The sequence below is a fragment of the Tessaracoccus caeni genome, from assembly GCF_029211185.1.
Classification (GTDB): domain Bacteria; phylum Actinomycetota; class Actinomycetes; order Propionibacteriales; family Propionibacteriaceae; genus Arachnia; species Arachnia caeni.
Genome location: NZ_JARGDO010000016.1, coordinates 57,672 through 112,818, shown reverse-complemented (window position 1 = coordinate 112,818; position 55,147 = coordinate 57,672). Strand labels below are relative to the sequence as shown.

Sequence of the window (55,147 nt, the reverse complement as noted above, 5' to 3'; positions counted from 1 at the left end):
AGATCGGTGACCATGACAGGGCCCTTCCGGCTCGGTGTTGGTGTTAGCAACACCGACTCTGGACGCCCTCCCTCACACTCACGGCAACACCACGCCGAGCCACGACCCCTTGGACTCAATCATCTAGTGCGCGAGACAGCTTCAGCCAGCTCTTCAAGTCGCCGTAGTGCTTTCCTGAACCGAGGTTGAGGATCGTTTGGCGGCTGACTCCCGAGGCCTCTGAGAGTTGCTCGATGGTCATTCCCGCGTCGACGCGCGCTTTCCCGATGATGAACCTGAGTTGACTCAAGTCGGGATCGGGAGGCAGTGGCACCTGGCCAGTTCACCGAGTTTGCCCGCCTTTCACAGCACAGGATACTGTGCCAATAGCATAGGTTCCTGTGCCACAGGTTCCTTTGCCAATGGGTTCCCTACGCCCATCCCCCTACCAGCTGAAAGGAACGCGCCGATGATCGTCGGCGCGGAGGTGTCGACTATGAGCCAGACTGTGCCCCCTGATCACGGAAGTACTCAACAAGTCCCCGAAGCCCCCAAAGCAAAGAACACGTTGGGGCTCGTGGCCCTCATCGTGGCTGCCGTCGGCTTCGTCTTCGCCTGTGTCCCCGGTGCTCTGATCGTCGGCTGGATATTGCTGCCGGTCGCCTTTGTCCTTGCCCTCGTGTCGTTCTTCGTGAAAGGTAAGAAGCGCGGACAGGGCGTTGCTGCTCTCCTCATCTCCATCGTCGGCACCGTCGTCGGTGTCGTGGTGTTTATGGAGGTGATGTCGTCGGCTTTGGATGATGCGTTCTCGAACGGTGACACGGTCGTTTCTTCGGCATCAGCCCTTCCAGATGCCGGGGAGCCGTCGGAGAGCCCGAAGCCCGTGGAGTCGCAGGGTGCGACGGAGAAGGGTTCGAGTGGTGGTACCCGGGAGAATCCCTCGCCGCTTGGCAGCGAGATCTCGAACGACGAGTGGGTCGTCACGATCAACAGCGTCGATCTTGATGCCGACAAGGCGGTGGCGTCTTCTAACGAGTTCAACGAGCCTGCGCCGGACGGACAGGTGTACATCCTTGTGAACACCACGATCACTTACGTCGGTGACAAGGCCGAGGGCTCGGTGCCGATGCAGACGATCGAGTACGTGACTGTCGACGGCAACACGATCAACTCTTTCGACACTCTGGTCGTCGCGCCGGATGCGCTGGACTCGCTGACGACGCTCTATGAAGGAGCTTCCGTGACCGGCAATATCGCCTTCGCCGTTCCTGTCGATACCGCTGGTGACGGCGTGCTGGCGGTCGCGCCGGGGATGTTCTCCGACAAGGTGTTTGTCTCGGTGAAGTAGCTGAGCTTCTGGTCGTGCGGGCGACCTTGTGTCGACTGCGGTTGCTGAACCCTCAAGACGATGGGCGCCCGTGCGACCTCCAGAGGGAGATCTTCCCCCGTCTGTGGGGGAAGATCTCCCTCTGGAGCTTCCGGGCGCCTCTAGGGGGTCGTCACTCGCGCCAGTCGGGCATCCGCCCGATTCTTTTCCGTAAGCCGGAAAACCACCGCCCGATTCATGCCTGACAAGCGAGGTTGCTCACAGTTACCTTATGAGCGAACAACTCGGACTGTGGCAATGGAGGCAACATGTCGAACAACTGGCTGGGCATCGAGGACAAGATCGTCATCGTCACCGGCGGCAACTCCGGCATCGGGAAGCACATCGTTCAGGGCCTGCGCGCGGCGAACGCCCAGGTGGCCTGCTTCGACGTCTCGGTCGAGGACGGCATCGATCCTGACACCGGCGTGCTGAACCTGAAGGTCGACGTCACCGATCCCGAAGCCGTCGAGGCTGCCGTGGCTCGGGTGTGCGAGGAACTGGGCGAGGTGACCACCCTGGTCAACAACGCGGGCGTCAACCTCCCGCGACTGCTCGTCGACGTGCGGGGCGAGGCGCCGCAGTACGAACTGGACACGACCTCCTTCGACTTCATGTTCAATATCAACGTCAAGGGCGCTTTCCTGATGGCCCAGGCTGTTGCTCGTCGCCTGATCAAGGCCGGCGCCGGCACCATCGTCAATGTCACCTCCGAGGCGGGCTCCGAGGGCTCGAAGGGGCAGTCGGCCTACTCCGCGTCGAAGGGCGCCATGAACGGGTTCACGCTGTCGTGGGCCAAGGAGCTCGGCCCGGAGGGTGTGCGGGTGGTCGGCATCGCGCCTGGCATCCTGGAGCCGACCGGCCTGCGCAACCCGGCCTACAACGACGCGTTGGCCTACACCCGCAACACGACGGTGGACAATCTGTCCCCGGACTACGCGAAGACCATCCCGATCGGTCGTCCCGGCAAACTCGACGAGATCGCCGACGTGGTGTGCTACCTGGTCTCCGACCGCTCGAGCTACATCACCGGCACCACCGTCACTGTCACCGGCGGCAAGTCTCGCGGCTGATCGCGTCGTCTCGCGGAGCGGCCTGACCTCGACGGAGCACGTCGAGGGAGGGGCACAGGCCGTTTCCGTGGACGCCGACAGATCGGTGTATCCGTGAATCGTCGAGCAGAGATCCTCGTCCAGCTGGAGCGGCATCTGTCCGCTCACCCCGACGCGCTCATGAACCGCCTGGGCGTCGGGGCGAAAACCATCGCCAACGAGGTCCAGGAGATCAACAAGCAGTTGGCCGGCGCGGCCTCGGTGCGCCTGGACAACGGGCGTTACCGGTTGTGGGTGGTCGATCGCGACCGCTATGCGCAGGTGCGCGCGGAACTGCTGGACTACACCCGGTCCTTCAACGATCCCCGGTCGAGGGTGGGTGGAACGCTGTCGCGGCTGCTGCGCGCGGACCGTCCCGTGATCACCGACGAGCTGGCGCGCGAGATGTCCGTCAGTCGCTCGACCGCGCTGGGCGATCTGTCGCAGCTGCGGGAAGAGGGCAAGCCCTACGGTGTCACGATCGTCGGGCGGCCTCACTCCGGGCTGCAGCTGCACGGCGATGAACTGGGCATCCGGCTGCTGGTGCTGGACCACCACTACGAGACGCTCTACTCGGGCTATCCCATCGACGACGACCTCATGGCGCCGCTCGAGGACACCGTCGCCGGTTTCGCGCTCGGTCACCACGTGACGGAGGATGCCTACCGCTGGTACACGGTGATGCTCGACCGGCTGCTCACCGGACATCCGCTGGAGGCGCTGCCCAAGGTGTACGACGCCGTCCGGGAACTGCCGTCATTCCAGTTCGGCAAGCAGGTCACCGAGCGCCTCGCCGCGCTGCTGCAGATGGAGATCAGTCCGGCGGAGGCCGTCTTCCTCTCGCTCCCCGTCGTCGGCATGCGCACGCCCAACAACGTCACTCAACTGACGCTGCTGGCGGGCGATCACGACGACGTGCAGGATCTCATCCAGGTGATCCTGGACGGCATCGAGGCGGAGATGGACATCCGCATCCCGCCCGCCGCGCTGCTCAAGGAGTTCGCGCCGCACCTCACCTTCATGACCAACCGGCTGCGGTTCCGGATCCGCCTGCCCTATCGGGCGATGACCGATCTGGGTACGGCCTACCCCGTCGCGTTCCGGATGGCGAAGATCGCGGCCGGCACGATCGAACGCGAATTGGGTCTGGAGGTGCCCGAGGTCGAGATCGGCCTGCTCACCAGCTACTTCCAGGTGTTCCTGGAGGAACAACGATCCTCCAGCGCACTCGCATTGCGGGTGGCGATCGTGACCGATGTGGGTCGCGTCTCGGCGCGCCTGGTTCAGCTGCAGGTGGCGAAGGTGATGGCGGAAGACACCGACTTCTCGCTGTTCTCCCTCGACGAGGCCACCCCGGAACTGCTGAACGGCTTCGATCTGGTCATCTCCACCAGCCTGGCGTCGCTGCACACCTCCACGCCGATCGTCGAGCTGGCCGAGGTGTTCGACAAGGACGAGCTGCTCGGACACATCAACAGGCTGCGCTTCGATCGCAGCGCCAGCCTTCCGCTGGGCGCAGGCAACCGCTCGCTCCTGGCCAACCTGCTGAACCGCGACCGCTTTGTCGTGCTCTCGCCGCACCTCGACTACCGCGCCAACCTCGACCGGATGCTCGATCACCTGATCGGCCTCGGCTACCTGGAGGAGGGATTCCGGGAGGCGCTCGCCGAGCGGGAGCGCCGGGCGTCGATGGCGATCGGCACGCACGTCGCCTTCCCGCACGCCACGCTCCCCGGTGGCGCCGACCAGCTCGTGCTGGCCATCGGCGTCATCCCCAGGGCCTCCGACGAAGACGGCCTGCGGATGATCGTGCTGCTGGGCGTCCCCGAGAAGTCCGACTACGACGACACCATCCTGATCGACATCTACGAGGAGATCATCAGGCTCACCTCCGATCAGGCCGGTCTCAACAGGATCTGCCGGTTCACCTCCTACGAGCAGTTCTTCCTCCACATGACCAACTCCCCACTGACATGACCTCCACCACATTCAGCCCCCGATCCGTACAGAGAGGACGGATATGAATTTCTGGTTCCTTCTCATCGTCTTAGGCCTCGCCTGGGCGTTGCAGAGCTTTTTCTCCTTCCTGCAAGTGAAAGACTTCACTGCCGCCTACGGCAGACTTCGCCGGCAGGGCAAGGTGGCCATCGGCAAGCGCAAGAACGCGCTCAGCGCCGGTGCCATCGCGATGTTCCTCATCGACGACGACGGGTTCATCCGTGAGGCCTCCGGCATGTCCGGCCTCACGATCCTGGCCCGATTCAAGCAACTCAAAGGTTTTGAGGGGCTGCACATCGCCGAGGTGGAGGGAGACCCTACGAAGCGTCTTCCCAAAGCCCTGCGACTCGCAGTTCTGAACGCCCGTGACAACTGGTTCATGGTTCAGCTCGGCCAAGTTCCCCAGGATCCGCCCGGTCCCTTGGCTCGCCTCATCGCCCGATTCCGGAAGAACAAGCCTCAACCGGAACCGGTCGCAATCCGGGCACCACGCAAGATTCGCGTGGTCCGCACCCCCCGCACAGAAGGAGTACCTCAATAATGGGATACCTCGTAAGCGCCGCGGAGTGGTTCATCGGCCTGTTCCAGGCCGGCGCAGAGACCTTCATCAGCTGGATGACCGGGATCGTCCCGCTCGTCCTGATGCTGCTCATCGCCATGAACTCTCTCATCGGCCTCATCGGCGAAGACCGCATCAACGGTTTCGCCCGTCGCGCCTCCGGCAACCCGATCAGCCGCTACATGCTGCTGCCGTTCCTCGGAGCATTCATGCTGGGCAACCCCATGGCCCTGTCGCTCGGCCGCTTCCTCCCGGAGTGCTACAAGCCCTCCTATGCCGCGGCCGGCATGCAGTTCTGCCACACCAGCAACGGCGTGTTCCCGCACATCAACCCGGGTGAGCTGTTCATCTGGCTGGGCATCGCCAACGGCATCACCCAGCTGGGCCTGCCCACGGCGCCGCTGGCCATCCGCTACCTGCTCGTCGGCCTGGTGATGAACTTCATCGGCGGATGGAGCACCGACTTCATCACTCGTTGGGTCGAGAAGCAGCAGGGCATCAAGCTCAGCCGCCAGCTCGTCGCTCACCACTGAGCCGCGTAAGACGAGAGGAAAGAAACAGACATGAGCTACAACTCGATCATCGTTGAACGAGGCAGCGGCGGCTACGGCGGTCCTTTGACGATCACCCCCACTGACGAGAAGAACAAGGTGGTCTACATCGTGGGCGGCGGCGCCCGTCCCGATGTGGTCGACCGGATCGTCGAACTCACCGGCATGGAGGCCATCAACGGCTTCAACAACGCCGTCCCGGATGAGGAGATCGCGGTCGTCGTGATCGACTGCGGCGGAACGCTCCGCTGCGGCCTGTACCCGAAGAAGGGCATCCCGACGATCAACGTCATGCCGACCGGCAAGGCGGGCCCCCTGGCGGCCTTCATCCACGAGGGCATCTACGTGTCCTCGGTGGGCGCCAAGCAGGTTCGGCTGGCCGACGCGGCGGCCGTTGCTGCGGCAGCGCCGGCTGCTGCCGCGGGGGCCTCGGCGAGTGCCGCCCCGGCTGCCGACTCCGACCAGGTCAAGTTCACCAGTGACAAGAAGATCTCCGAGACGCTTGCCACCAAGAAGAACAAGAACCTGCTGGAGAAGATCGGCCTCGGCGCCGGCAAGGTCGTCGCGACCTTCTACCAGGCCGGCCGCGACGCGGTGCAGACCCTGATCACCACGATCCTGCCGTTCATGGGCTTCGTCGCCATGCTGATCGGCGTCATCAACGCCTCCGGCTTCGGCAACTGGTTCAGCCAGCTGCTCTCGCCGCTGGTGGGCTCGGGCGTCGGCCTGCTCATCCTCGGCCTGATCTGCTCGCTGCCGTTCCTGTCGCCGCTGCTCGGCCCTGGTGGCGTCATCGGCTCGGTCATCGGCACCCTGATCGGCGTCGAGATCGGCAAGGGAGCCATCCCTCCCAGCATGGCTCTCCCGGCGCTGTTCGCCATCAACACCCAGAACGGTTGCGACTTCATCCCCGTCGCGCTCGGCCTCGCGGAAGCGGACGCCGAGACGGTCGAGATCGGCGTGCCCGCCGTTCTCTACTCCCGCTTCCTGAACGGCGTGCCGCGCGTGGCCGTCGCCTGGCTGGCCTCGATCGGCCTCTACTCCGCATGAGCTGAGTGAGTGTGGTTCCCGCGTCGTCGCGGGAACCACACCTCTCGGCCCTCCACCCGAACAAAGGAACTTTCATGGCTTCTATCTTCAACACCACCGTCGAGGGCATCGGCCCCGAGGCTCACACCTTCGCCGAGCAGGGCATGTACATCCTGTTCGGTGCGGGCGCTCCGCCGGCGCTCGCCGACTTCTGCTACACCATCAAGATGGTCCCCACCACCGCGGACATCGTCGTCGGCCAGAAGCTGGTCCTCGACGGCGTCGCGTTCCCGATCACCGCCGTTGGCGAGGTCGTGCGCAAGAACCTCGACGGACTGGGTCACATCACGATCAACTTCGACGGTGCCCCCGAGGCGATGCTCGACGGCACGCTGCACGTGTCCGGCACCGCGCCGGCGCTGACCGTCGGCACCACGATCGCGATCGAAGACTGATCCCATGATCAGCCGGACGGTGACGGTCGCGGACCCGCAGGGCGTGCATGCCCTGGTCGCGCACCGACTCTGCCAGGCTGCCGGCGAGTTCTCCTCGTCGATCTGGATCATGGCGTCGGGCCGGCGCTGCTCGCTCGTCAACCCCATCGAGATCCTCGCGATGGGCATGTCCTTCGGGAGCGCGGTGACGGTCTTGGCCGATGGCCTCGACGAGGCCGACGCCCTGGCGGCGGTCTGCGGGCTGCTCACAGAGTCATAACTCCGCAACAGCTGATGGCCCCGAAGGTTGAGAGTCAACCTTCGGGGCCATCAGCTGTGGTCGGGGGAAGCGCTACTTCGTCGCGGGACGGTAGTTGCGGCTCGTCGTGCCGGGGAAGAAGCTCTCCATGATGTTGTGGAAGAGGCGCTGTCCGCTGACGTGTGGCGTGTAGGTGTACAGCGCGGCGGTGGCGCCGTTCTTGATCACGAACGAGTGGCCGTCGAGGCTGCGGTAGCTCTTCTTGTACTTCCAGGAGTTGATCGCCGCGTAGCCGGTCCAGGTGCGGTACGCCTTGAGATGATCGGCGCCGTAGTAGATCTGGTTGGCCAAGCCTCGGTACCTCGAGCTGCACGACCCGCCGTCGGGGCAGCCCATGCCCATCAGCTTGTTCCACTTGGCGGTGGTGAGGGCGTTGGTCACGCCGCCTTGTTCCTTCTGAATGGTGGTGAGGATCACCTTGGGGCTGATGCCGCAGGCCTTGGCCACCTTCTCGATCACCGTCCACGCGCGGCTGCCCTTGGTGATGCGGACCGTCTTGCAGCCCTTGCCCTTCTGACCGCTCGTCAGCGTGACCGCGGGGAAGGTGATGTCCTTCAAGCAACGCCTGCTGCTGTTGCTCGAGCACCGCGCGCCCTTCTTCTGGATGAAGGACTTGATCTGGCTCTGGGTCATCGCGTCGGGCTCGTAGAACGCGGCGTGGGTGATGACCAGTGCCTTGTTGAAAGCCGGCCGGGTAGAGGCTTCGCTGGGAGCCGTGGCCGCAGCCCACATCCCGATGCTCAGCAGCGCGGCGAGAGCCACGGCGGCGGTCCGACGGAGAAGAGATCGCATAAAAACCCTCGCATGGTGTCGTAGGTTTCCCCTCGCGGCGAGCCAGGGGCTACGTGCACACAATACCTGAGAATATCCTGATTTGCTCTCAGGATTAGCGAAAAGTTCTATGACCTTTAGCCAGGAAGGCTCGTTGACCAGCGCTTCGCCGGGCCTGGCTCGAGAAGCAGGGGCGCTGCGTGGAAGCCGTTATCTGGTGCGCTTTAAGGTGAAGGTCTTCGACGTGGCCGTGATGGTCTTGCCGCCCTTGACCTGGTAGGTGGCGACCACCCGCCAGCTGCGCTTCGCCGCTACCGAGCTCTTGTAGGACAGCGAGATGGAGTAGGAATCCTTGACGTTCTTGACCGTCTTGTGGGTCTTCCACTTTCCGTTGACCTTGACCTGGGTCTGGACGGTGACGGCACCCGGGAAGCCCTTGACGGATCCCTTCACCTGCACCCGAGCCCGGACGGGCGCAGTGGCAACGGACTTCGCCGTCACCGTGGGCGCGATGCGCTTGAGCGTGAATTTGTCCTTGAGCTGGGCCTTGCCGTCCTTGCTGGTGGCGACCACGCGCCAGGTCTGGGTGCCGGCCTTGCTGCTGTTGGTGCTGAGCGCGATCGAGTAGGAGCCCGTGACGTTCTTGACGGTCTTGGAGGTTCGCCACGCGCCGTCGAGGTAGATCTGGGTCTTGACGGTCGCCCCGTCAGGGAACCCTGTGACGGTGCCCGTCACCTTCGCCGTGGTGTTGATGGGGGCCGAGGAGGGGCTCGTGCGCGAGAGCGTGGGCGCGATGCGCTTGAGCGTGAATTTGGAGATCTCTTCGGCTTCGCCGTCGTTGCTCGTGGCGACTACGCGCCAGGTCTGGGTGCCGGCCTTGTCGCTGTTGGTATCGAGCACGATGGCGTAGGAGTTCTCGACCTGGTCGACGGTCTTGGAGGTTCGCCAGGCGCCGTCGAGATAGATCTGGGTCTTGACCGTGGCGGTGCCGGGGAAGTCTTTGAGGGTTCCGCTGACCTTTGTCTCGACGCCCACATAGGCCCACTCGGGGCTGTTTCTGGTGATCGACGCCTGCTCCGTCGGCGTGGGAGTCGGTAGGGGGTCGGGACCGGCGGGCGGAGTGGCGGGCTTCAAGGTGCCGGGGAAGAAGCCCTCCATCACGGTGTGGAAGAGGCGCTGCGCGCTGACGTGCGGCGTGTAGGTGTACAGCGAGGCGGTGGCGATGTTTCGGATCACGAAGGGGTCCTGCGGCTCGTCGAGCGTCTTGAAGGGAATCCCCTTCTCGAAGGACTGGATCGCCGGGTAGCTCTTCCAGGTGCGATACGCGCGCAGCCGGTCGGTGCCGTAGTAGATCTGGTTGGCGAAGCCCTTGAACTTCGGGTTGCAGGCCTGCCCATCCGGACAGCCCATGCCCATCAGCTTGTCCCACTTGGTCTGGGTGAGGGCCAAGCGAACTCCGCTTTGCTCCTTCTGGATGGTGGTGAGGATCACTTTCGGGCTGATGCTGCAGGCCTTGGCGACCTGCTCGATGACCGTCCAGGCCCGGCTGTCCTGCGCGATGGTCACGGGCTCGCAGCCCTCGCCGGGGGTCCGGTCGCTGACCAGGGTGACCGCAGGGAAAACGATGTCCTTCAAGCAGGTTCTGGGATCGCTTCCCGACGTGGGAGCGCAGGTGGTGCCTCTGGATTGGATGAATATCCTGATCTGGTCCTCGGTCAGTGCATCGCCGTCGTAGAACGCCGCGTCGCTGATGACGAGGGTCTTGTCGAAGACGGGGGCCTCGTCGGCGTGGGCGGGCACTGCGGCGCCGGTCCAGGTACCGGCGGTCAACAGCGTTGCGATGGCGGCAGCAGCAATCTTGCGGTGGGGAGCTCGCATGACGTACCTCGTTGTGTTCAGGGCCCGCGGATGGGGGAGGGAATGCGGGCCTCCTGGGGACTCACGTTACCTGAGAAAAACTTCTCAGGTGATTCTCAGGGTCAACCTCTAGTTGAGACGGGGACCAGAAGCCGCGAGGGGTCCGCGGATAGGTGTGACCTACCCACGGACCCCTTTGCTTGGGACGTCACTGCGCCTACGCGCGGGGGCTCACCTCGAGCCAGGCGAGACCGTGCGACGGCAGCTCCAGGCCCTTGTCGAGCGACTTCTTGGTGCCGCTGATCAGTTCAGCGGCCTTGGGGGCGAAGCCCGAGAGGGTCTCGGCGCTCACCACGACGGGGTGGTCGCTGACGTTGGCGAGCACCAGGACGCACTTGGCCTTCTTGGTGGCGCCCGGGCGCTGGAAGCCCAGCACCGCCTCATGGCCGGTGTGGAACGGGATCAGCGCGTTGCCCGCGAACTGGGCCGTGTTCTTGCGCACTTCGATCAGCCGCGTCAGGCGCGCGAAGATGCGCCCGGACATCGTCGCGGTGTCGGAGCGAACGGCGTAAGCCTCCTCCTGGCGGCGGGGGCGGCCGATCCAGCGGCGGTCGCCGGCCTCGGCAGGCCGGTTGACGTAGTAGTAGTCGTTGAGCTGGCCCACCTCGTCGCCCAGGTGGATCAGCGGCATGCCGCCGGTGCACATCGCGAGTCCGTAGGCGAGCGTCACGCGGTCCTCGCCGCACGGATCGCCGGTCTCGACGCCGGCCAGGGAAGCCGTCGTTCCCGCCACCTGCGTGGCATCGCTCTCGGCGTCGTTCCGGACGGCGACCCCGCGCGCGAAGCTGCCCTGGAAGGCGCCGGTGTAGAAGTCGTTCAGGAAGCGGCGGTGCCAGTAGCCGTCGACACCGAACTCGGCGGCGTCGTCGTCGGAGAAGGCCCAGTCGATCTGGTCGCCGTCGCGCACGGAGGTGATCCAGGCAGCGCTCTCGGGCAGCTCGTGGTGGCGCTCCAGGGCCTGGTTCAGCAGCCGCGCGTTGCGGGTGGCCAGCGCCTCCCAGGTGAGCGCCATCTGCGCGGTGTTGACCGTCAGGCCACCGTCGACGGCATCGGAGGCCAGGAGGACGCTGGGGGCTGCCAGGTGGAGAAGGACGTTGAGGATCTGAACCGCAAGTCGGTTCTCGGCGGTGATGCCGTTCAGGTGCAGCACCTCGATGCCCTGGTTGGCGAGGAACAGTGCGTCCCCGACCAGATCGTTGACGGTGGCGTCGGCGGCGAGTGAGAGTTCGACCGCCGTCGAGATGCCCGCCCGGCGAAGCTTGCCGACGAGTGCGGTCAGGTCGGCGGTGGTGCCGAGGCTCGGGTTCACCTCGCGGTTGCCGCTCTCGACGGAGAACAGGGAGGTGAGGTGGAGAGAGGTGAGTCCCAGCTCCTGGAAGTAGGGAACCTGCTTGGCCAGGCCCTTCAGCGAACCGGCGTAACGCTCGACGTCGCAGACCGCGCCGAGCGCCTGCTCAGAGGCGAACCAGGCGGGCTCGTCGGCGCGCTGCTTGTCCAGGCGCTTGAGGGCTGCCGGACGGTCCTTCCAGGACTGCGCAGCCAGGGAGACTGCCTCGGTGAGGGGCTCGCGGCCCTCTTCGCCGTCGCCGTAGGCCTGCACGAAGAGGGAGTGAAGTGCCGGGAAGTGCTCCTCAAAGCGAGGAGAGAAGGTCTTGTCGAATCGTCCGGCGCGGGATTCCGCATGCTCACGGGTGATTTCTTGGACGGTGTAGTGCTCATTGCTATTGCTGGTCACTGCCCGCAGCTTAGTTCATTTGTTGAACCCAACAATGAGGCGCGCCGAGGGAAGGGGACGGGTGCTCAGTGATCGAGCCTCCCGTTTCCGGTCCGTCCGCCGCTGCCTTCGAAGGAGGAGTATCGCTACACCACAGCGAAAGCCTGAGCGGCGGCAGCTGCGAACAGAGCAAGGGAAGCCATGGCACTCGCGAAGCGTCCTATCCGCGCACCATCGTTGTGCGGGATCGGTACCAGTGCGGCGCCCACGGCGGCAATGCACATGCCGAACCCTGCTCTGGCGCTGGGGACGAGGGTCAAGGCCGCACTGAAGAACGCGATGGCGCTGACTGAGATCAAGATCAGGGGAACCGCGACCGAGGTGGGGCGCGCGTCCGGGTCTGTGCTCGCACGACTCGTCGTGGCGGTGGCCCAGGGGCATCCCAGCAGCTGCAGCAGGCTTGTCATAGCGAGTGCCCAGATCGGCGTCTCCTGCTCTCGGAGCCTTGTCCCGGCTGCCAGACCACGGATCGCCACGGGCAGGACAGCGAGCGAGAGGGCGAGCGGGATGGCCAATACCGTCTCCCGCACACCTCCCGTGCCCAAGCCGAGCGTGAGCACGATCGCCGTGGCAGCCATCCCCACCCAGGCCGGCATCGAAAGGCGGTGAGACCGGGCAGAACGACTGACCGACTCGGCGAGTCTCGTCGCGATGTGCTCCTTGGTATGACCGCTCAGTAGCGCCAAACCGCCCTGCAGCACGGCGAGGACCACCAAGAGCACGGTGATCGGGACAGTCGGACGGCGGGCGGTGTCTTCCAACGACCAGTCGGTGGGAAGGCTCTTGGACAGATCGAGCCCCGCCTCGTAGAACTCTTCGTCGAAGATGAGGGCAGGTTGCGTCGACCTGAGCGACGGGTCGAGCTGATGTGCTATGCCCAAGGCCCCCTGGGCGGCGAGCAGATCGCCGACGTCGCCGTGCAGCAGCAGCTCCGACCCGAAGTTGAACCACCCCATCCCGTAGTCCTGGCGTGCGGCGATGGCATGGCGGAAGGCGTCGAGGGCGTCGTCATGTCGACCCGTGCGCGAGAGAAGGACGCCCATGTTGTTCCATGACGAGAACAAAGTGGCGTCGGCCTCGATGGACCAGCGGTAGGTGTCGATGAGGTCGTCGAGGTCCGGGGGCTCGATTTTCGGATCGTGGCGGGCGGGCTGAAGCTCTGCGGCGCGACTGATCGTTTGGCCTCGTCGTACCTCGGTCAGCGTCTCGCGGTACAGCGGGTTGGCCGGGTCTTGGGACAGCGCAATCTCGGCCTGGGTGAGCGCCAGGTCGGCGTCACCGGTGAGGGTGGCCGCCATCGCCAAACGTTGGTTCACGACGCCCGGGGCAGGGCCCGGCATGGAGGTCTGTCGTGCCCGTGTCGCGAACTCCTCCGCGGCAGAGGCTGCGGTTCTCCACCATTCCAGCGCTTCATCGAGATTGCCGTCGAGCTGCTCGAGCGCGCCGAGTTGCATGGACCGGTAGTAGGCGAGAGCGGGCCTCTCGGTGGAGCGGTCGGCCGGATCCACGGCCCCGGGGATGACGGCGCGTCGGTAGGCCTCGCGGGCGGTGGAGAGATCCCCGGCGCGCTCGTAGGCGTAACCCAGGCGCAGTTCTACCCATGGGGCGCTGAGGCCGGCGATGTCGAGGGCGTCCAACGACCACGGTTCGTCGAGCGCCTTCTCGAAGGCGGACGCCGCGGCCGCGGGGTCGCCCTGCAACAGCAGTACCTCGCCCAACTGGGCATGTGCCTGATGTGAGTCCGAGACCGCCAGCCGCTGGTGCAGGATGTCGGCCGCCCCGTCGAGGTCGCCAATCGCGCGACGGGTGTCCTGTTCGAAGAACACCGTCCACTCCGGATCGAGGTCCGGGTCGGCGCCGCAGGCGTCTCGTCTCGATTGATTCAGAGCCATTCGCTCGGCGCACGTGCGAGTGAGTCCGGCGGAGTCACGAAGGAGGTATTGGAGATCGGCGACTTGAGGCGTGATGAAGCGTCCCGGCTCGAGACTGCTTAATCGGCTGATCGGAAGGAAGCCGCCGTCGAAGACCCCCGAGGCATTCCCGCATGCTGGGGCCAATCGAGCACTCCGGAACAAGGCGGGGCGGCTGAAGAAGTGGGCTATTGCTGCGGCCGGCCCCCCGACGCGCGGGAGGTCTTGAGCCCGTCCCATCGGGGCGAGGGCACGTAGCGCCGGCGGTTTCCGGAGGAGGTGTTGGAGCGCGGAATCGAAGTCTCCCACCTGAATGCCGACCCAGGCTGCGGTCACCGCGGCACCGGGGGTGTCGAACGACTCGCTCCTGACGGATGCCAGGGCATCTGTCGCGTGTTGGTAGCGACCCAAACCGACCAACACACGCGCGTGCGCTAGCGCGATATGGGGACTGGTGGATAGCGACGCGGCATGAGCGAGGAGTTCCCCTGCGTCGGTCCAACGTTCTCGCGCGGTGAAGGGTCTCAGTCCGAAGCCGGCCTCCTCCAGCGCCTGGTCGATCAGCATCTCCGCTTCCACAGCCCAGCCCGCCGCGAGATCTGGGTGGGCACTCTGCAAAGCGCGGGCGTAGCGGACGGCTTCGGTGGGGATCTCCGCGGCGGGGTAGCCCGGTAACGTGCAGGTCATGTGGCGGATGTCAGCTCGAGCGGTGTCCGCGGCCAGCCACAGCGCCGTGGGAGTGCCGGCGCAAAGGGAAACCATTTGGTCGAGATCACGAACGGGGTTGGAGTAGGCGTACGCACTGGCAGAGTCGATGAATACCAGGCTCATCGCCTCGTCGCAGGTGGCCGTGCCCGGATCGTTGATCTGGAGCAGTCCCTCGGCAAGCCCTCCGGCATAGGGAGGATCGGCTAGTAGGACGAGCCCGGCGAGGTCGACCACGGCTTCTCGGTCTTGGTCGAAGAGGGCGATCGCCCCGCGTTCTTCGACGTGAGCTGTCACCAACGGGTAGGTCGCGGGCTCGCCGTAATGCTCCTGGTCACCATGGGGCTGCGTTCCGAGGGTGGCAATCAGTTCGCGCCAGTCCAACCCGAGGCGTTCCGCCGTCTCGGCTCCTGCCGCCTCCACGGCGTCCACGTCCAACACGCGGCCATCTGGAGAGACATGACGCTCGATGGCGGCGCTCAGCAGAGGAAAGGCTCGGATACCGAGATCCGCGCTGCGCGAAGGGGGCTCCGCGTCCTCCGACCTCGAGACCGATCCGCTCAGCAGCGCGGCGTCCCTGGCCCGGTCGACGGCCGCGAATGGCAGCACGACGGAGGTGGTTGCGGCGACTGCGCATAGCAGGCACATCAACCGCCAAGGCTTCATGGCTGGGCCTCTCGCCACGCTGCGGCACCCGCAGCTCCGTGGCCGCGAATCTATCAGCGGGAGCCGGGCGTTTCGGGCGATGCAATGAGTGCGTCCTGGATGCCCTGATCCTCGTCACCCCCTCCGCCACGACCTTCGAGACGGCGCCCTTTCTCGACCCGTCGATCCTCCGCAGCCTCGAGATTCTCCACTTGGCAGCGTCGCAGGAACTGGGCGACGACTAGAAGACTCCCTGCGCTACGACCAGCGCCTCGCCGAAGCGGGGACCGGACACGGGTGGGGGTTATCGCGCCTCAGCGATCCAGCATCCCGTTCTCGGTGTAGCCGGTGTGGCCGTCGAGCAGGGCGCGGATGCGTCGGGCGGAGAGTTCGGTGACGTGGTCGTCGAGGTCGGACGCGGCGACGAAGTGGGCCGCCAGGATTTCCTTGCCGTCGATCTGCAGTTGCTCAGGGCCGACGATGCCGCCGTCGAAGATCAGCTCCAGCGCGTCGCTCCAGCCCAGGTAGGGCGGCATCCAGTCCACCAGCAGGGGCTGGCCGAGCGACACCTCCATGCCCAGCTCCTCGCGGATCTCGCGCTCGGCCCCGGCGCGCGGCGACTCGCCGGGTTCGACGATGCCCCCGGGCAACTCCCAATCGGTCTTGTACGACGTCTCCAGCAGCAGCACCCGGCCGTCGGCGTCGCGGAACAGGGCGTGGCCGATCAGACGCTTCTTCGGCAGCGCGGCATCCATCATCCCGGAGAACCCATGGGGTCCGTAGACCGGGTCGGTGGCCAGCCGCGCGTAGACCATCACGTCGATGTAGTCGCCGGTGATCGGCTCGTAGGCCTGCCTCAGCCGGCCTTCCAACCGGAACCCGGCGCGCTGCACGGCCACCCGAGCGGCGGTGTCGGTCTCCGGGAGTTCGACGGTGATCCGGCGCACGTCGTGGGCGAGGATGGCGTCGTCGGCGGCCAGGGAGACCGCGCGCTGCAACGTCTCGGCGTCGACCAGCTGCGCATCCCAGCGCAGCCGGCCGAGGCCGTCCTCGACGTCGACGTGAACGGTGAAGTCGCTCACGCCTGCCGGCGGAGCCAGACCGAGCCGAGCGGCGGAACGGTGACGTTCGCGCGCGCCGGGAAGTGGCTCCAGGGCTCGTCCACCGCGTGCACCATGCCCAGGTTGCCGAACTGACCCGAGCCGTCGTAGACCGGGGCGTCGGTGTTCAGGATCTCCTCCCAGTCACCGCCCACCGGCAGGCCGATCTCGTAGTCCTCGAGCGGCTCCGGCGAGAAGTTCGTGATGCAGGCGACGTGGTTGCCGTCCTCGTCGTGACGCACCCAGCTGAGCGTGTTGTGGCTGGCGTCGTCGGCGTTGATCCAGCTGAAGCCGGTGGGATCGTTGTCGAGCTGCCACAGCGGCGCGTTGTCGCGGTAGATGTGGTTGAGATCGCGGAACAGCCGCTGCAGGCCGCCGTGACCCCACAGCTCGCTGACCCACCACTCGAGGCTGGTGGACTCGTTGAACTCGGGACGCTGACCGAACTCGCAGCCCATGAAGATCAGCTGCTTGCCGGGGAAGCTCCACATGTAGGAGTAGAACGCGCGCAGCGTCGCGAACTTGCGCCAGTCGTCCTGCGGCACCTTGTTGATCATGGAGCCCTTGCCGTGCACGACCTCGTCGTGGCTGATCGGCAGCACGAAGTTCTCCGAGTAGGCGTAGACCATCGCGAAGGTCAGCAGGTTGTGCTCGTACTGGCGGTAGATGGGATCGAGCTCGAGATAGCGCAGCGAGTCGTTCATCCAACCCATGTTCCACTTCATGCCGAAGCCCAGGCCGCCCTGGTCGACCGGCTTGGTGACGCCGGCGAAGCTGGTGGACTCCTCGGCGATCATCACGACGCCGGGCTCGCGGTGGTAGAGGTGCTTGTTGACGTAGCGCAGGAAGTCGATGGCCTCGAGGTTCTCGTTGCCGCCGTACTGGTTGGGCACCCACTGGCCGGGCTCGCGCGAGTAGTCGAGGTAGAGCATCGAGGCGACGGCGTCCACGCGCAGGCCGTCGATGTGGAACTCCTTGATCCAGTACAGCGCGTTGGAGATGAGGAAGCTCTTCACCTCGTTGCGGCCGTAGTTGAAGATGTAGGTGCCCCAGTCCATGTGCTCGCCCTGGCGGGGATCCTCGTGCTCGTAGAGGCCGGTGCCGTCGAATCGGCCGAGCGCCCAGTCGTCCTTGGGGAAGTGGCCGGGCACCCAGTCCATGATGACGCCGATGCCGGCCTGATGGAGACGGTCGATCAGGTAGCGCAGGTCGTCGGGCTTGCCGAAGCGCGACGTGGGGGAGAAGTAGCCGGAGACCTGGTAGCCCCACGACGGCTCGAACGGATGCTCGGCCAGCGGCATGAACTCGACGTGGGTGTAGCCCTGCCACTGCACGTACTGGACGAGCTCCTCAGCCAGATCCAGATACGACTTGCCGCGTCGCCAGCCGCCCAGATGCAGCTCGTAGACGCTCATCGGCGCCGCGTGGGCCTTGGTCTCGGCGCGCTTGGCGACCCATTCGTCGTCGGACCAGATGTACTTCGACTCGTAGACGATCGACGCGTTGGCCGGGGCCTGCTCGCTGAAGCGAGCCAGCGGATCGACCTTCTCGCGCCACACGCCGTCGCGGCCGAGCACCTTGTACTTGTACAGCTCGCCCTCGCCGAGGCCGGCGACGAAGAGTCCCCAGACGCCGGAGCCGGGGATCAGCTCCATGTCGTCGCCGGTCCACCAGTTGAACGGGCCGATCACCTGGACGGCCTGCGCGTTCGGTGCCCAGACGGCGAAGCGGACGCCGGTGACCTCGGTACCGTCGTCATTGGTCACGGTGACAACGTGGCTGCCGAGACGGCGCCACAACTCGGTGTCGCCACCGGAGTGGAAGCCCTCCAGATCGGTCCCCGTCAGTCCGCCAAAACGATCCTGTGTCATTGCTGCTCCCTATTCGGTTGGCCGTTGCGCCCAATCTAGCGTGCCCACCCCGGCATCGGATCCGAGGCATTGAAATCGTTGGAGAAACTACCCGGCGACGAGCTCGCGCAGGAAGCTCATCGGTATGTGAACCATGTCGGGTCGGTAGCGTCGTTCGTAGCGCACCTCGTAGCAGGCCTTGTCGATCTCCAGGGCGAGAAGAACCTGCTGCTCCGCTTCAGTGAGTGCGCCGTAGCCGTCGAGGAACGCCGTCCGGCAGTCGGCCAGCCACTCGGGCGAGCCGGAGGCGGCCGCGTACCCGAAGGAGCGCAGCATGCCGGCGACGTCGCGCACGGCGAGATCGGGCCGCCTGCGCACGGCCAGCGACACCATGGGCTCGCCCTCGAAGTCGACGAAGTACCACGACCCTCGCGCCTTGATCGCCTGGCCCAGATGGCAGTCGCCGTGGATGCGCTGAGCGGGCAGCGCCGTCGGAGCGATCGCGTCGTAGTGACGCCGCAACGCCGGCACCATTGGCTCCAGCTCCGGTGCCTCCGCGACCGCCTCGACGAGACGTTGTTCGAGGGCCGCGCGGAGTTCGCCGCCGTCGACGGAGTCCGTGCCGAGGGCGTCGGCGAGTTCCCGGTGCACCCGCGCGAGGGCGACGCCGAGCGCCTTGGCCTCGTCGCGGAAGTCACCGCCGGAGGTGGCGGTGTCGACCGCGGCGACGTAGCCGTCGACGGGGTCGGGCAGCAGCTCGACCGCCAGTGCCAGATCCTGGCCCTCGTGATGCCACCGCCCGTAGAGGACGGCGACCGCTCCGCTCTCGGCGAGCGCCCGATGGCATTCCAGATCGGGATTCGGCCCGGCCTCGAGACGGCGGAAGACCTTCATCATGACGGCGTCGCCCAGCACGATCGTGGTGTTGGACTGCTCTCCGCCGAAGCGTCGTGTCTCGGCGTCCGTGGACGGCAGTGGGCGGACCAGCTCGAAACCTGGCAACCCGTCGGCGAGCGCCCGGAAGAGCGCCAGCCGGCAGCGGTGCTCCGCGGTGGCGTCGACGACGTGCATGGGCCGACCGTCCACCTCCTCGGTGCCCAGCACCTCGGAGGTGGCACTGCCCGCGGGAACGTAGCCCAACGGCACGTGGAAGCGCGCGGGCTCGCCGTCGAAGACGACGTCGAGGAACGCGGAGCGCACGCCGACGCCGTCCTCGCCCTCGGGGCGCACCCACCAGCCGGTGAGCGCGGTGGCGATCACGGCGGCCGGCCGGGAGCCGAACCACCGCGTGCCCTGGGCGTGGCCCAGCAGGTCGATCACTGCTGGGTGAGATGCAGGATGTGAGCTGGCTGCTGCGGGCTGAGCTGCACGAAGTTCTGCTCGCCCCAGACGAAGGACGCACCGGTCAGCTCGTCGTGCGCCTGCACCGGAACGCCGCGCTCGAACCCGAGGGCTTCGTAGTCGAGGTACACCTCGGAGGAGACCCAGTTGTCGGGATCGAGCGAGACCACCGTGAGAACGACGTCGGAGCCGTCCTTCTTCGAGAACGCGAAGATCTGCTCGTTCGGCACGTGGTGGAAGGCCACGTCGCGCAGCTGCTGCAGGGCCGGGTGATCGTCGCGGATCTGGTTGAGCGTGCCGATCAGCAGGTTGAGGTTGGGCTCCTGGTAGAAGTTGCGGGGCCGGTACTCGTACTTCTCCGAGTCCAGGTACTCCTCCCGCCCGGGGGCCACCGGCAGGTGCTCGAACAGCTCGAAGCCGGAGTAGACGCCCCACGACGGCGACATCGTCGCCGCCAGGATCGCGCGGATCGCGAAGGCGGCGTGATTGCCCGACTGCAGGTGGAACGGGTTGATGTCGGGCGTGGTGACGAAGAAGTTGGGCCGGTAGTAGTTGGCCATCTCGCCGGAGAGCTCCGTGAGGTACTCGGTGAGCTCCCACTTGGCGGTGCGCCAGGTGAAGTAGGTGTAGCTCTGCTGGTAGCCGACCTTGCCGAGCGCAGCCATCATCTGCGGACGGGTGAACGCCTCGGCGAGGAAGATCACTTCCGGGTTGGTCTCGCGCACTCGGCCGATCAGCCAATCCCAGAAGTCGACCGGCTTGGTGTGCGGGTTGTCGACGCGGAAGACGGTGACGCCCTTGTCGATCCAGAACCTCAGCAGGCGCAGCGACTCGTGGTAGATGCCGACGGGGTCGTTGTCGAAGTTGATCGGGTAGATGTCCTGGTACTTCTTGGGCGGGTTCTCCGCGTAAGCGATGGTGCCGTCCATCCGCGTGGTGAACCACTCGGGATGGGACTCCACCCATGGGTGGTCGGGCGAGGCCTGCAGAGCGAAGTCCAGCGCCACCTCGAGGCCGAGCGACTTGGCCTTGGCGACGAAGCGATCGAAGGCCTCGAAGTCGCCGAGATCGGGGTGGATCGCGTCGTGGCCGCCGTCGGCAGAGCCGATCGCCCAGGGCGAGCCGGGGCCGTCGCCGGCCTCCAACGTGTTGTTCTTACCCTTGCGGAAGGCGTGCCCGATGGGGTGGATCGGCGGAAGGTAGACGATGTGGAAGCCCATCGCGGCAGCCGCCTCGAGGCGCTCGTGCGACGCGTCGAAGGTGCCGGAATGCCAGTGGCCTTGATCGTCCTGCCAGGCGCCCTGCGAGCGTGGGAAGAACTCGTACCAGGACGAGTACTGCGCACGGCGGCGCTCCACCAGGATCGGGTACTCGTCGGTGGGGGTGACCAACTCGCGCGGACCGAAGCGGGCCATCGCGCGCCCGATCGGGGCAGAGGTGACCAGCTCGACGATCTCGTCGGGATCGGCATCGGTGCCGATCGAGTGGGCGGCGCCCTGCAGCAGCTCGGCGGCGCCCGGGGAGCGCTGCGCCTGAGCGGCGGCGACGGCGCGCTGCAGGAGCGCGACGCCCTCCATGCAGACCAGCTCGACGTCGATGCCGAGCGGCAGCTTTTTCTCGGCCTGATGCACCCAGGTGCCCCACGGATCGGACCATCCCTCGACGCGGTAAGTCCACTCGCCCTCTTCGGCGATGCGGACGTAGGCCTCCCAGATGTCCAGGCCGGCGGGCTCGATCTGATGCATGTCGACGCGACGCTGCTGCCCCTCGGGGGAGGTCAGGATGACCGACGCGTTCACCGAGTCGTGCCCCTCCCGGAACACGTTGGCCTGGATGCGGAGTCGCTCGTGGACCACCGCCTTGACCGGATAGGCGCCGCCCGCGATCACGGGCGAGACACCCGTCACGGGGATGCGACCGAAGCCGCCTTCCGTGCGCACCAGGCGTCGAGGGGACAGGGCCGGGGATGGGAAGTCTGCACTCACAGCCCAGAGCCTAACGGACGCTCGCGGCCAGGGGGAGGGGTGACAGGTAATTCTGCGGAACCTCGTCGGCCTTCTATGAGCCGGTCTCCCGCTCCATCTGCATGAGGTCGAGCAGCTCGTGATGATCGCGCGGCACCAGGCAGTGCAGCAGCGTGACGGTGCGGCCCGGGATGACGAGCTTCTCGTGCGGAGGGAAGTCCTTCGACGGGTACTCGTGGTCGTCGGCGCTGGTCCAGGCCAGGTGGTAGCCATAGGCCCAGGGCATGCCCGGCAGCGTGACGGTGACCGCGTGCTCACTGGAGTTGAACCAGGCCAGGAAGGCCTCGTTCTCGTCGGACTGGTACATGCCGAGCAGGCGGCGGGAGCCGTCGTGCCACGCAGGCGTGCTCATCTCGGAGCCGCTGGCGTCGATCCAGGTGAGGTCGACGCGGTGCAGGTTCTCGCCGCGTCGGCTGAGGATCTCGTTGTGATGGGCGAACTCCGGGCTGCGCAGCACCGGATGCCGGGACCGCAGGCGCAGCAGATCGCGCACCCTGGGATGCAGGGTGGCCCACTCGTCGGAGGCGCTCCAGTCCATCCAGCTGATCTCGGAGTCCTGGCAGTAGGCGTTGTTGTTGCCGTGCTGCGTGCGGCCCCGCTCGTCGCCGGCGGTGATCATCGGGGTGCCCACCGCCAGCACCTGGGTGGCCATCATGTTGAGCACCTGACGACGGCGCAGCGCGTTGATCTGAGGATCGTCGGTCTCGCCCTCGGCGCCGTGGTTGGACGACCGGTTGTTGTCGGTGCCATCGCGGTTGTTCTCGCCGTTGGGCCGGTTGTACTTGACCTCGTAGCTCACCAGATCGCGCATGGTGAAGCCGTCGTGGGCCGTGATGAAGTTGACGCAGTCCTGGGGGCCGCGTCCCTCGCGGTCGAACAGATCGGGCGAGCCGGCCAGCCGGGTGGCCAGCTCCTGGACGCCGTGGGTGGCGCCGCGCCAGTACTCGCGGATGAAGTCGCGGAACTTGTCGTTCCACTCCGCCCAGCCCGGTCCCCACCCGCCTACCTGGTAGCCGAACGGGCCGATGTCCCACGGCTCGACGATGATCTTGATGTCGTCGAAGACGGGATCGGCCTTGAGCTCCTCCTTGAACGCGTGGTGGTGCGTAACGTGATGCTGGCCGTCCCGGATCAGGGTGGTGGCCAGGTCGAAGCGGAACCCGTCGACCCCCATCTCCGTGACCCAGTAGCGCAGCGAGTCGAGCACCAGGCGACGCACCGTCCGGTGGTCGGTGTTGAGCGAGTTGCCGCAGCCGGTGACGTCGTAGTCCTCCGTGCCGTGGTGGGTGAGGCGGTAGTAGCCGGGGTCGATGCCGCGCATGGACAGCGTCGGTCCGTCGCTGCCGCCCTCGCAGGTGTGGTTGTAGACGACGTCGAGGATGACCTCGATGCCGGCCTCATGGAGCGCGGACACCATGTTCTTGAAGGCCAGCACCTCTTCGCCGATCTCGCCGCGAGACCCGTAATCGGCATGCGGGGCGAAGAAACCGAGCGTGCTGTAGCCCCAGTAGTTGGTGAGCCCCTTCTCCCAGACGAAGCGCTCGGGGAGGAAGGAGTGCAGCGGGAGGAACTCCACCGCGGTGACGCCGAGGTCGACGAGGTACTGCACTACCGCCGGATGGCCCATGCCGGCGTAGGTGCCGCGCATGTGCTGCGGAACCCGAGGATGACGTCTCGTGAAGCCTTTGAGATGGGTCTCGTAGACGACGCTCTCCGACATCGGCCGGCGTCGTGCGATGGGAGTGGGCGGCGGGGTGTCCTCGACGACGACGCTGAGCGGCACGCTGTCGATCGAGTCGGTGGTGGACATCTGCCAGCGATCGCCGGGCACGTGATCGTAGATGGGGCCGTCGTAGTCGACGCCGCCGAACACCGCGCGCGCATAGGGATCGACGAGGAGCAGGTTGCGGTTGAACCGGAGGCCCTGGTGGGGCTGCCACGGCCCGTCGACGCGGAAGCCGTACAGCTGACCGTGGCCGATGCCGTTGACGAAGACCGACCACACGCCCTTCGAACCGCGTGTCATGGAGACGTCGCGCTGTCTCAGACTGCCGTTGCGGTCGATGAGTGTGAGGTCGACGGCGCTCGCCTTGGGCGCCCACAGCCGGAAGTGCGTGCCTTCCGGCGTGACCTCTGCTCCCAGCCGTTGCGGCTGGTCTACCGGTGTCGTGTCCTCTGAGTAATAGTCGCTCATAACCCTATGCATGCCGTATCCGTGCCCGGTGCCCAGATGCGAAAGCCCAATTGTGGCATCTCACTGGAAAGTTTGCGTCGTACTCGCACCGCGTCGTTACCCCTGCAAGATCGTGCAGCGAGAACGAAAACCGTTGCACATTTGCCAAGGTTCGGCGGTAGCTCGTATAGCTGGATACGGCTGATTCCACCCCCGAGTCGGTACCCTAGCCGATCATGGCTGAACTTCCCGCATACGTCGATCACGCGGCGACCAGCCCTCTCCTGCCTGAGGCCGAGCGGGCGTTCCTCGAGGTGAGCCGCGTCGTGGGTAACGCCTCGGCGCTGCACCGTGCCGGTCAGCGCGCGCGAGCCCGGCTGGAGGAAGCCCGCGAGGAGCTGGCGGCGGCCGTCGATGCGCACCCGAGCGAGGTGATCTTCACCTCGGGAGGCTCGGAGGCCGATTCCCTGGCGGTGCTGGGCGGCTGGCGCGCCCGACCGGGCCGTGATCGGGTGCTGGTCTCGGCGGTGGAACACCCCGCCGTGCTAGGGGCTGTGGAGCGGGGCGCGGAGCCGGTACCAGTGACGTCGCAGGGTGTCGTCGATCTGGAGGCGCTGGCTGCGGTGATCGACGAGCGCGTCGCGGTGGTCTCGGTGATGACGGCCAACAACGAGACGGGCGTGATCCAGCCGCTCGACGAGGTGGGCCGCCTTGCGCGGGCGGCCGGAGCCTGGCAGCACTGCGATGCGGTGCAGGCGCTCGGCCACCTGCCGCTGTCGTTCGGAGAGAGCGGCGCGGACCTGATGAGCCTGTCTGGGCACAAGATCGGAGCGCCCGTCGGGATCGGCGCCTTGATCGCCAAACGAGACGTGAAGCTGGCGGCCATCGGGTTGGGCGGGGGACAAGAGCGCACCGTCCGCTCCGGCACGCTGCCGGTGGCCCTCGCGGCGGCCTTCGCGGCGGCGGCAAGCGCCGCGGTGGCGGCGCGGGAGGATCTCGCCGCTCGGTGGGGGATCTGGGGGGATCGCGTCGCCGAGGTGTGCGCGGGGCTCGGAGGACGGGTGAACTCGCACGAGGCGCCCCACGCGCCGCACATCGTCAACGTCACCTTCCCGAAGGCGCGCGCCGACGACGTGCTGTTCCTGCTCGACCAGCGCTCGATCTATGCCTCGGTCGGCTCAGCCTGTCGCGCGGGGGTGCATCAGCCGTCCGAGGTGCTGATGGCGATGGGGCGCAGCGTCGATGAGGCGTCCTGGACTCTGCGCTTCTCCTTCGGCCACAGCACCACCGAGGACGACATCGCGCGGCTGTGCGAGGCGCTGCCGGTGGTGGTTCCCCAGGCCCAACGCGCCTACTGATCGGCGGAGAAGCTCGTAGACTGGCGCGGTGCGTGTTCTCGTAGCGATGTCCGGTGGGGTCGATTCGGCGGTGGCTGCTGCCCGAATGGTGCAGGCCGGGCATGACGTCACCGGCGTGCATCTCGCCTTGTCGAAGAACCCCCAGAGCTATCGGTCGGGGGCTCGCGGGTGCTGCTCGCTGGAGGACTCCCACGACGCTCGCCGCGCCGCCGACAAGCTCGGTATTCCTTTCTACGTGTGGGACTTTGCGCAGGAGTTCAAGGAGCAGGTGGTCGACGATTTCGTCGCCGAGTACCAGGCCGGCCGCACCCCCAACCCGTGCCTGCGCTGCAACGAGAAGATCAAGTTCGCGGCCGTGCTCGACCGGGGCGTGGCGCTGGGCTTCGACGCCGTCGCCACCGGCCATTACGCGCGGCTGGACCGCGACGGCGAGCGGGTGAGCCTGCATCGGGCGGTCGACGATGCCAAGGATCAGTCCTATGTGCTGGGCGTGCTGGATCAGGAGCAGCTGCGACGCTGCGTCTTCCCGCTGGCCGACACCCCCAAGCCGCAGATCCGCGAGGAGGCCAGGGCGCTCGGCCTCGGCGTGGCCAAGAAGCCCGACAGCCACGACATCTGCTTCATCCCCGACGGCGACACCCAGGGCTACCTCGCGCGCCACCTCGGCGCCGAGGCCGGCCCCATCGTCGACGTGGCCGGGCAGGTGCTGGGCGAGCACCAGGGGTCGTATCGCTATACCGTCGGGCAGCGCAAGGGCCTTGATCTTCGGGTGCCGGCACCCACCGGCGAGCCGCGCTACGTGCTGCGGATCGAGCCGGTCAGCAACACCGTCGTGGTGGGCTCGCGCGAGCAGCTGGCCGTCACCGTCATGCGAGGGATCCGTCCCACCTGGACCGAGGGCGAGGTGCGAGGTACCTGGCGGGGCCTGATTCAATACCGCGCGCACGGCGCCGCGCTGCCGGCCGGCGTGAGCTTCGACGGGCAGGAGGTGCGCGTCGAGCTGGACGAGCCCACCACCGGCGTCGCGCCCGGGCAGAGCGCCGTGTTCTACGACGGCGACCGCGTGGTCGGCAGCGCCACCGTCGCCGAGGCCTTCGCATGAGAATCACTGCCGCCGGATCGCTCCCAGGCACCGACTTCCGCGGTGCGCTGTCTGCCATGAGCGAGGCGTTGCCGGAGTTGCTGCCGCTGCCGGAGCTCCCCGAGCGGGGCATCGGCAGTCAGATGGTGGGCCGCGCTCTGGGCCTGATCGACGACCTGGGCTTCGACCTGCAGCCCGCCGGCTGGCGGCTCACGCCCCATTCGTCGTCGGAGCATCGCAAGGCCAGAGCGCAGTGGCGCCAGGATCTGGACGACGCGGAAGAACTGCTCCAGGGCTTCGAGGGCCTTCTGAAGGTCGGCGTCGCGGGGCCATGGACGTTGGCCGCGTGCGTCGAGCGCTTCGCGGGTGATCGTCTGCTGGCGGATCACGGCGCCCGGCGCGAGCTGACTCAGGCGCTGGCCGAGGGTGTCCGGACCCTGCGATCAGATCTGGCCCGACGCCTGCCGGCCGCCGACGTGCTGATCCAACTCGACGAACCCAGTCTGGTCGCGGTAGCGGGGGGCGGTATCTCCACGGCGAGCGGCTTCTCCAAGCATCGCCGGGTGGACGCGCCCGAACTGGTGGCGGCGCTGAAGCCCTTCGCCGACGGGGTTCTGCATTGTTGTGCGCCGGGCCGGTGGCTGGGATGGGCGCGGTCCGCGGGCTTCCGCTGGGTGTCCGTCGACGCGGCCCTGGCCGACTACGACGAGCTGGCCGCCTGGCTGGACGAGGGGCGCGAGCTGATCCTCGGCGTCGTCGCCACGGCCTCGGGGCGCCCACAGAGCACCGACGAGGTGGTCACGCGCGCCCTGAAGATGCTGCGCGCGCTGAGCATCGACGATGCCACCGAGCACACGGTGCTGGGCACGGCTTGTGGGCTCGCCGGCTGGCAGCAGCGCGACGTGGTCACCCAACTGCGAGCGCTTGCGGCCGCCGCGCCGCTGGTGGAGGAGGCGATGCATCGTGGCTAAGCGTGATCGTGCGGCCAAGCGTGCTCGCCCCGACGACCCCACTCGGGCTCCGGTGTTCACGAAGCTGAGCCTCGACGGCCAGACCCCGCTGCGCGCCCAGCCGCAGCGCGGCGAATGGGGGCCGCTGGAGGTGCCCAGCACGAGAGCGAAGAAATGGCTGCGGATCGTCGTGCCGATCGTCGCGGTGGCGGTGGCCGTCGGCTTGTTCTTCCTCGGCCGCTACTTCTACCTGCTGCTGATCGGGGCGTGAGAGCGGGGTGCGTCGGCACCGCTAAACTGGCGCGCGAACTCATCTCGTAGAAGGAGTCCCCGTGGCGTTGACACCCGCCGATGTGGCCCGGCTCGGAAACCTGGCTCGCATCCAGCTGTCCGAGCAGGAATGCGTGGACCTGGCCCCCGAACTCGACATCATCCTGGAGTCGGTGAACAAGGTGAGCGAGGTGGTCACGCCCGAGGTGCCGGTCACCACGCACGCCATCGCGCTCAGCAATGTGTTCCGCGACGACGTGGTGCTGCCCAGTCTCGCCAACGACGAGGCGCTCTCCGGCGCGCCCGACTCCGAAGACGGCCGGTTTCGCGTGCCGCAGATCCTGAGTGAGGACTGAGAACGATGACGAGCCTGATCACCCGTTCGGCCGTCGAACTGGCCGACCTCATGCACAACGGCGAGGCGACCTCTGAGGAGATCACCCGCGCGCACCTCGACCAGATCGAGGCCCTGAACCCCGTCATCAACGCCTTCGTCACGGTGGACGCCGAAGGCGCGCTCGCCGCGGCCCGTGAGATCGATCGTCGTCGCGCCGCCGGCGAGAAGCTGGGTCCGTTGGCCGGCGTGCCGATCGCCGTCAAGGACAACTTCTGCACGGCCGACCTGCCTACCACCTGCTCGTCGAAGATGCTCGAAGGCTGGATCCCGCCCTACGACGCCACCGTCGTCGCACGCCTGCGCAAGGCCGGCCTGGTGATCCTCGGCAAGACCAACATGGACGAGTTCGCGATGGGCTCCTCGACGGAGACCTCCTACTTCGGCCCCACCCGCAACCCGTGGGACACCGAGCGCATCCCGGGCGGGTCGGGCGGCGGTTCGGCCGCGGCGCTGGCCTCGTTCATGGCGCCGCTCGCCCTGGGCTCGGACACCGGCGGCTCGATCCGCCAGCCCGGCGCCGTCACCGGCACCGTCGGCATCAAGCCCACCTATGGCGCGGTCTCGCGCTACGGCGTGGTGGCGATGGCCTCCAGCCTCGACCAGCCTGGTCCGTGCGCGCGCAACGCCACCGACGCGGCCCTGCTGCATCAGGTGATCGGTGGCTACGACCCGCACGAGTCGTCGTCGCTGCGCGAGCCCATCGGAGACTTGGTGGGGGCCTCGATCACCCACGATCTCGAGGGCATCACCGTCGGCGTGGTGAAGGAGTTCCAGGGTGACGGCTACGAGCCAGGCGTGCTGGCGCGCTTCCAGGAGGCCGTGGACGCGCTGCGCGACCGCGGCGCCACCGTCGTCGAGGTCTCCTGCCCTCACTTCGACTACGCGCTGCCCGCGTACTACGTCATCCAGCCGGCCGAGCTGAGCTCCAACCTGGCCCGCTTCGACGGCATGCGTTACGGGCTTCGTTCCGGCGACGACGGCACCCGCTCGGCGGAAGAGGTGATGAACCTCACCCGCGAGGACGGCTTCGGCAAAGAGGCCAAGCGGCGCATCATCATCGGCACCTACGCCTTGTCGAGCGGCTATTACGACGCCTACTACGGCTCGGCGCAGCGGGTGCGCACGCTGATCATCCGCGACTTCGACGCGGCCTTCGTCCAGTGCGACGTGCTGGTCTCGCCCACCACACCCACCACGGCCTTCAAGCTGGGGGAGCGGATGGCCGATCCCATGTCGATGTACCTGGCGGACCTCTGCACCATCCCGTCCAACCTGGCGGGCAACGCGTCGGCGTCGTTCCCGATCGGGCTGTCGAATGGGCTTCCGGTGGGCCTCCAGGTGATCGCGCCGCCGCTGGCCGACGAGCGGCTGTACCGCGTCGGCGGTGTGCTGGAACGCGAGTTGGAGCGACGATGGGGCGGCCCGCTGCTGGAGCAGGCCCCGCAGGCCGAGGGATCGAAGGCGGTGTTCGCATGAGCGACAACCTGGTTGACTACGACGATCTGCTGACCCGCTACGAGCCCGCGCTCGGGCTGGAGGTGCACGTCGAACTGAACACCAAGACCAAGATGTTCTGCGGCTGCGCCAACGAGTTCGGCGGTGCCCCCAACACCCAGGTCTGCCCGGTGTGCCTCGGTCTGCCGGGGTCGCTGCCGGTGATCAACGGCAAGGCCGTGGAATCGGCCATCCGGATCGGTCTGGCGCTGAACTGCGAGATCGCCGAGTGGTGCCGGATGTCGCGGAAGAACTACTTCTACCCCGACATGACCAAGAACTTCCAGACCTCGCAGTACGACGAGCCCATCGCTTTCAGCGGCTGGATGGACGTCGAGGTGGACGGCGAGACCTTCCGCGTCGAGATCGAGCGCGCGCACATGGAGGAGGACGCCGGCAAGGCCACGCACGTGGGCACCTCGGGCCGCATCCAGGGCGCCGACTACTCGCTGATCGACTACAACCGCGCGGGCGTGCCGCTGATCGAGATCGTCACCAAGCCGGTGCTCGGCGCCGGCGACAAGGCGCCGGCCGTCGCGCGCGCTTACGTCGCACAGCTGCGCGACCTGATGAAGGCGCTCGGCGTGTCCGACGTCCGGATGGAGCAGGGATCGCTGCGCTGCGACGCCAACGTCTCGCTCGCCCCCAACGGAGCCACCGTGCTGGGAACCCGCACGGAGACCAAGAACGTCAACTCGCTGCGCTCGATCGAGCGTGCGGTGCGCTACGAGATGTGCCGCCAGGCCGGGATCCTCGACGTGGGCGGTGCGGTGACGCAGGAGACCCGGCATTTCCACGAGTCCGACGGCAGCACGTCGTCGGGACGGGCGAAGTCGGACGCCGAGGACTACCGCTACTTCGCAGAGCCCGACCTGATGCCGATCGCGCCGAGCCGCGAATGGGTCGAAGAGCTGCGCGCGACGCTGCCCGAGCCGCCGGCCGAGCGTCGTCGTCGCCTGCAGGAAGCCTGGGGGCTGTCGGACGTGGACTTCGGCAACGTCGTCTCCGCCGGTGCGCTCGATCTGGTGGCCGCCACCGTCGAGGCCGGCGCCAGCGTTCAGGCCGCCCGCAAGTGGTGGGTCAGCGAGCTGGCACGCCGTGCCAACGAGGCGGGCGTCGAGCTGGAGGATCTGGCCATCAGCCCTGCGCAGGTGGCCGAGGTGCAAGGTCTCGTCGACGCCGGCAAGATCAACGACAAGCTGGCGCGCCAGGTGTTCGAGGGAGTGCTCGCCGGTGAGGGCGAACCCGCCGAGGTGGTGGAGAAGCGCGGCCTCGCCGTCGTCTCCGACTCCGGGGCGCTTGGCGCAGCCGTCGACGACGTGATCGCCGCCAACCCCGACATCGCGGCCAAGATCCGCGACGGCAAGCTGCAGGCTGCGGGCGCGCTGATCGGGCAGGTCATGAAGGCCATGCGCGGCCAGGCCGATGCGGCCAAGGTGCGCGAGCTGATCCTCGAGAAGCTGTCTTAAGGTCCGGGTATGAGTACCGTCGAGCTGGGTTTGGTCGTCATCTCGGCGGCGCTCTGCGTCGCGCTCTTCCTGCTGGGGGCGCTGCGGCAGCGGTTCTTCCGCGACCGGATGTTCCAGGGGCTGACGCCCGGACTGCTTCCCGCCCGCGGTCAGCAGCCGCCGGTGGTGAAGGTGGGGCCGGGGCGCGAGTACTCGGGCGAGGTGGCCGTCGCCTTCTCACCGCCGCGCGGACTTCGGCCCGGGCTGGTGGGCACCATCGTCGACGGCGAGGCCGAGATGCGCGACGTGATGGCCACCATCGTCGACCTCGCCATCCGCGGACACCTGCGGATCAAGGCCATCGGGGCGACGCAGCCTGGCGAGCGCAAGACGAAGCCGACCGATCGCGACTGGGAGATCACCCTGGTGGCGCCGAAGCCGGCCGACACGCTGGACTTCTTCGAGGTCTCGCTGCTGCAGTCGATGTTCGGGGCGCAGCTGCTGGCGCCGAAGACGATCGCGATGAAGGCCTGGAGCAAGAGCAACCGCGACGCGATCACCCAGCTTCGCGACGAGCTCTACCGCCAGACGGTGGAGAACAACTGGTATCCCCGCAACCCGCACACGTCCGGGCGCGGGTGCCTCCCCACGCTCATGGTGGGCGTGCTGTTGCTCTGGTGCGTCCTGATGCTGATCGCCGCGCCCGGGTGGATCACCGTGCTGGCGAGCGTGCTCGTCATCGCCGCCGGCGTCTTCGCCTATCGACGCTTGGGGAGCCGGGTGCCTCGCACGGCGGCCGGTACGGCGATCCGCATTCAGGCGCTGGGCTTCAAGAAGTACCTGGAGACGGCAGAGGCCGCGCAGCTCAGCACCGAGGAAGCCCTGGGCACCTTCAGCCGCTATCTCCCATACGCGCTGGTGTTCGGCATCACCGCGCATTGGGCCAAGGTGTTCGGCGACGTGCTGTCCCGCGATCCCGCGCTGGCCGAGTTCGGGGCGGATGCCTTGGGCTGGGTCGATCTGGGCGCCGATCTCCTGTGGACCGCCGATGTCGTGCTGAGTGCGGTCGACCTGATTGGCGGCGTGTCCGACCTGGCCGACGGGGTGGGCGGTGTCGCGGAACTCGTGGGCGGCGTCGTCGAGGGAGTCGGCGACCTGTTCTCGATCTTCGACGTGTGACGCCCGTCCTGCTTGGTAGGCCTTGAGACTCTGCGGGTGGGTGTAGCTGCTGCGGCGCACGGGACGGCGAGCGGGCCACGTCCTCGAACGTACGAACATGACGGAAGCCGCCTGCCGTGATCGGCAGGCGGCTTCCGCTTGTGTGATGCCGAGCTAGATCGGGGCTTCTAGCTCAGTGTGATCAGTCGTCGAGGCCGTAGCGCTCTTCCCAGCGGTCCTCCACGCGATCGGAGGCCGAACCCTGCACGATGACATCGGTGCCGCTGCCGCCGGAGATGCTGTCGGAGCCGCTGTTGCCCTCGAGGAGGTCGTGGCCCGACTCGCCCCAGATCTTGTCGTTGCCGGAGTCGCCCTCGACGTGGTCGTGGCCGGAGCCCGCCTTGATGGTGTCGTTGCCGCTGCCGCCCTCGATCTGGTCGTGGCCGGAACCGCCGTAGATCTTGTCGTTGCCCTCTTCGCCGTCGATCTCATCGTGGCCGGAACCGCCGTAGATGGTGTCGTTGCCGGAACCGCCGTCGATCTCGTCACCCTGGCTGCCGCCGTCGATCCAGTCGTTGCCCGAGCCACCGTCGATCTCGTCGTAGCCGGAGCCCGCGCAGATGGTGTCGTTGCCGCCGCGGCCGTCGATCTCGTCGTTGCCGCCGAGGGTCACGATCACGTCGTTGCCGCTGGTGCCACGGATGTAGTCGTCGCCGTTGGTGCCGACGATGGTGGCCTTCTTGCCGTTGCAGGTGTAGCTCGCGGCCTCCGCCGTGAGGGGCGACAGGGTCAGGGCGAAGCTGCCGACGAGCGCCGCGGCGAATCCGGTTGCTGCGAGCTTCCGCTTCGAGATGGTCCTCATGAATGTCTCCTTTGAATCGGGCGGGTTCACCGCGTCATGGGAGTCAGTCCATCGGTACCGAGTGAGATCGTCATGAGAGCCAAATGAGAAAGCTCTCATGAACGTTCAGAGGTAAGGACCCTCCAGTAAATTATCGGTGCGTGTCGCTTCCTGGGTCGGGCGCCTGACTTCGTTGTCGGCCACGCCCACGTAGCCCCACTACGAGGGCGAACCTCCGCCTTGTTATCCATCCCGCCCAGAAACCGACACACACGCACTAATTTCCTGTCGGGCCCTAAGCCTCGATCCACCGATGGGTCTTGGGTGGTCGGGCTCAGCGTGATCGGTGTGGTTTGGCTGGCTGTGGGCAGGGGGTAGTTCCGGGCCTCGCTGTCCGGGGTGTTCCACTGGGTTCTTGGTCGTGCCGCAGGTTGCGGCGGTGGTCAGGCGGTCGCGGCGGTTGGCGGTGCGTGCGTGGCGGTGAACAGCCGGTCGAACGCGGTTTGCCAGGGCCAGGCCTGGGGCAGATGCAGGATGATCCGGCGCGCTGACCGGGCCAGGCGTGCCGGGATGGTGATGAGGGTGCGGCGTATCGTCGAGGTTGTTGCTTTGGCGAGCCGGCCGGCGTGGTCGGCGATGAGTCCGGCGGCGCGGGTGAGGTTGAACGCGATCACGGCGAGGACGAGCCAGGCGCTGTTCGCGGTGAACACTCCCGATGGCAGGTGAGCCAGCGGTCCGCCCTTCAGGTCGGCGTGGACCTGTTCGATGATCGCGTGCGCCCGGTGGGTTTTGTCCGCCGTGACGGTTCCCATCGTCGTGTTGTCGGTGGTGGTGAAGAACCCGTGATGCCGATAGACGTCGAACAACGTCGGCGCGTCGAGGTTGATCGGGTTCAGGTCAGGGATCCGCCGCACCACCAAACGGCCTTCGACCCGTTCGGTCTTCTTCCGTGAACGGAACGCGGTGAACGGCACCTCGGCGACCTCTGCTTTGGAGATCCACCGGCTGGTGGCATCGTCACGGATCGAGTCGGTGTACTCGATCATCTCCCACGCTTCCTCGGGGATCGTCGCGATCGCGGCCTTCACCGCGGAGTCCATCCGGACGGTCACCGACACGTCCGCGCCCGCCTTGATCGCGGTTGCGATGGTGGCGTGGCCGTAGAACGCGGAGTCCGCCCGCAGCAACGGCCGGACACTGCTGGTGGGGTTCATGCGGCGCAGGGTCGCCAGAGCGTCACCAACGATCCTGGCCGCTCCCTTCGGCGAACCGGTCTTCCCCTGCCGCAACCGCTGCCCCAGGATCACCGGCGCTGACGAGGTCGTCGACACCGTCGCGAGGAGTGCGTTGAGTCCGCGGACACCGGAATACCCGAACGAGGCGCCCTGCTTCTTGTGTCCGTGGACCTCGATGATCGTGTCGTCCAGATCCACCATCACCGGCTCATCTGCTCGGGCCTGCAGCAGCGGCGCGTGGTCAGTGAGGTTCACCAGGACACGGGAGGCGACGGCGTCGAGTTGGCGGACGTGCCCGAACCGGAACTCGCGTAGGAACGATCCCAGCGTCGAGGGCGCATACCTCCGGTCGAACAAGCGGCCCATCCCGCCGTGACGCAGCACGTTCATGTCGTCGATCGAGTCCGCACCCGCGAGCATCCCCGCGACCAGCGCCATCACCTTCGCGCCAGCGTTGGAGCCCTTGTCCGTCGGAACGCTCAGACGCGACTGCGAGAGCCGATCAAGCCCTGCGTGCCGCGCGAGGCGCAGCACGGGGACCAGACCTGCGGCCGACACGAGATTCGGATCATCGAACACCGCGGACACCGCCGCGGAGGTGTGCTTGAATTGCATCTACGAGATGCCTCTCATTTCAGAGAACTAGAACCTTAGACAAGCTCTATCTTCCCTGATCAGAGAGGCATTTCTGCGTCACGGCACCCCCTCAGCCTCCAGATGAGTCGGTGGATCGAGGCTAAGAGGGTCCGCAGGTAGGTGAGTCAGAGCCCTCCGAGGTTGGCCAGGTAGTCGTCGCGGACGCCCGGCTCGGCGGTCACGGTGACGTCGGCGTCGCGGCCGCTGAAGTGCAGCAGCAGTTCACTCGGAAGCCCGGTGACGTGCACAGTCCGGGTGCTCTGCCCGAAGGCGACGCGGTCTGCGGTGCCGAGGGGGGTGACGGCCAGCCGGTAAGGCTTGCGCAGTTGCGCCTTGCGGGCGAGGATTTTGGCGATCTTCCAGAGCGAGGCTTGCTCTTCGGCTGTGAGCTCCTGGGAGCGATCGTTGGCGCGTAGCACGTCCTCGTGGTGGATGAAGTACTCGGCTCCGTCCATGAGCGGGGAGACGGGGCGCCGCCAGATCGGGGTGCTGCGGAGGTCGGCGACCAGCTTGGGGTAGCCCCAGCGGTGCAGCGCCTCCTTCTGGACCCGGTCGGTGTGACCGGCAAAGCGCCGGAGCCCGATGCCGGGTAGGGCGTCGGCGCGATGCTCGCGCACCCACAGATGGGCCGCCAGCGCTCCGGTGTTCCAGCCCTCGCAGCGCGTGGGAGCGAAGGGCCCCAACTCGTCGAGGAGGGTCGTGAGGGCAGCACGTTGACGGTCGGCGAAGCTCATGGATAAAACCTACCGGCTACGACGCTCTTTGAGGTGCGAGCGAAGCGAGCCTCGAAAAGAGCAGACGCAACCTTCGGCTGAGACTGCTTGTCGTCTGCCCATGGAATCTCGACGAGGGCGTAGCCTCGGGCGGGTGAACATTCGGGTCTCAGCGGTGGTGCTGCGCGATGAGCGCGGCCAGGTTCTGATGGTGCGCAAGCGCGGCACCTCCATGTGGATGAACCCTGGCGGAAAGCCTGAGCCGGGCGAGTCGGCGGCGGAGTGCGCGGCGCGGGAGGTGGCCGAGGAGCTGGGCCTGCGGCTCGATCCCGCCCGACTACTGCCGCTCGGCGAGTTTGCCGCTCCCGCCGCGAACGAGGCAGGTTTCACCGTCGTCGCGAACGTCTTCGACTGGCCCGAGCACGTCTCCGCCCAGGTCACCCCGACCGCCGAGATCGAAGAGGTCCGCTGGGTTACGGACGAAGACCTGCACGACGGCACACTCGCGCCCCTTTTCGTCGACCACATTGCCCCCGCGATCGGTGGTGTCTCCGCGCGCTGATGCTCTGACTGCGGTCTCGCTCGCGGAATGACGAGCGAGTTTGTTGGGGTCTTGATGGCCGCCCGTCTGTATTAGGGGGTCACTCCTTCTCGGGCGGGCGGGATCCGTCCTGATGACTGGGGTGGGCCTTGGCCAGGATGAGCCGGAGAGTCTCGTCGGGGCTCTGATCGGTCGAGGCGATCCACCAGGCGGTGGATCCGAAGGCGCGCTTCATCTCGCCGATGAGTTCGTCGTACCCGTCGAAGGCAAAGGGGTCGTTGCGCTGCAGATTTCGTTCGCGACACGCCTCGGCGCCGGGGTCGAGGGCGATGAGCCACAGCGGAAGCGGTGCGAGCCCTTCGACGAACTGAGCAAGCTGTTCGCCGTCCGGGATGATCCAGTCGATGACCGGCGTGAAGCCCGCCTCGGCGCAGTTCTTCGCCAGAGTGATGAGGTTGTGGTTGCCCAGTCGGGTCTGACGCTGGGCCTCGTCCTTCGGCTCGCCCAGCGCCCACACGCGGCCGCCGACGACGAGCGAGTGGATCTGGTCGCCGTTGAGCCACGCCGAGCGTTCCAGCTGTTCAGCGAGCCGGCGAGTCAGCGTGCTCTTGCCGCTGGCCGGTGCCCCGGTGATGATCACGCAGCATGCGCCGTGGTCGATGCCCGTCGCTGGAGGCTCGCTGGAGGAACCGGTCCCGGTGCGGGTCAGCAGGGCGCGGATCGTTCTCACGTGTCCGTCGGGGTCGGCGTCGCTGGTGTCGACGACGCGAGCAGAGAAGTCAGAGGCGGCGTACTCCTCGCGTTGCCGCAGTGCGTGCTCGAGCACGGCCGTGCGGGTATCGCTGGTGGCACCCATCAGATCGTCGCCGGTGAGTCGGGCACTGTTGGCTTCGTTGCGGGCAGCGATACGCGCGGCGAGCACGTCCTGCGGCGCATCCAGCTGCACCAGCGCAACTCGGGAACCTTGGAGGGACGCGACCACGGCCGGCGTCAGATTGCCGTTCACGATGGTGCGGACGGCACCGGCGTCGGCGAAGTTCTGCGCCATGGACGCCACGGCACGGAGGATTAGCCGGTCGCGCACCGCTGCGTCGGCATGGATGAAGCCGAGCTGGTCCGCGTCGAGGTAGCCGGTGGGTTCGTCGCTGCCAGCGCAGTCCATGAACAGGCCCCAGGAGATCGTGGACTTTCCGACCGCGCGCGGTCCGTGGATGACGACGAGGTCCGTGCGGTCGCCCAGTTCGGGCTCCGGAAACGCCCGGCTGGTGGTGGTCGAGCGCGGCGCCAAGAGAGCGTCGGCTGCTCTCGCAGCGTCCGCGGGAGTCGTGACGGAGGTGTCGATGCGGGCTGCGAGGGGCGCCGCCCGCCAGGCCTGTGCATCGGCGAGGGCCAGGTCGACCAGTTCTTCGGGCCAGCCGCGCTCCTGGATGCGACGGCGCAGCGTCTCGTCGTCGGAGTCGACGAGGCACCACGTCACGACCGCCTTGCCAGCCACACCGGCCTCGAGGATCGGCAATTGCTCGAGGTCGATGACGCCGGAGACGATCAATGCTTGAGTGCCGAGGCTGCGATGTATCGCGACGAGGCTGACGAGATTGGCGACGGCCAGATCGAAGGGGTCGCTCGGCCCGGGAGCGAGCATCTTGAGCTGGTCGATGTCGACGTAGGCGATCTGTTCTTCCTGATGGGCGCTGAACAGTTCCCATGCGGTCGCTGACTTGCCAGACCCTGGGGCTCCGCAGAGCCAGAGCACGGGAAGCGGCCCGTCAGCAGTAATCACCTGGGCGGATGGGAGGTTGGTCTGATTCGTTGTCATGGAGGGACCTTCTGGGGCACAGCGGAGGACGCCAGTTGGTGGCGACACCTGGTTGATTCTGGATCGAAGCGATGTTGCGCAACGAACGACGGGCCCAGTCACCGGGCCTCCTTGGCCCTGCGCGTGGCCCCCATCGGAAGGCGCAACATCGACACGCTCTGCGGCATCAAAGTCGCAGGCGAGACGCACTCGCGACGAAAACGTCGCTTGTCAGTATCAGTACAGGTCAGTGCTGGGTCATGGCCCAACCCTCACACCCGGACGGAACCTCGTCAAGTAGGAGAGTCCATCCGGGTGGCGCGCCCAGTGAGGTCAGTCCGCGACCGCCGTCGCCTCGATCAGGAGGGCCTGTTCGGGGAAGATCAACGGGATGGCCAGGCCGCTCAGGCGGAGGGCGCGGCCGCTGAGCACGACGCCGTCGCGCATCCACGGCGTGGGCTGCAAGCCCTTCGGGCCGCCGCCGACCAAGACGGGTCGCACCTCGTACTCGGTGTCGTCGTCCAGACCCGGCAGCAGCACCCGGCCGCGCGGCGACATGGGGGAGCGTTCCCGGGTGACCAATTCGTAGAGGCCGCGCGTGAGATCCGGCGCGACGATGCCGTGCAGCCAGAGCGAACCGTCGGTGACATCGTCGCGGACGAGCAGGCCCGAGTTCAGGAAGCCGCGGTTCTTCTTGTAGAACGCGATCCACTCGGCGAGCTGCGCGGACTCCTCGTCGGAGAGATCCGAGATGTCCCACTCGATGCCGAAGTGGCCGAGGATGGCGCTGGCGGCGCGGAACGAGAGGTCGTGGCGACGGCCGGTGGTGTGCGAGCGGTCGGAGGCGACGTGGGTGCCCATCATCTCCGGCGGCAGCAGCTGCTCGCTCCAGCGCATGATGCCGTAGCGCTCGTGGGGGTCGATGCAGTCGGACAGCCAGAAGCGCTGGGTGTGCTGCGCCACCTCGAGGTCGACGCGAGAGCCGCCGGAGGCGCAACTCTCGATCTCCAAGCCGGGATGCGCGGCGCGCAGCTCGTCCATCAGCCGGTAGCAGGCCAAGGTGTGGTCGTGCACCGACGCGCGGCCGCCGAGGGACTGCGTGCCGGCGTCGATGAGGTCGCGGTTGTGGTCCCACTTCAGGTACGAGATCTCGTACTCGGTGAGCAGCGCGTCGAGCTGGCCGCGCACGTGCTCGTAGGCCTCCGGGACTGCCAGGTTGATCACCTGCTGGGTGCGCCATTCCATGGGCAGCGCGTCGCCCACCGCGCCGGCCGACATGATCCATTCGGGGTGCGCCCGGGCGACGTCGGAGTCCGGATTGACCATCTCGGGCTCCACCCACAGCCCGAACTGCATGCCGAGGCTGCGCACGTGGTCAACCAGCGGGGTGAGTCCCTCGGGCCAGACATCCGGGTCGACGAACCAGTCGCCGAGCCCGGCGGTGTCGTCGCGGCGAAGATGGAACCAGCCGTCGTCGAGGACGTAGCGCTCGACGCTCAGAGCCGCAGCCTTGTCGGCCAGCTTCTTCAGCTTGGGCAGGTCGTGGTCGAAGTAGACGGCCTCCCAGACGTTCAGGCTGACGGGCCGCTCGGCGTCGGGGTGATCGGGGCGGGCGCGCAGCCAGGAGTGCACCTGGCGGGCGACGTCGTCGAGTCCGTCGCCGGTGGCGAAGTAGATCCAGGGGGACTCGTAGCTCTCGTCGCGCGCCAGGCTCACCTCCCCGGGGAGCAGCAGTTCGCCGCCGGCGATGACCTGACGGCCGTTGATGCAGCGCTCCACCCAGGTGCGGTGGTTGCCGGAGAAGGCGACGTGCAGTCCCCAGACGCGGCCGCTGCGGAAGTCGAAGCCGGCCGGCCCGCAGAAGGTCATCATGGGCGCGTCGAAGCCGGTGCGGCCGTGGCGGCCCTCGCGCAGCCGCGTGCCGAGCTCGACAGTGTGGCGCTGAGGTTCGCGCTCGCGGCCCCAGCGGCCGGAGAAGTCGAGGATCTCGTCGGCCTCCAGGGGGAGCGGCAGGGCCAGCGACAGCTCCTCGAGGTGATAGGCCGCATCGACGGTGTTCGTCAGCCGGGCGCGAGCCCGCGCGAGGCCATGCGTGGTGAGCTCGATCGTCACCACGACCTCGAGGCCGCAGGCGGGATCACTGAGGGTAAGGCGCAACGAGCCGGCGCCCGCGCTGAGCACGGCGCCGTCGACGACGACGTCCTCGGCATCGATCTCGACCCCTGCGACGCGCAGGCGCGGCGCCCAGTTGGTGCCGCCGTCGCGATGACCGACCAGCCCGGGCCGCCCCATCCACCCGGCCGAGGCGAGCGGAATGATGCCGACGCGAAGCGGATCGTTGGTCATGTTGCCGTCGTAGGTGTCGTCGAACGCCTCCGACAAGGAGCGGATGGTGCGCGCCGTGGCGGCGCCAAGACCCTCGCCCCAATAGACGATTTCGGGGGTCTGACCCGCGCCGGTGCGCACGACGAAAGAGAGTCCGGCCGACTGGAGATGGACGAGGTCGGGGTGTGCGTCGAGAGGCACGGTGGCTCCTTGGAGTGAAAGATCGATGGCCATAATCTACTCCAGTAGATACGAATCGAGTCAACTCGTATGAGTAGTGACAAGCAGGCTCATGCAGCTGGGAGGAAGAGGTACGAGCAACAGTCAACTCGAATAGACTCAGTCCGACGGGAGACGGTATCTTGCCCGCCAGACCATCCAGAGCAGGGAGGAGGTGCTCGTGACCGAATCAGCACCCAATCGGCGACCGGCCACGCGTGTCGACGTCGCCCGGCTGGCCGGGGTCAGCACCGCGGTGGTCAGCTATGTCATCAACGACGGTCCGCGCCCCGTGGCGCCGAAGACTCGGGCGAAGGTGTTGCGCGCGATCGAGGCCCTGGGCTACCTCCCGAACGCCAATGCGAGAGCCTTGAAGCGGGGCACCACGGGCATGCTCGGGTTGCTGGTGCCGGAGATCCTCAACCCCTACCACTCGGAGTTCATCGATGCCCTCGATGCGGCGGCGGCGCGACGGGACCGGATGCTGCTGCTCGCGGTCACCCGGCTCGACCCGGATCGCGAGGCGACGCTGCTTCGGGATCTGATCGAGCGAGGCGTCGACGGGCTGCTCCTGTTGAGTCACCTGCACGACGAGCGGCTCTACACCGCAGCGACCGGCCGCACCCAGCAGGTGCTGCTCGATCGCAGTGCGCCGGTGCCTGGTTTCACGGCGTTCGGGACCGACCACGTCGACGGGGCGCGCCGCGCGACCGAGCACCTCGTCGCCCATGGACATGAGCGGATCGCGCTGGTGTGCGGGCCGCTGCAGCCGTCCATCGTCGGGCTTCGGGTCGAGGGATGGCAGGCGGCGCTCGATGAGCACGGACTCGTCCGCATCCCGCCGGCGATCACCTCGTGGAGCCGCGACGGCGGGTACACGGCCGTCGAGCAGCTGCTCAGGCATCCGGATCCACCCACCGCCATTCTGGCGGGCTCGGACCTGATCGCCATCGGTGTGCTCCGCGCCCTGCGGGACCGAGGCATAGCGGTCCCCGACGACATGGCGGTGATCTCCTACGACGGCACCCCCGAGGCCAACTATGCGACACCGCGCCTCACCACCCTGCGTCAGCCCTTCGAAGACATCGCCGATGCGGCGGTCGCCTCGCTCGTAGACCAGGACTCAGGCCCGGACCATCGTCTGTTTCCCATGGAGTTCCTGGCGGGCGAGTCTTGCGGGTGCAGCGCCTCGTCGTGACGACTGTCGGACCGGTGCGCAAGAATGGGCGCCATGGATCGACCCATCGCGTATAACGACGCCGGCCTCGTGCCGGCCATCGCGCAGGATGCCGGCACCGGAGAGGTGTTGATGCTCGCGTGGATGAATGAGGAGGCGCTGCGGCGCACCATCGAGACGCGGCGGGCCACCTACTGGTCGCGCTCGCGGCAGGAGTACTGGGTGAAGGGCGAGACCTCTGGACACACCCAAGAGGTGGTGTCCCTGCACCTCGACTGCGACGGCGACGCCATCGTGATGCGCGTCAACCAGACCGGAGCCGCCTGCCACACGGGCAACCGCACCTGCTTCTATACGGATCTCCTGGAAGGTGAGCCGGCATGATCGCGGTGAAGCCGTCGCTGGAGGAGTTCCAGGAGATCGCCGCCACGCGTCGTGTGATCAGCGTCTATACCAAGTTCCTGGCCGACGATCTCACCCCGGTCGCGCTCTACCAGGCGCTCTGCGGTGCGCGCGAGGGCACCTACCTGCTCGAGTCCGCCGACGCGGGGGTGTTCTCGCGGTACTCCATCGTCGGTGTGCGAGCAGAGGCGACGCTCACCGAGCAGAACGGTCGCGCCAAGTGGATGGGCCGTGAGCTGGTGGGCATCGAGGACGGCGATCCGCTGGAGGTGCTGCGTCGCACGCTCGAAGAGCTGGCCACGCCGGCCGACGAGGATCTGCCGCCGTTCCATGCGGGTCTGGTGGGCTACCTGGGCTACGACGTGGTGCGGCGGTTGGAGCGCCTGCCCGAGACCACCGTCGACGACCTCCGTCTCCCGGAGCTCACGCTGCTGCTGGCCTCCGAGTTGGCGGTGCTCGATCACCACAAGGGCGAGCTTTGGCTGATCGCCAACGCGATCAACTACGACGGCACCGATGTCGGCGTCGAGCGCGCCTACCTGCGCGCGGTCACCGCCATCGAGAACATGGCCGCCGAGCTGGCGAAGCCCCGTCTGTCGCTGGCCGCTCCGCTCGCGGAGGCCAGGCTGCCCGAGATCCGGCGGCAGCGCACCAGCGAGGAATACTGCGCGATGGTGGAGGCTGCCAAAGAGGAGATCCGTGCGGGGGAGGCCTTCCAGATCGTCGTCTCGCAGCGCTTCGACGTGCCCACGGCCGCCGACGCCCTCGACGTCTACCGCGCTCTGCGCCTCACCAATCCCAGCCCGTATCTGTATCTGATGCGGCTGCCCGGTTTCTCCGTGATCGGCTCGTCACCGGAGGCGCTGGTCACCGTCAAGGACGGCCTGGCCACGACGCGCCCCATCGCGGGCTCCCGGCCGCGCGGGGCCACGCCGGAGGAGGACTCCGCCTTGGCTGCCGAGCTGCTGGCCGATCCCAAGGAACGCGCCGAGCACATCATGCTGGTCGACCTGGGCCGCAACGACCTGGGGAGGATCTCCCAGCCCGGCAGCGTGACGGTGCACGAGTTCATGAACATCCACCGCTACAGCCACATCATGCATTTGGAGGCGGCGGTCAGCGGCCGCGTCGCTGAAGGCCGCACGGCTCTCGACGCGACGCTGGCCTGCTTCCCCGCGGGCACCCTCTCAGGGGCGCCCAAGGTGCGGGCCATGGAGATCATCGACGAGCTGGAACTCAGCCGGCGCGGCCTCTACGGCGGCGTGGTCGGGTATTTCGACTTCGCAGGCAACTCCGACGTGGCCATCGCCATCCGCACGGCGGTGCTGCGCGACGGCATCGCCCATGTGCAGGCCGGCGCGGGCATCGTCGCCGATTCGGTGCCGGAGACCGAGGACGCGGAGTGCCAGCACAAGGCGCGAGCGGTGATCACGGCCATCGGGCGGGCGGAATCGATGGCAAGGCCGTGACCCGAGCACGCACCCTGCTGCTCGGCCTGCTGGGGGCCGCGCTCGGTGGCTTCGCGGGCCAGACGGCCTCGGGGGCCCTGGGTACGATCGCGCTGGCCATCGCGGCCGGGTTCGGCCTCAGCCTGATGCTGCGAGGCGTCGGGTTGCGGGTGATCGGCACCGCCGTGGCGTTGCTCGGATTGCTGGGCTGTGTGCTCAGCGGCTCCGTCGCGACCGACGGTCAACTGTGGGGCTGGGTGGCGTTGCCAGGCTTCCTCGCCGTGGTGGCGGCCGGAGTCCTCCTGTTCCGTTTCGGGCCGAGGTGGGTGCTGGCCCAGGCCGACAGGGCCACCCCGCCCAAAGACCTCTGGAAGCAAATCGACGAGGGGATCGATCCCACGGACGGCGAGGATATGCCCACCGGCGGCGATTCGCGGTAGTCTCGGGCGAAACCAAACGATCTGAGAGGGCGGAGCACCATGGCGGCTACTTCGAAGTACTACCACCACGGCCGGAGCCCCGCGGCCTGGGCGGGTTCGATCACGGGGGCCATCGGCTCCGTCGTCACTGCGATCGGTGCGATCGGCCCCATGTGGACCGTGCTGTGGATCGGCGTGGCGATCATCGTCGTCGCCATCGTTGGCACCATGATCCTCAAGGCGATGGGATACGGGCAGCCCTGATGTCCGTCCTCGACGACATCGTCGCCGGGGTTCGCATCGACATGGCGGAGCGCCGAGGACGGGTCTCCTTGGCGCAGGTCGAGCGCGCTGCGCTCGATGCCACTCCTGCGATGAGTCCCATGGCACGTTTCCGGGCGCCCGAGCTTGCGGTGATCGCGGAGGTCAAGCGCCGCTCCCCGTCGAAGGGCGACCTGGCCCCCATCGAAGATCCGGCTGCGCTAGCCGCCAGCTACGCCGACGGCGGGGCGGCCGCGATCTCGGTGCTCACCGAACAGCGCCGCTTCAACGGCACCCTCGACGACCTCGACGCCGTGCGCGCTCGCGTGTCGACGCCGGTGCTGCGCAAGGACTTCATGGTCGACGAGTACCAGTTCTTCGAGGCCCGCGCCCACGGTGCCGACATGGTGCTGCTGATCGTCGCGTCGCTGACCGACGGTGAGCTGGCCCGTTTCCTCGACCTCGCCCGGCAGCTGGGCATGACCCCGCTGGTCGAGACCCACACCGCCGATGAGGTGGACCGCGCCCTCGACGCGGGCGCCGAGCTGATCGGCGTCAACAACCGAAACCTGAAGACCCTCGACGTCGACCTCGCGACCTTCGCGCCGTTGGCCGAGCGGATCGGAGACCGGGCGGTGCGCGTCGCCGAGTCCGGCATCCTCTCCGCGGCCGATGCGGGTCGGGTGGCCTCCGAAGGCGCCGACGTGATCCTGGTGGGCGAGGCCCTCGTCCGCCATGGCAACCCCGTCGAGGCCGTGAAAGCGTTTATGGCCGCGGCAGCAACTCCCTGAATGCTGCGGCAGAAAGCAACTGATTGATATGTCCCTCCCTGATGCCGCCGGCCACTTCGGCCGCTTCGGCGGTCGTTTCGTGCCCGAGGCGCTGCAAGCTGCGCTGAACGAGTTGGAAGACGAGTTCCACAAGGCTGAGGCCGACCCGGAGTTCCACGCCGAGCTGTCCCGCCTGCAGCGCGACTACTCTGGCCGCCCGACGCCGATCACCGTCGCGTCGAACTTCTCGAAGCTCTGCGGCAACGCCACCATCCTGCTCAAGCGCGAAGACCTGAACCACACGGGCGCGCACAAGATCAACAACGTGCTCGGCCAGGCGCTGCTCACCAAGCGGATGGGCAAGACCCGCGTCATCGCCGAGACTGGCGCCGGCCAGCACGGCGTCGCCACCGCTACCGCCGCCGCGCTGCTCGGCTTGGAGTGCCGCGTCTACATGGGCGAGGTCGACACGCAGCGACAGGCCCTCAACGTGGCGCGCATGCAGCTGCTCGGCGCCGAGGTGATCGCCGTGGCCAACGGCTCACGCACCCTCAAGGACGCCATGAACGAGGCCATGCGCGACTGGGTGACCACCGTCGACAACACGCACTACCTGATCGGCACCGTCGGTGGCCCGCACCCGTTCCCGCTGGTGGTGCGCGAACTGCAGCGCATTATCTCCACCGAGGCGCGGGCCCAGATGCTCACCGACCACGACGGCCTGCCCGACATCGTCGCGGCCTGCGTCGGCGGCGGCTCGAACGCCATCGGTATGTTTGCTGATTTCATCCCCGACGAGTCGGTGCAGCTCTACGGCTTCGAAGCCGAGGGCGACGGCATCCCCACCGGGCGTCACGCCGCGACGATCACCGCCGGGCACCCCGGCGTGCTGCACGGCGCGCGCACCTTCGTGCTGCAGGACGAAGACGGCCAGACCATCGAGTCGCACTCGATCTCCGCCGGCCTCGACTACCCGGGCGTCGGCCCCGAGCACGCTTGGCTCGCCGAGACGGGTCGCGCCACTTATGAGCCCATCACCGATGCCGAGGCGATGGACGCCTTCAAGCTGCTCACCCAGACCGAGGGCATCATCCCCGCGATCGAGTCGGCGCACGCAGTGGCCGGCGCGATGCGGCTGGGCCGCCGCCTGGCCGAGGAGCAGCCCGACGCCCGGCCGACCATCCTGGTCTGCCTGTCCGGGCGCGGCGACAAGGACGTGGCCACGGCCTTCGAATGGTTCGGCCTCGAGGGCAAGCCCGACGCAGTGGTGGGAGGCCAGTGATGCAGCAGTTCACGGACGAGGCGCGGCTGGGCCGCTCCGGCAAGGTCGTTGCCGAATGCTTGGCTCAGGGCCGGCCGGCGCTCGTCGGGTACTACCCGGTGGGCTACCCGACGGTGGCCGACTCGATCGCCGCGGTCGAGGCCATCGTGCAGGGCGTCGACGGGCAGGGCGCGGACATCGTCGAGATCGGCATTCCCTACTCGGATCCGCTGATGGACGGCCCCGTCATCCAGCACGCCACCGGCATCGCCCGGGATCGTGGCGTGCGGACCAAGGACACCTTCGCCGCTGTCGAGGCCGTCGCCAAGGCCGGCGCCATGCCGATGGTGATGACCTACTGGAACCTGATCGAGGCCTACGGCGTCGACGCCTTCACGCGCGACCTGGCGGCTGCCGGCGGCGGGGGCGTGATCACCCCCGATCTGCCCCCGGATGACTGCCCCGAGTGGTTCGCCGCCACCGACGCGCACGGCTTGGACCGCACCTTCCTGATCGCACCGTCGTCGGTCGACGAGCGGATCAAGCTGACCATGGAGGCGTGCCGGGGCTGGGTCTACGCCACGTCGGTGATGGGCGTCACGGGCGCCCGCGATGCAACGTCGGACGCCGCGCCGGTGATCGTCGAGAGGGCCCGGAGCATCGATCCGACGCTGCCCATCGGCATCGGTCTGGGCGTCTCGAACGGCGAGCAGGCGGCCGAGATCGGCGCCTACGCCGACCTGGTGATCGTCGGCTCGGCGCTGCTGAAGACGATGACCACCGACGGGGCCGACCTGGACGGCGACCTGCGCAACCTCCGCGCCCTGATCGCCGATCTGGCGGCGGGTACGGCGCGGGCGCGTCGGTAGGCGCGGTGATGATCTCCCGCCGGGTGATTCTTGCGGGCGCGGGTGTGTCGCTGGTGTTTTCCGGTTGCGCGAGCGGGAATGACGAGCCTGTCGCACTCGTGGAAAAGGGCGACGATTTCAAGGGAACCCGCGTCGAGGACGGTCGGGCCCTGCCTGAGGTGGTGCTGACCGACCAGAACGGCCAGGAGTTCAACCTGGCCACCTCGCCCACCACACCAGTGGTGATGGTGTTCTTCGGCTACACCAACTGTCCCGACGTGTGCCCTGGCATCCTCGCCGACATGGCGACGGCGCGTAGGCGCCTCGATCCCGCGGACGCCGAGAAGGTCAGCCTGATCCTGGTGACCACCGACCCGGCACGAGATACCCCCGAAGCATTGGGGGAGTACCTGGTGCGCGTCGACGAGGGCTTTATCGGCTTGACCGGCCCCCTGGAGGATATCGTCGCAGCGGGCGAGCAGGTGGGTATCGCCGTCGACAAGGGCAAGGAACTGCCCAGCGGCGGCTACGAAGTGGACCACTCCACCCAGGTCCTGGCCTTCGACGACAATCGCCGGATGGCGATGGTCTGGAGCCAGCCATCCATCGCCGACATGCGCGACGATCTACAACACCTCCTCGCCGACCTCGGCTGAGCGGCGCAGCCCCAATCGTGGGCGAGGCGACGTACAAGACTGGCTATATGGCTTGGCCCGTGCAACAAACGGAGTCAGCCCCATCTGCTGATGCGGCAAAGCCGACGCCCAACAACTACGCGTCCGGGATAGGTGCCGTGTATGTCGTGGTGGGGCGACCGCTAGAGTGAGAGCGCCGCCAAGGAGGTCGGTCGTGACGAAGCGGAGGAGAGCATGGTCAGGCAGTTCACAGTGCAGAAGGACGACGGCACGATGTGGTGGATGTCCTACACCAGCAGCGGCGTCAAGTGGACTCCGATAAGCAGCCAGACTGACCTCTGGGCTGGTTCTTTCCCAACAACGCCGCCCAGCAGCCCGACGACCGATCATGCAGCCTCGGAGGTCGCTTCGACAGTCCAGAGTGGACTGAGTCTGCTAACCGGCATATCGGGCATTCAGGCCATCGCCGGGGTCGGGCAGGCAGCGTCAATGGTTGGGATGTGGTGGGAGGAGCACCAGCGGCGACTGTTCGATGAAGCCAGACACGAGGAGTCCAGGCGAGTCCTCTGGCTCGGCGACATGATCGTTCGTTGGGCAGCCGAGCATAAGGACGGTGACCACCTGAACCTACGCGTCACCGAACACCTTGCTCGCGAGGCGAAGGAAACGATGAACGTACTCGTGTCCAACAAGAAGGTGACCTTTCCCCAGTCCCTGCTTTGCGACCTTGGGGAGATCCAGGACTCGCTAGGGGCGTTCCGTTCGCTGATTCTTACGCAGTTTGAGGAACTGGCGGCAAGTCAGGTTGTCGATCTTGACAGAGCTGTCCGTGAGGCATTGCCCGGCAGACGCTTCAACTTGGATTTCATCCGTCAACTCGGAAAAGACCCCGCGCGGGCGTTGGAAGCATCGCTAGGAGCCAGAGGGAAGCGAGGCTTTGACCACGAGTTCGCGGAACCGCTGCTCCACGCGAACGGATTCACTGAGCGCGTGTTCCCCAGTGTCCTGCCAGCTGTCACAGAAGCGAAGAAGGCCGAGGAACCTGGCGTACTCGATCAGGTGGTCTCCTTTTTTGCGGGTGCGCTCGCGAACCTGTCCGCTGATGAGGTCAATCCTGAAGCTATAGAGCGGCGGACGGCTTTCCGCGAGTTGACTTTGCTTCCTGCGGAAGTTTTGCGTGTGCGGGCCTTGAACTCCGCTTGGCTTGCCACCAGCGCCATTGTGGCCAAGGGCACCGGTCGCGAGGTTGGGGTGCAGGTGGGATCTCGTGCAGTCAGAGTCGCCCTTGAGACTCCTGCTTTTCGACAGGAACTGCCTGCTCGAACAGACTCAAGTGACCCCATGGCGTGATCAGCTGGTGGGGATTCTCCCAACCGGCGGCTACTAGGAGGATTATCTCACCCGCGTTCCTGGGTTGGACGAGAAGTGCCGGACCGCCGTGGCCCGGAGCAAGACATTGATCACCACCGTATAGCCTCTCCTGGTCAACGTTGGCCGAATAGACAACACGGATCTTTTGGTGGATCCCTACGGCGTTCGCATCTGTACTTGTGTACACAGGGATTACACAAACTGGAGGTGGTTGAGATGAGTACGAGTGTGGGGGGTGCGGGAGTTCCGTCGTGACCTCGCGGACTACATCGACGGGGATGAACCGGTCACCGTGACCCGGCATGGCCGGAGGGTTGGCGTCTTCATCCCAACCCATGGGGATCGTGAAGAGGCTGTTGCTGCGTACCAGGCAGCGTCGGGACGGCTGCGTGCGCTGATGGCTGAGCATGGTGCCGACGAAGATGAGATCGTCGCTGAGTTCGACAAAGCACGTCGAGCAGCTCGGAAGAGTCGCCATGGACCTGGCGAGTCGTAACGCGGGGAACGGGGCTGCGTGAGGCTAGCGGTACTCCTCGTCGAGGAGATGGCAAAAATAAAAGTGGCTGAGCGGGGGGTATCTGTGCAATACGTACAGATCACCCGCGCTCAGCCACTTTTGTGAACGGCACCCAGTCAGTCGAGCTGTTCGAACTTGCGTCGCCAAGCCGAGCGGATGGGGTTGGCGTCGGCGACCAGTACCTCGAAGCGGCGATCGGCGATGTTGGCAGCCTCGCCCACGGCCCGGCGTAGTTCCCGCTTCGGGGACGACTCGACGCGGCGCCAGCTGTCGGCGAGGATCTGCGGCAGCGTCGTCGTGGTGGAGATCGTGTAGAGCAGCGGCAGGCCGAACTTGTCCTGGTAGGCGGCTGAGACGGCCATCAGGCTGTCGCGGTCGACGTCGTCCATCCGGTCGGACGCCAGCGATCCGGTCGCCACCAGGGCGGCGACGTCCTCGGGGGTGTTTGTCTCGGTGTGGTCCAGCAGCAGATCCGCGATGTCGGGGTAGCGCAGGATGAGCTCGCGCTGCTCCTGCTCGTCGGCGGAGATCAGCGCCCCTTGGAAGGCCGCCCGGAGCTCGGCGGCGTTGGCGAAGGGACGCTGCGCATAGGCGCGCTCGGCGGGCCAGGTGACCGATCGAGGAAAGAGACTTCTGAAGGTGGCGATGAAGTGCGCCTCGTCCATCCGGTTGATGTCGTCGAGGCTGATGTTCCGGCTGCCGATCTGCGCCACGGAGGGCCCGGCCTGGTGTCCGATGTGGAAGAACAGCAGGTTCAGCCCGATCGCCGTGATAGCGCCGATGGTGACGCCGGAGCCGAAGAAGATCTGCGCCCAGCCGGGCACGGCCTGGGCGATGCCGGGCTGCAAGGTGACCAGCAGCGCGAGCGCGACGGAGGTGGAGACGATGACCTGATTGCGGTTGTCGTGCAGATCGGCCTTCATCAGCGTCTGAATGCCGACGAAGGCGACGTTGGCGAACATGGCCAGCGACGCGCCGCCGAGCACAGGGCCGGGGATGGCGGCGACGATGGCCCCGGCCTTCGGAATGAGCCCGAGGATGATCATGAACACGCCGGCCATGGCCACCACCCAGCGCGACTTCACGCGGGTGAGTCGCACCAGACCGACGTTCTGCGCGAAGCAGGTGTAGGGGAAGGAGTTGAGCACGCCGCCGAGCGCGGTGGACAGCCCGTCGGCCCGCAGCGCGCCAGCGATGTGCTTGGGCGTGATCCGCTTGCCCACCACCTCCCCGGTGGCGAAGACGTCGCCCGTGGTCTCGACGGCGGTAATCGCCATCACGATCAGCATCGACACGATGGCGCCGACGGTGAACTTCGGCCAGCCGAAATAGAACGGCGTGGTGACGCCCAGCCAGGCTGACTCGCCGACGCTGGTGAAGCTGGTGTCGCCTAGCGAAAGCGCCAGCAGGGTGCCGACCACCAGACCGATCAGCACCGCGATAGTGGCCATGAAGCCCTTGAAGAAACGCTGCATCAGCACGATGATCGCCAGCGTGCCGAGCGCGTACATCAGGTTGCGGCTGAGTTCGCCGCCGGTGGCCGTCTCACCTGTCGCGCCGCGCACGATGTCGCCGGCGGAGACGCCGATCAGCGTCGTGCCCATGATGGTCAGCAGGGTGCCCGTCACCACCGGCGGGAAGAAGCGGATCAACCGGGAGAAGTAGGGCGCGACGAAGAACGTCGCCAGCCCCGCGACGATGATCGAGCCGTAGATCTCGGCCAACCCTTCGGTGCCGCCGCCGGCCGCCAACCCGATGGCGATGATGGGGGAGACCGCAGTGAAGGTCACGCCCTGGATTAGAGGCAACCGCACGCCGACCTTCCAGAAGCCCACCGACTGGATGATCGTCGCGATGCCGCAGGTGAACAGGTCGGCGTTGATCAGGTGGATCAGGTCGTGGGTGGACAGGCCGAGGGCGCCCGCGATCACGATGGGCACGATCACGGCACCTGCGTAGAAGGCCAGCACATGCTGGAGTCCGAGCGCCGTCAGCTGGGGCGCGGGCGGAACCTGATCGACGGGGTGAACGCGACGAGCCGGACTGGACACGGACATGACCCTTGCCTCCTGAGGCTGAAGTAGGGATCTCAGACGAACCACGACACAATTTAGTGGCTCGGCGCATGTAACGACTATTCGACGGCGTGGAAGGCCGCTGAGCGTGACCTGTTTCAGTGACGTAACAGGTTTTTTACGAGTTCTCGCTGGAGCCCGAACGGGATTGTTTCGCGGGTTTTGAGGCGCCTATCGTCGTCCTGCCGCGGCCGTGAGGTGCGGTGTGACAGAAGGGACGAGATATGGCACCCAGTGTGTTTCCGCAGCGTGAGAAGGTTGGCCTCTACGATCCCGCCTACGAGCATGACGCCTGCGGCGTCGCCTTCGTCGCCCACCTGAACGGGGTGCCGAAGCACACCATCGTCGAGCAGGGCCTCGAGGCGCTGCGCAACCTCGACCACCGCGGCGCCACCGGTGCCGACGAGGCCGCGGGCGACGGCGCCGGCATCCTGATCCAGGTGCCTGACCGGTTCCTGCGCGAGGTCGTCGACGTGAAGCTGCCCGAAGAGGGCCACTACGCCGTCGGCATGGCCTTCCTGCCCGTCGACGAGGACCGCCGTGCGGAGGCGAAGGCCGCCATCGAGCGGATCGCCGACGAGGAAGACCTGGACGTTCTCGCCTGGCGCGAGGTGCCCGTCGATACCTCCACCCTGTCGCCCATCTCCATCGGCGCCATGCCGCACTTCGAGCAGCTGATCGTCGCCGGTCGCTCCGACCAGGGCGGCATCGACCTCGACCGCTACACCTTCGTGCTGCGCCGCCGCGTCCAGCACGAGGTGAGCGTCTACTTCTCGTCGCTGTCCTCGCGCACCCTCGTCTACAAGGGCATGCTGACCACCGACCAGCTCGAAGAGGTCTTCCCCGAACTGCACGACGAGCGCATCGAGTCGGCGCTGGCCCTGGTGCACTCGCGCTTCTCCACCAACACCTTCCCCGCCTGGGAGCTGGCCCACCCCTACCGGCTGATCGCGCACAACGGCGAGATCAACACGGTGCGCGGCAACCGCAACTGGATGCGGGCTCGCGAGGCGCTGCTCACCTCCGACAAGATCCCCGGCAACCTGGAGCGCCTGTTCCCGATCTGCACCCCGTCGGGCTCCGACTCGGCATCCTTCGACGAGGTGCTGGAGCTGCTGCACCTGGGCGGTCGCTCGCTGCCGCATGCGGTGCTGATGATGATTCCCGAGGCCTGGGAGTCGCACAAGGAGATGGACCCCAAGCGCCGCGCGTTCTACGAGTACCACTCGCTGATCATGGAGCCCTGGGACGGCCCCGCTTGTATGACTTTCACCGATGGCTCGCTGATCGGCGCCTGCCTCGACCGTAACGGGCTTCGTCCGGGCCGCTACTGGGAGACCGCCGACGGCCTGGTGGTCTTCGCCTCCGAGGCCGGCGTGCTGCCGATCCCCGCCGACCAGGTGGTGCGCAAGGGCCGCCTGCAGCCGGGCCGGATGCTGCTGCTTGACCTGGAGCGCCACAAGATCCTCTCCGACGACGAGGTGAAGGGCGAGCTGGCCGACGCGCACCCGTACGGCGAGTGGGTCGAGTCCAACCGCATCGAGCTGGACAAGCTGCCCGGCCGTGCCCACATCGTGCACTCGCACGCCTCCGTCACCCGCCGCCAGCAGGTGTTCGGTTACACCGAGGAAGACCTGCGCCTGATCGTCGCCCCGATGGCCAACTCGGGCGCCGAGCCGATCGGCTCCATGGGCACCGACTCGCCGATCGCGGTGCTGTCGAACCGCCCGCGGATGCTGTTCGACTACTTCAAGCAGCTGTTCGCCCAGGTGACCAACCCGCCGCTCGACGCGATCCGCGAGGAGCTGGTGACGTCGCTGACCGCGACGCTGGGCGCCGAGCGCAACCTGCTGGAACCGTCGTCGGAGTCGGCCCGCGTGATCACCATGGCCAAGCCGATCCTCGACTCCGAGCAGCTGGCCAAGATCGTCCGCCTGGGCGAGGACGGCAACCTGCCGGGCTACCACACCCACGTCATCAAGGGTCACTACAAGGTGGCCGGCGGGGGGCGCGCGCTCGCGTCGAAGATCGACGAGCTGTGCCAGGAGGTCTCCGCGGCAATCCGTGGGGGAGCCAAGGCCATCGTGCTGTCGGATCGTCACTCGACGCCGGAGCAGGCGCCCATCCCGTCGCTGCTGCTGACCGCCGCCATCCACCACCATCTGGTGCGCGAGAAGAGTCGCACTCAGGCCGCTTTGATCGTCGAGGCCGGCGACGTGCGCGAGGTGCACCACGTCGCGCTGCTGCTCGGCTTCGGCGCCTCGGCCGTCAACCCGTACCTGGCGTTCGAATCGGCCGAAGACCTGGCGCGCCGCGAGATGTACGTCAGCGCCACCCCGGAGCAGGCCATCGCCAACGTCGCCAAGGCGCTGGCCAAGGGCGTGCTGAAGGTGATGAGCAAGATGGGCGTCTCCACCGTCGCCTCGTACACCGGCGCGCAGATCTTCGAGGCCATCGGTCTCTCCGATGAACTGGTGGAGCGCTACTTCACCGGCACCACGTCGCGGATCGGCGGCATCGGCATCGACGAGCTTGCGCAGGAGATCCGGCAGCGTCATCTCACCGCCTACCCGGCCGACGGCATCCCGCTGGCGCACCGCAGCCTTCCGATCGGCGGCGAGTACCAGTGGCGCCGCGAGGGCGAGCCGCACCTGTTCGACCCTGAGACGGTGTTCCGCCTGCAGCACGCCACCCGGACTGGCTCCTACGACACGTTCAAGAAGTACACCTCGCTGGTGAACTCGAACTCCGAGCGGATCATGACGCTGCGCTCACTGCTGACTTTCGCGCCTGAGAACGAGCCCATCTCGATCGACGAGGTGGAGTCGATCGATTCCATCGTGAAGCGGTTCTCCACCGGCGCGATGAGCTACGGCTCGATCTCGATGGAGGCGCACCAGACGCTGGCCATCGCGATGAACCAGATCGGCGGCAAGTCGAACACGGGCGAGGGCGGTGAGGATCCGGAGCGACTGCACGACCCGCGCCGTCGTTCCGCCATCAAGCAGGTGGCCTCCGGCCGCTTCGGCGTCACCTCGGAGTACCTCACCTACTCCGACGACATCCAGATCAAGATGGCCCAGGGCGCCAAGCCCGGCGAGGGCGGCCAGCTGCCCGGACCCAAGGTCTACCCCTGGGTGGCCAAGACCCGGCACTCGACGCCCGGCGTCGGCCTGATCTCGCCACCGCCGCACCACGACATCTACTCGATCGAGGATCTGAAGCAGCTGATCCACGACCTGAAGTGCGCCAACCCGTCGGCCCGTGTCCACGTGAAGCTGGTCTCCGAGGTGGGCGTGGGCACCGTGGCGGCGGGCGTGTCCAAGGCCAAAGCCGACGTGGTGCTGATCTCCGGCCACGACGGCGGCACCGGTGCGGCGCCGCTGACCTCCGTCAAGCACGCCGGCGCACCGTGGGAGCTCGGCCTGGCCGAGACCCAGCAGACGCTGTTGCTCAACGGGCTGCGCGACCGCATCGTCGTGCAGGCCGACGGTCAGCTCAAGACCGGCCGCGACGTGCTGGTCGCCGCCCTGCTGGGTGCCGAGGAGTACGGCTTCGCGACCGCCCCGCTGGTGGTGACCGGCTGCATCATGATGCGTGTCTGCCACAAGGACACCTGCCCCGTGGGCGTCGCGACGCAGAACCCGGAGCTGCGCTCGCGCTTCGCCGGCGATCCGCAGCACGTGATCAACTTCTTCCGCTTCATGGCGCAGGAGGTCCGCGAGCTGCTGGCCGAGCTGGGCCTGCGCAGCCTCGACGAGGCGATTGGCCGCGTCGACCTGCTCGACGTGTCGAAGGCCGTCGGCCACTGGAAGACTCAGGGCCTCGACCTGGAGCCGATCCTTACCAAGATCGAGCTGCCCGAGGGTGCCCCGCTGAAGAGCGTCGTCGGCCAGGATCACGGTCTCGAGACCAAGCTGGACGTGGAGCTGATCAAGCTCGCCGAGCCCGCGCTGACCAGGGGCG

General features: G+C 67.1%; 46 protein-coding genes (1 of these 46 running past the window's edge). 30 read left to right on the top strand and 16 right to left on the bottom strand.

The window, feature by feature from the left end:
* Positions 1-115: 115 nt before the first annotated feature.
* Positions 116-289, bottom strand: coding sequence for a helix-turn-helix transcriptional regulator (locus tag P0D62_RS14100; RefSeq protein WP_275703187.1), 174 nt, complete (start codon positions 287-289; stop codon positions 116-118).
* A 159-nt stretch (positions 290-448) separates the two neighbouring features.
* Between P0D62_RS14100 and P0D62_RS14095 the strand changes: the two genes are divergently transcribed.
* The 8 genes from P0D62_RS14095 to P0D62_RS14060 all read left to right on the top strand — a co-directional run bounded on the left by P0D62_RS14095 (position 449) and on the right by P0D62_RS14060 (position 7,287).
* On the top strand, positions 449-1,327 hold the full coding sequence (locus tag P0D62_RS14095; RefSeq protein WP_275703186.1) for a DUF4352 domain-containing protein: 879 nt from the start codon (positions 449-451) through the stop codon (positions 1,325-1,327).
* A 287-nt stretch (positions 1,328-1,614) separates the two neighbouring features.
* The gene (locus tag P0D62_RS14090) at positions 1,615-2,418 is read left to right on the top strand and encodes a sorbitol-6-phosphate dehydrogenase subunit (protein ID WP_275703185.1); all 804 of its coding nucleotides are present in this window, start codon (positions 1,615-1,617) and stop codon (positions 2,416-2,418) included.
* Positions 2,419-2,511: 93 nt separating this feature from the next.
* The gene (locus P0D62_RS14085; RefSeq protein ID WP_275703184.1) at positions 2,512-4,413 is read left to right on the top strand and encodes a BglG family transcription antiterminator; all 1,902 of its coding nucleotides are present in this window, start codon (positions 2,512-2,514) and stop codon (positions 4,411-4,413) included.
* A 43-nt stretch (positions 4,414-4,456) separates the two neighbouring features.
* Entirely contained in the window at positions 4,457-4,975 is a 519-nt protein-coding gene (locus P0D62_RS14080; RefSeq protein WP_275703183.1) for a transcriptional regulator GutM, read from the top strand.
* On the top strand, positions 4,975-5,526 hold the full coding sequence (srlA, locus tag P0D62_RS14075; protein WP_275703182.1) for a PTS glucitol/sorbitol transporter subunit IIC: 552 nt from the start codon (positions 4,975-4,977) through the stop codon (positions 5,524-5,526). Before P0D62_RS14080 ends, srlA begins: the two co-directional genes overlap by 1 nt.
* A gap of 30 nt (positions 5,527-5,556) precedes the next feature.
* Complete coding sequence (gene srlE / locus P0D62_RS14070) at positions 5,557-6,594, top strand: PTS glucitol/sorbitol transporter subunit IIB (RefSeq protein ID WP_275703181.1); 1,038 nt, start codon at positions 5,557-5,559, stop codon at positions 6,592-6,594.
* Between the two features lie 74 nt (positions 6,595-6,668).
* A complete protein-coding gene (locus P0D62_RS14065; protein WP_275703180.1) occupies positions 6,669-7,028 on the top strand; it encodes a PTS glucitol/sorbitol transporter subunit IIA in 360 nt (119 codons plus the stop codon).
* Between the two features lie 4 nt (positions 7,029-7,032).
* On the top strand, positions 7,033-7,287 hold the full coding sequence (locus P0D62_RS14060; protein WP_275703179.1) for an HPr family phosphocarrier protein: 255 nt from the start codon (positions 7,033-7,035) through the stop codon (positions 7,285-7,287).
* A 72-nt stretch (positions 7,288-7,359) separates the two neighbouring features.
* Here P0D62_RS14060 and P0D62_RS14055 read toward each other — a convergent pair whose 3' ends face one another.
* The 4 genes from P0D62_RS14055 to P0D62_RS14040 all read right to left on the bottom strand — a co-directional run bounded on the left by P0D62_RS14055 (position 7,360) and on the right by P0D62_RS14040 (position 15,069).
* Positions 7,360-8,118 (bottom strand): hypothetical protein, encoded by a 759-nt coding sequence (locus P0D62_RS14055; protein ID WP_275703178.1) that lies wholly within the window; start codon positions 8,116-8,118, stop codon positions 7,360-7,362.
* 189 nt (positions 8,119-8,307) lie between these two features.
* On the bottom strand, positions 8,308-9,975 hold the full coding sequence (locus P0D62_RS14050; RefSeq protein WP_275703177.1) for a hypothetical protein: 1,668 nt from the start codon (positions 9,973-9,975) through the stop codon (positions 8,308-8,310).
* 196 nt (positions 9,976-10,171) lie between these two features.
* Positions 10,172-11,749, bottom strand: coding sequence for an alpha-amylase family glycosyl hydrolase (locus P0D62_RS14045; RefSeq protein ID WP_275703176.1), 1,578 nt, complete (start codon positions 11,747-11,749; stop codon positions 10,172-10,174).
* A gap of 125 nt (positions 11,750-11,874) precedes the next feature.
* Positions 11,875-15,069: a tetratricopeptide repeat protein gene (locus P0D62_RS14040; RefSeq protein WP_275703175.1), complete on the bottom strand. Its 3,195-nt coding sequence runs from the start codon at positions 15,067-15,069 to the stop codon at positions 11,875-11,877.
* A gap of 38 nt (positions 15,070-15,107) precedes the next feature.
* Here P0D62_RS14040 and P0D62_RS14035 point away from each other — a divergent pair, with 38 nt between their 5' ends.
* The gene (locus P0D62_RS14035; protein ID WP_275703174.1) at positions 15,108-15,293 is read left to right on the top strand and encodes a hypothetical protein; all 186 of its coding nucleotides are present in this window, start codon (positions 15,108-15,110) and stop codon (positions 15,291-15,293) included.
* 69 nt (positions 15,294-15,362) lie between these two features.
* On the opposite strand, the gene P0D62_RS14030 is transcribed toward P0D62_RS14035, so the two are convergent.
* The 5 genes from P0D62_RS14030 to glgX all read right to left on the bottom strand — a co-directional run bounded on the left by P0D62_RS14030 (position 15,363) and on the right by glgX (position 23,557).
* Complete coding sequence (locus P0D62_RS14030; protein ID WP_275703173.1) at positions 15,363-16,130, bottom strand: NUDIX domain-containing protein; 768 nt, start codon at positions 16,128-16,130, stop codon at positions 15,363-15,365.
* The gene (gene glgB / locus P0D62_RS14025; protein WP_275703172.1) at positions 16,127-18,019 is read right to left on the bottom strand and encodes a 1,4-alpha-glucan branching protein GlgB; all 1,893 of its coding nucleotides are present in this window, start codon (positions 18,017-18,019) and stop codon (positions 16,127-16,129) included. Before glgB ends, P0D62_RS14030 begins: the two co-directional genes overlap by 4 nt.
* Before the next feature lie 87 nt (positions 18,020-18,106).
* Positions 18,107-19,318, bottom strand: coding sequence for a phosphotransferase (locus P0D62_RS14020; RefSeq protein WP_275703171.1), 1,212 nt, complete (start codon positions 19,316-19,318; stop codon positions 18,107-18,109).
* Positions 19,315-21,375: an alpha-1,4-glucan--maltose-1-phosphate maltosyltransferase gene (locus P0D62_RS14015; RefSeq protein ID WP_406708259.1), complete on the bottom strand. Its 2,061-nt coding sequence runs from the start codon at positions 21,373-21,375 to the stop codon at positions 19,315-19,317. Before P0D62_RS14015 ends, P0D62_RS14020 begins: the two co-directional genes overlap by 4 nt.
* Positions 21,376-21,397: 22 nt before the next feature.
* Entirely contained in the window at positions 21,398-23,557 is a 2,160-nt protein-coding gene (gene glgX, locus P0D62_RS14010) for a glycogen debranching protein GlgX (protein ID WP_275703169.1), read from the bottom strand.
* A 215-nt stretch (positions 23,558-23,772) separates the two neighbouring features.
* Here glgX and P0D62_RS14005 point away from each other — a divergent pair, with 215 nt between their 5' ends.
* From P0D62_RS14005 to P0D62_RS13970, 8 genes are all read left to right on the top strand, one after another.
* Entirely contained in the window at positions 23,773-24,894 is a 1,122-nt protein-coding gene (locus tag P0D62_RS14005) for a cysteine desulfurase family protein (RefSeq protein ID WP_275703168.1), read from the top strand.
* A 28-nt stretch (positions 24,895-24,922) separates the two neighbouring features.
* On the top strand, positions 24,923-25,996 hold the full coding sequence (gene mnmA / locus P0D62_RS14000) for a tRNA 2-thiouridine(34) synthase MnmA (RefSeq protein WP_275703167.1): 1,074 nt from the start codon (positions 24,923-24,925) through the stop codon (positions 25,994-25,996).
* Positions 25,993-26,946 (top strand): uroporphyrinogen decarboxylase/cobalamine-independent methonine synthase family protein, encoded by a 954-nt coding sequence (locus tag P0D62_RS13995; protein ID WP_275703166.1) that lies wholly within the window; start codon positions 25,993-25,995, stop codon positions 26,944-26,946. Before mnmA ends, P0D62_RS13995 begins: the two co-directional genes overlap by 4 nt.
* Positions 26,939-27,196 carry a hypothetical protein gene (locus tag P0D62_RS13990; RefSeq protein WP_275703165.1) on the top strand — a complete coding sequence of 86 codons (258 nt, stop codon included), beginning with the start codon at positions 26,939-26,941 and terminating at the stop codon, positions 27,194-27,196. The genes P0D62_RS13995 and P0D62_RS13990 overlap by 8 nt, the downstream gene beginning before the upstream one ends.
* Before the next feature lie 61 nt (positions 27,197-27,257).
* Complete coding sequence (gene gatC / locus P0D62_RS13985; protein ID WP_275703164.1) at positions 27,258-27,551, top strand: Asp-tRNA(Asn)/Glu-tRNA(Gln) amidotransferase subunit GatC; 294 nt, start codon at positions 27,258-27,260, stop codon at positions 27,549-27,551.
* A 5-nt stretch (positions 27,552-27,556) separates the two neighbouring features.
* A complete protein-coding gene (gene gatA, locus P0D62_RS13980; protein ID WP_275703163.1) occupies positions 27,557-29,068 on the top strand; it encodes an Asp-tRNA(Asn)/Glu-tRNA(Gln) amidotransferase subunit GatA in 1,512 nt (503 codons plus the stop codon).
* The gene (gene gatB / locus P0D62_RS13975; RefSeq protein WP_275703162.1) at positions 29,065-30,555 is read left to right on the top strand and encodes an Asp-tRNA(Asn)/Glu-tRNA(Gln) amidotransferase subunit GatB; all 1,491 of its coding nucleotides are present in this window, start codon (positions 29,065-29,067) and stop codon (positions 30,553-30,555) included. The genes gatA and gatB overlap by 4 nt, the downstream gene beginning before the upstream one ends.
* 9 nt (positions 30,556-30,564) lie before the next feature.
* Positions 30,565-31,713: a DUF2207 domain-containing protein gene (locus P0D62_RS13970; protein WP_275703161.1), complete on the top strand. Its 1,149-nt coding sequence runs from the start codon at positions 30,565-30,567 to the stop codon at positions 31,711-31,713.
* 181 nt (positions 31,714-31,894) lie between these two features.
* Here the strand turns inward: P0D62_RS13970 and P0D62_RS13965 are convergent, their stop codons facing one another.
* The 3 genes from P0D62_RS13965 to P0D62_RS13955 form a co-directional block, all read right to left on the bottom strand.
* Positions 31,895-32,554, bottom strand: a complete 660-nt coding sequence (locus P0D62_RS13965; RefSeq protein WP_275703160.1) for a calcium-binding protein — start codon at positions 32,552-32,554, stop codon at positions 31,895-31,897.
* Positions 32,555-32,976: 422 nt separating this feature from the next.
* Entirely contained in the window at positions 32,977-34,383 is a 1,407-nt protein-coding gene (locus P0D62_RS13960) for an IS1380 family transposase (protein WP_275703159.1), read from the bottom strand.
* A gap of 146 nt (positions 34,384-34,529) precedes the next feature.
* Positions 34,530-35,138 carry a TIGR03085 family metal-binding protein gene (locus P0D62_RS13955; protein WP_275703158.1) on the bottom strand — a complete coding sequence of 203 codons (609 nt, stop codon included), beginning with the start codon at positions 35,136-35,138 and terminating at the stop codon, positions 34,530-34,532.
* A 133-nt stretch (positions 35,139-35,271) separates the two neighbouring features.
* Between P0D62_RS13955 and P0D62_RS13950 the strand changes: the two genes are divergently transcribed.
* Entirely contained in the window at positions 35,272-35,679 is a 408-nt protein-coding gene (locus P0D62_RS13950; protein WP_275703157.1) for an NUDIX hydrolase, read from the top strand.
* 79 nt (positions 35,680-35,758) lie between these two features.
* Here P0D62_RS13950 and P0D62_RS13945 read toward each other — a convergent pair whose 3' ends face one another.
* Both P0D62_RS13945 and P0D62_RS13940 read right to left on the bottom strand, forming a co-directional pair.
* Positions 35,759-37,474, bottom strand: coding sequence for an AAA family ATPase (locus P0D62_RS13945; RefSeq protein ID WP_275703156.1), 1,716 nt, complete (start codon positions 37,472-37,474; stop codon positions 35,759-35,761).
* A 312-nt stretch (positions 37,475-37,786) separates the two neighbouring features.
* A complete protein-coding gene (locus P0D62_RS13940; RefSeq protein ID WP_275703155.1) occupies positions 37,787-39,979 on the bottom strand; it encodes an alpha-galactosidase in 2,193 nt (730 codons plus the stop codon).
* Positions 39,980-40,178: 199 nt separating this feature from the next.
* Here P0D62_RS13940 and P0D62_RS13935 point away from each other — a divergent pair, with 199 nt between their 5' ends.
* From P0D62_RS13935 to P0D62_RS19205, 11 genes are all read left to right on the top strand, one after another.
* Positions 40,179-41,195 carry a LacI family DNA-binding transcriptional regulator gene (locus tag P0D62_RS13935; protein ID WP_275703154.1) on the top strand — a complete coding sequence of 339 codons (1,017 nt, stop codon included), beginning with the start codon at positions 40,179-40,181 and terminating at the stop codon, positions 41,193-41,195.
* Between the two features lie 33 nt (positions 41,196-41,228).
* Entirely contained in the window at positions 41,229-41,558 is a 330-nt protein-coding gene (gene hisI / locus P0D62_RS13930) for a phosphoribosyl-AMP cyclohydrolase (RefSeq protein ID WP_275703153.1), read from the top strand.
* Entirely contained in the window at positions 41,555-43,045 is a 1,491-nt protein-coding gene (locus tag P0D62_RS13925; protein ID WP_275703152.1) for an anthranilate synthase component I, read from the top strand. Before hisI ends, P0D62_RS13925 begins: the two co-directional genes overlap by 4 nt.
* Positions 43,042-43,464, top strand: coding sequence for a Trp biosynthesis-associated membrane protein (locus P0D62_RS13920; RefSeq protein WP_275703151.1), 423 nt, complete (start codon positions 43,042-43,044; stop codon positions 43,462-43,464). The genes P0D62_RS13925 and P0D62_RS13920 overlap by 4 nt, the downstream gene beginning before the upstream one ends.
* Before the next feature lie 39 nt (positions 43,465-43,503).
* Positions 43,504-43,707 (top strand): HGxxPAAW family protein, encoded by a 204-nt coding sequence (locus P0D62_RS13915; protein ID WP_275703150.1) that lies wholly within the window; start codon positions 43,504-43,506, stop codon positions 43,705-43,707.
* Positions 43,707-44,495, top strand: a complete 789-nt coding sequence (trpC, locus tag P0D62_RS13910) for an indole-3-glycerol phosphate synthase TrpC (protein ID WP_275703149.1) — start codon at positions 43,707-43,709, stop codon at positions 44,493-44,495. Before P0D62_RS13915 ends, trpC begins: the two co-directional genes overlap by 1 nt.
* 28 nt (positions 44,496-44,523) lie before the next feature.
* Entirely contained in the window at positions 44,524-45,756 is a 1,233-nt protein-coding gene (trpB, locus tag P0D62_RS13905; RefSeq protein ID WP_275703148.1) for a tryptophan synthase subunit beta, read from the top strand.
* Complete coding sequence (trpA, locus tag P0D62_RS13900) at positions 45,756-46,604, top strand: tryptophan synthase subunit alpha (protein ID WP_275703147.1); 849 nt, start codon at positions 45,756-45,758, stop codon at positions 46,602-46,604. The genes trpB and trpA overlap by 1 nt, the downstream gene beginning before the upstream one ends.
* An 8-nt stretch (positions 46,605-46,612) precedes the next feature.
* Positions 46,613-47,239, top strand: a complete 627-nt coding sequence (locus tag P0D62_RS13895) for an SCO family protein (protein WP_275703146.1) — start codon at positions 46,613-46,615, stop codon at positions 47,237-47,239.
* Positions 47,240-47,452: 213 nt separating this feature from the next.
* A complete protein-coding gene (locus P0D62_RS13890) occupies positions 47,453-48,568 on the top strand; it encodes a hypothetical protein (protein ID WP_275703145.1) in 1,116 nt (371 codons plus the stop codon).
* A 247-nt stretch (positions 48,569-48,815) separates the two neighbouring features.
* Entirely contained in the window at positions 48,816-49,085 is a 270-nt protein-coding gene (locus P0D62_RS19205; protein WP_406708258.1) for a type II toxin-antitoxin system prevent-host-death family antitoxin, read from the top strand.
* A gap of 137 nt (positions 49,086-49,222) precedes the next feature.
* On the opposite strand, the gene P0D62_RS13885 is transcribed toward P0D62_RS19205, so the two are convergent.
* The gene (locus tag P0D62_RS13885) at positions 49,223-51,163 is read right to left on the bottom strand and encodes a solute carrier family 23 protein (RefSeq protein WP_275703144.1); all 1,941 of its coding nucleotides are present in this window, start codon (positions 51,161-51,163) and stop codon (positions 49,223-49,225) included.
* Between the two features lie 242 nt (positions 51,164-51,405).
* Between P0D62_RS13885 and gltB the strand changes: the two genes are divergently transcribed.
* Positions 51,406-55,147, top strand: partial view of a glutamate synthase large subunit gene (gene gltB, locus P0D62_RS13880; protein WP_275703143.1) — the 5' portion only. 791 nt of this gene lie beyond the right edge of the window; only the first 3,742 of its 4,533 coding nucleotides appear in the window; it begins with the start codon at positions 51,406-51,408; the stop codon falls past the right edge of the window.

Coding starts and splice junctions, on each gene's coding strand:
- P0D62_RS14095 (WP_275703186.1), top strand. CDS start 449: ATGATCGTCGGCGCGGAGGTGTCGACTATGAGCCAGACTGTGCCCCCT.
- P0D62_RS14090 (WP_275703185.1), top strand. CDS start 1,615: ATGTCGAACAACTGGCTGGGCATCGAGGACAAGATCGTCATCGTCACC.
- P0D62_RS14080 (WP_275703183.1), top strand. CDS start 4,457: ATGAATTTCTGGTTCCTTCTCATCGTCTTAGGCCTCGCCTGGGCGTTG.
- srlA (WP_275703182.1), top strand. CDS start 4,975: ATGGGATACCTCGTAAGCGCCGCGGAGTGGTTCATCGGCCTGTTCCAG.
- srlE (WP_275703181.1), top strand. CDS start 5,557: ATGAGCTACAACTCGATCATCGTTGAACGAGGCAGCGGCGGCTACGGC.
- P0D62_RS14065 (WP_275703180.1), top strand. CDS start 6,669: ATGGCTTCTATCTTCAACACCACCGTCGAGGGCATCGGCCCCGAGGCT.
- P0D62_RS14060 (WP_275703179.1), top strand. CDS start 7,033: ATGATCAGCCGGACGGTGACGGTCGCGGACCCGCAGGGCGTGCATGCC.
- P0D62_RS14055 (WP_275703178.1), bottom strand. CDS start 8,118: ATGCGATCTCTTCTCCGTCGGACCGCCGCCGTGGCTCTCGCCGCGCTG.
- P0D62_RS14050 (WP_275703177.1), bottom strand. CDS start 9,975: ATGCGAGCTCCCCACCGCAAGATTGCTGCTGCCGCCATCGCAACGCTG.
- P0D62_RS14040 (WP_275703175.1), bottom strand. CDS start 15,069: ATGAAGCCTTGGCGGTTGATGTGCCTGCTATGCGCAGTCGCCGCAACC.
- glgB (WP_275703172.1), bottom strand. CDS start 18,019: ATGACACAGGATCGTTTTGGCGGACTGACGGGGACCGATCTGGAGGGC.
- glgX (WP_275703169.1), bottom strand. CDS start 23,557: ATGAGCGACTATTACTCAGAGGACACGACACCGGTAGACCAGCCGCAA.
- P0D62_RS14005 (WP_275703168.1), top strand. CDS start 23,773: ATGGCTGAACTTCCCGCATACGTCGATCACGCGGCGACCAGCCCTCTC.
- P0D62_RS13995 (WP_275703166.1), top strand. CDS start 25,993: ATGAGAATCACTGCCGCCGGATCGCTCCCAGGCACCGACTTCCGCGGT.
- gatA (WP_275703163.1), top strand. CDS start 27,557: ATGACGAGCCTGATCACCCGTTCGGCCGTCGAACTGGCCGACCTCATG.
- gatB (WP_275703162.1), top strand. CDS start 29,065: ATGAGCGACAACCTGGTTGACTACGACGATCTGCTGACCCGCTACGAG.
- P0D62_RS13970 (WP_275703161.1), top strand. CDS start 30,565: ATGAGTACCGTCGAGCTGGGTTTGGTCGTCATCTCGGCGGCGCTCTGC.
- P0D62_RS13965 (WP_275703160.1), bottom strand. CDS start 32,554: ATGAGGACCATCTCGAAGCGGAAGCTCGCAGCAACCGGATTCGCCGCG.
- P0D62_RS13960 (WP_275703159.1), bottom strand. CDS start 34,383: ATGCAATTCAAGCACACCTCCGCGGCGGTGTCCGCGGTGTTCGATGAT.
- P0D62_RS13955 (WP_275703158.1), bottom strand. CDS start 35,138: ATGAGCTTCGCCGACCGTCAACGTGCTGCCCTCACGACCCTCCTCGAC.
- P0D62_RS13945 (WP_275703156.1), bottom strand. CDS start 37,474: ATGACAACGAATCAGACCAACCTCCCATCCGCCCAGGTGATTACTGCT.
- hisI (WP_275703153.1), top strand. CDS start 41,229: ATGGATCGACCCATCGCGTATAACGACGCCGGCCTCGTGCCGGCCATC.
- P0D62_RS13925 (WP_275703152.1), top strand. CDS start 41,555: ATGATCGCGGTGAAGCCGTCGCTGGAGGAGTTCCAGGAGATCGCCGCC.
- P0D62_RS13915 (WP_275703150.1), top strand. CDS start 43,504: ATGGCGGCTACTTCGAAGTACTACCACCACGGCCGGAGCCCCGCGGCC.
- trpC (WP_275703149.1), top strand. CDS start 43,707: ATGTCCGTCCTCGACGACATCGTCGCCGGGGTTCGCATCGACATGGCG.
- trpB (WP_275703148.1), top strand. CDS start 44,524: ATGTCCCTCCCTGATGCCGCCGGCCACTTCGGCCGCTTCGGCGGTCGT.
- trpA (WP_275703147.1), top strand. CDS start 45,756: ATGCAGCAGTTCACGGACGAGGCGCGGCTGGGCCGCTCCGGCAAGGTC.
- P0D62_RS13895 (WP_275703146.1), top strand. CDS start 46,613: ATGATCTCCCGCCGGGTGATTCTTGCGGGCGCGGGTGTGTCGCTGGTG.
- P0D62_RS13890 (WP_275703145.1), top strand. CDS start 47,453: ATGGTCAGGCAGTTCACAGTGCAGAAGGACGACGGCACGATGTGGTGG.
- P0D62_RS13885 (WP_275703144.1), bottom strand. CDS start 51,163: ATGTCCGTGTCCAGTCCGGCTCGTCGCGTTCACCCCGTCGATCAGGTT.